54 protein-coding genes and 1 riboswitch (2 of these 55 only partly in view) are annotated in these 56,998 nt (G+C 55.3%); of the genes, 33 read left to right on the top strand and 21 right to left on the bottom strand.

What is annotated here, in order from left to right; all coding sequences use genetic code 11:
* Positions 1-395: the 3' portion of an NAD(P)H-binding protein gene (locus ACFFSY_RS32915; RefSeq protein WP_377502522.1), read on the top strand. The gene continues 358 nt to the left of window position 1, outside the view; the window shows 395 of its 753 coding nt (coding positions 359-753); its start codon lies beyond the left edge, outside the window; the stop codon is at positions 393-395.
* Between the two features lie 17 nt (positions 396-412).
* A complete protein-coding gene (gene rluF, locus ACFFSY_RS32910; RefSeq protein WP_377502493.1) occupies positions 413-1,102 on the top strand; it encodes a 23S rRNA pseudouridine(2604) synthase RluF in 690 nt (229 codons plus the stop codon).
* A 137-nt stretch (positions 1,103-1,239) separates the two neighbouring features.
* Here rluF and motB read toward each other — a convergent pair whose 3' ends face one another.
* Both motB and motA read right to left on the bottom strand, forming a co-directional pair.
* Complete coding sequence (motB, locus tag ACFFSY_RS32905; protein ID WP_377502491.1) at positions 1,240-2,073, bottom strand: flagellar motor protein MotB; 834 nt, start codon at positions 2,071-2,073, stop codon at positions 1,240-1,242.
* Entirely contained in the window at positions 2,066-2,857 is a 792-nt protein-coding gene (motA, locus tag ACFFSY_RS32900; RefSeq protein WP_377502489.1) for a flagellar motor stator protein MotA, read from the bottom strand. The genes motB and motA overlap by 8 nt, the downstream gene beginning before the upstream one ends.
* 274 nt (positions 2,858-3,131) lie before the next feature.
* Here motA and ACFFSY_RS32895 point away from each other — a divergent pair, with 274 nt between their 5' ends.
* Both ACFFSY_RS32895 and ACFFSY_RS32890 read left to right on the top strand, forming a co-directional pair.
* Entirely contained in the window at positions 3,132-3,425 is a 294-nt protein-coding gene (locus ACFFSY_RS32895; protein ID WP_377502487.1) for a hypothetical protein, read from the top strand.
* Between the two features lie 200 nt (positions 3,426-3,625).
* A riboswitch (cyclic di-GMP riboswitch) is annotated at positions 3,626-3,719 on the top strand.
* A gap of 31 nt (positions 3,720-3,750) precedes the next feature.
* Entirely contained in the window at positions 3,751-3,873 is a 123-nt protein-coding gene (locus ACFFSY_RS32890) for a hypothetical protein (RefSeq protein ID WP_377502485.1), read from the top strand.
* Positions 3,874-4,094: 221 nt separating this feature from the next.
* Here ACFFSY_RS32890 and ACFFSY_RS32885 read toward each other — a convergent pair whose 3' ends face one another.
* Both ACFFSY_RS32885 and ACFFSY_RS32880 read right to left on the bottom strand, forming a co-directional pair.
* Positions 4,095-4,394, bottom strand: a complete 300-nt coding sequence (locus ACFFSY_RS32885) for a DUF378 domain-containing protein (protein ID WP_377502483.1) — start codon at positions 4,392-4,394, stop codon at positions 4,095-4,097.
* A gap of 142 nt (positions 4,395-4,536) precedes the next feature.
* A complete protein-coding gene (locus ACFFSY_RS32880) occupies positions 4,537-5,046 on the bottom strand; it encodes a GNAT family N-acetyltransferase (RefSeq protein WP_377502481.1) in 510 nt (169 codons plus the stop codon).
* A gap of 213 nt (positions 5,047-5,259) precedes the next feature.
* On the opposite strand from ACFFSY_RS32880, the gene ACFFSY_RS32875 reads away from it, so the two are divergent.
* Together ACFFSY_RS32875 and ACFFSY_RS32870 are read left to right on the top strand one after the other, a co-directional pair.
* Entirely contained in the window at positions 5,260-6,111 is an 852-nt protein-coding gene (locus tag ACFFSY_RS32875; RefSeq protein ID WP_377502479.1) for a sulfurtransferase, read from the top strand.
* Between the two features lie 477 nt (positions 6,112-6,588).
* Positions 6,589-8,334, top strand: a complete 1,746-nt coding sequence (locus ACFFSY_RS32870; protein WP_377502477.1) for an RCC1 domain-containing protein — start codon at positions 6,589-6,591, stop codon at positions 8,332-8,334.
* Positions 8,335-8,489: 155 nt separating this feature from the next.
* Here the strand turns inward: ACFFSY_RS32870 and ACFFSY_RS32865 are convergent, their stop codons facing one another.
* On the bottom strand, positions 8,490-9,302 hold the full coding sequence (locus tag ACFFSY_RS32865; RefSeq protein WP_377502475.1) for an alpha/beta fold hydrolase: 813 nt from the start codon (positions 9,300-9,302) through the stop codon (positions 8,490-8,492).
* A 102-nt stretch (positions 9,303-9,404) separates the two neighbouring features.
* Positions 9,405-9,704, bottom strand: coding sequence for a hypothetical protein (locus tag ACFFSY_RS32860; protein ID WP_377502473.1), 300 nt, complete (start codon positions 9,702-9,704; stop codon positions 9,405-9,407).
* A gap of 225 nt (positions 9,705-9,929) precedes the next feature.
* Between ACFFSY_RS32860 and ACFFSY_RS32855 the strand changes: the two genes are divergently transcribed.
* The 5 genes from ACFFSY_RS32855 (at position 9,930) to ACFFSY_RS32835 (ending at position 15,720) form a co-directional block, all read left to right on the top strand.
* On the top strand, positions 9,930-10,511 hold the full coding sequence (locus ACFFSY_RS32855; protein ID WP_377502471.1) for a TetR/AcrR family transcriptional regulator: 582 nt from the start codon (positions 9,930-9,932) through the stop codon (positions 10,509-10,511).
* An 11-nt stretch (positions 10,512-10,522) separates the two neighbouring features.
* Entirely contained in the window at positions 10,523-12,379 is a 1,857-nt protein-coding gene (locus tag ACFFSY_RS32850) for an ATP-binding protein (protein WP_377502469.1), read from the top strand.
* Positions 12,376-12,765 carry a response regulator gene (locus ACFFSY_RS32845; protein WP_377502466.1) on the top strand — a complete coding sequence of 130 codons (390 nt, stop codon included), beginning with the start codon at positions 12,376-12,378 and terminating at the stop codon, positions 12,763-12,765. The genes ACFFSY_RS32850 and ACFFSY_RS32845 overlap by 4 nt, the downstream gene beginning before the upstream one ends.
* Before the next feature lie 241 nt (positions 12,766-13,006).
* A complete protein-coding gene (locus tag ACFFSY_RS32840) occupies positions 13,007-14,689 on the top strand; it encodes a methyl-accepting chemotaxis protein (RefSeq protein WP_377502463.1) in 1,683 nt (560 codons plus the stop codon).
* A 281-nt stretch (positions 14,690-14,970) separates the two neighbouring features.
* Positions 14,971-15,720, top strand: a complete 750-nt coding sequence (locus ACFFSY_RS32835) for an SDR family NAD(P)-dependent oxidoreductase (RefSeq protein WP_377502460.1) — start codon at positions 14,971-14,973, stop codon at positions 15,718-15,720.
* A 39-nt stretch (positions 15,721-15,759) separates the two neighbouring features.
* On the opposite strand, the gene ACFFSY_RS32830 is transcribed toward ACFFSY_RS32835, so the two are convergent.
* Positions 15,760-16,380, bottom strand: a complete 621-nt coding sequence (locus tag ACFFSY_RS32830) for a TetR/AcrR family transcriptional regulator (RefSeq protein ID WP_377502458.1) — start codon at positions 16,378-16,380, stop codon at positions 15,760-15,762.
* 99 nt (positions 16,381-16,479) lie between these two features.
* Complete coding sequence (locus tag ACFFSY_RS32825) at positions 16,480-17,445, bottom strand: NAD(P)-dependent alcohol dehydrogenase (RefSeq protein WP_377502455.1); 966 nt, start codon at positions 17,443-17,445, stop codon at positions 16,480-16,482.
* Between the two features lie 313 nt (positions 17,446-17,758).
* Here ACFFSY_RS32825 and ACFFSY_RS32820 point away from each other — a divergent pair, with 313 nt between their 5' ends.
* The 9 genes from ACFFSY_RS32820 to ACFFSY_RS32780 all read left to right on the top strand — a co-directional run bounded on the left by ACFFSY_RS32820 (position 17,759) and on the right by ACFFSY_RS32780 (position 30,042).
* Entirely contained in the window at positions 17,759-18,208 is a 450-nt protein-coding gene (locus ACFFSY_RS32820; RefSeq protein WP_377502452.1) for a MarR family winged helix-turn-helix transcriptional regulator, read from the top strand.
* Between the two features lie 270 nt (positions 18,209-18,478).
* The gene (locus ACFFSY_RS32815; protein WP_377502449.1) at positions 18,479-18,844 is read left to right on the top strand and encodes a VOC family protein; all 366 of its coding nucleotides are present in this window, start codon (positions 18,479-18,481) and stop codon (positions 18,842-18,844) included.
* A gap of 287 nt (positions 18,845-19,131) precedes the next feature.
* Positions 19,132-23,148, top strand: a complete 4,017-nt coding sequence (locus ACFFSY_RS32810; RefSeq protein WP_377502446.1) for an S-layer homology domain-containing protein — start codon at positions 19,132-19,134, stop codon at positions 23,146-23,148.
* Between the two features lie 115 nt (positions 23,149-23,263).
* Complete coding sequence (locus ACFFSY_RS32805; RefSeq protein ID WP_377502443.1) at positions 23,264-23,548, top strand: DUF2277 domain-containing protein; 285 nt, start codon at positions 23,264-23,266, stop codon at positions 23,546-23,548.
* A gap of 73 nt (positions 23,549-23,621) precedes the next feature.
* Positions 23,622-25,607: a dihydroorotate dehydrogenase gene (locus tag ACFFSY_RS32800; RefSeq protein ID WP_377502440.1), complete on the top strand. Its 1,986-nt coding sequence runs from the start codon at positions 23,622-23,624 to the stop codon at positions 25,605-25,607.
* A 90-nt stretch (positions 25,608-25,697) separates the two neighbouring features.
* Positions 25,698-26,102 carry a VOC family protein gene (locus ACFFSY_RS32795; protein ID WP_377502437.1) on the top strand — a complete coding sequence of 135 codons (405 nt, stop codon included), beginning with the start codon at positions 25,698-25,700 and terminating at the stop codon, positions 26,100-26,102.
* Positions 26,103-26,182: 80 nt separating this feature from the next.
* A complete protein-coding gene (locus tag ACFFSY_RS32790) occupies positions 26,183-26,560 on the top strand; it encodes a hypothetical protein (RefSeq protein WP_377502434.1) in 378 nt (125 codons plus the stop codon).
* Between the two features lie 299 nt (positions 26,561-26,859).
* Positions 26,860-27,660, top strand: a complete 801-nt coding sequence (locus ACFFSY_RS32785; RefSeq protein WP_377502432.1) for a hypothetical protein — start codon at positions 26,860-26,862, stop codon at positions 27,658-27,660.
* Positions 27,661-27,738: 78 nt separating this feature from the next.
* A complete protein-coding gene (locus ACFFSY_RS32780; RefSeq protein WP_377502429.1) occupies positions 27,739-30,042 on the top strand; it encodes an S-layer homology domain-containing protein in 2,304 nt (767 codons plus the stop codon).
* Between the two features lie 506 nt (positions 30,043-30,548).
* Here the strand turns inward: ACFFSY_RS32780 and ACFFSY_RS32775 are convergent.
* The 8 genes from ACFFSY_RS32775 to ACFFSY_RS32740 form a co-directional block, all read right to left on the bottom strand.
* Positions 30,549-31,430 (bottom strand): MerR family transcriptional regulator, encoded by an 882-nt coding sequence (locus ACFFSY_RS32775; RefSeq protein ID WP_377502426.1) that lies wholly within the window; start codon positions 31,428-31,430, stop codon positions 30,549-30,551.
* Between the two features lie 86 nt (positions 31,431-31,516).
* Positions 31,517-32,632, bottom strand: a complete 1,116-nt coding sequence (locus ACFFSY_RS32770) for a glycosyltransferase family 2 protein (RefSeq protein ID WP_377502423.1) — start codon at positions 32,630-32,632, stop codon at positions 31,517-31,519.
* 13 nt (positions 32,633-32,645) lie between these two features.
* Entirely contained in the window at positions 32,646-34,172 is a 1,527-nt protein-coding gene (locus tag ACFFSY_RS32765) for a phytoene desaturase family protein (protein WP_377502420.1), read from the bottom strand.
* Positions 34,165-34,674, bottom strand: a complete 510-nt coding sequence (locus ACFFSY_RS32760; protein ID WP_377502417.1) for a glycosyl-4,4'-diaponeurosporenoate acyltransferase CrtO family protein — start codon at positions 34,672-34,674, stop codon at positions 34,165-34,167. Before ACFFSY_RS32760 ends, ACFFSY_RS32765 begins: the two co-directional genes overlap by 8 nt.
* 33 nt (positions 34,675-34,707) lie before the next feature.
* Positions 34,708-36,069 carry an aldehyde dehydrogenase family protein gene (locus tag ACFFSY_RS32755; RefSeq protein WP_377502414.1) on the bottom strand — a complete coding sequence of 454 codons (1,362 nt, stop codon included), beginning with the start codon at positions 36,067-36,069 and terminating at the stop codon, positions 34,708-34,710.
* 28 nt (positions 36,070-36,097) lie between these two features.
* Positions 36,098-37,594: a phytoene desaturase family protein gene (locus ACFFSY_RS32750; RefSeq protein WP_377502411.1), complete on the bottom strand. Its 1,497-nt coding sequence runs from the start codon at positions 37,592-37,594 to the stop codon at positions 36,098-36,100.
* Between the two features lie 23 nt (positions 37,595-37,617).
* Positions 37,618-38,478 carry a phytoene/squalene synthase family protein gene (locus ACFFSY_RS32745; RefSeq protein ID WP_377502408.1) on the bottom strand — a complete coding sequence of 287 codons (861 nt, stop codon included), beginning with the start codon at positions 38,476-38,478 and terminating at the stop codon, positions 37,618-37,620.
* A gap of 348 nt (positions 38,479-38,826) precedes the next feature.
* The gene (locus ACFFSY_RS32740) at positions 38,827-40,194 is read right to left on the bottom strand and encodes a dicarboxylate/amino acid:cation symporter (protein WP_377502405.1); all 1,368 of its coding nucleotides are present in this window, start codon (positions 40,192-40,194) and stop codon (positions 38,827-38,829) included.
* A 245-nt stretch (positions 40,195-40,439) separates the two neighbouring features.
* Between ACFFSY_RS32740 and ACFFSY_RS32735 the strand changes: the two genes are divergently transcribed.
* Complete coding sequence (locus ACFFSY_RS32735) at positions 40,440-41,303, top strand: ROK family protein (protein WP_377502402.1); 864 nt, start codon at positions 40,440-40,442, stop codon at positions 41,301-41,303.
* Between the two features lie 85 nt (positions 41,304-41,388).
* On the opposite strand, the gene ACFFSY_RS32730 is transcribed toward ACFFSY_RS32735, so the two are convergent.
* Positions 41,389-41,772 (bottom strand): hypothetical protein, encoded by a 384-nt coding sequence (locus ACFFSY_RS32730; protein WP_377502399.1) that lies wholly within the window; start codon positions 41,770-41,772, stop codon positions 41,389-41,391.
* Positions 41,773-41,922: 150 nt separating this feature from the next.
* Between ACFFSY_RS32730 and ACFFSY_RS32725 the strand changes: the two genes are divergently transcribed.
* Positions 41,923-42,684 (top strand): SDR family NAD(P)-dependent oxidoreductase, encoded by a 762-nt coding sequence (locus ACFFSY_RS32725; RefSeq protein ID WP_377502396.1) that lies wholly within the window; start codon positions 41,923-41,925, stop codon positions 42,682-42,684.
* A 94-nt stretch (positions 42,685-42,778) separates the two neighbouring features.
* Here the strand turns inward: ACFFSY_RS32725 and ACFFSY_RS32720 are convergent, their stop codons facing one another.
* Positions 42,779-43,390 (bottom strand): TetR/AcrR family transcriptional regulator, encoded by a 612-nt coding sequence (locus ACFFSY_RS32720; protein ID WP_377502393.1) that lies wholly within the window; start codon positions 43,388-43,390, stop codon positions 42,779-42,781.
* A 92-nt stretch (positions 43,391-43,482) separates the two neighbouring features.
* On the opposite strand from ACFFSY_RS32720, the gene ACFFSY_RS32715 reads away from it, so the two are divergent.
* The gene (locus ACFFSY_RS32715) at positions 43,483-44,034 is read left to right on the top strand and encodes a hypothetical protein (protein WP_377502390.1); all 552 of its coding nucleotides are present in this window, start codon (positions 43,483-43,485) and stop codon (positions 44,032-44,034) included.
* Between the two features lie 33 nt (positions 44,035-44,067).
* Here the strand turns inward: ACFFSY_RS32715 and ACFFSY_RS32710 are convergent, their stop codons facing one another.
* Complete coding sequence (locus ACFFSY_RS32710; RefSeq protein WP_377502387.1) at positions 44,068-44,586, bottom strand: HPP family protein; 519 nt, start codon at positions 44,584-44,586, stop codon at positions 44,068-44,070.
* Positions 44,587-44,760: 174 nt separating this feature from the next.
* Between ACFFSY_RS32710 and ACFFSY_RS32705 the strand changes: the two genes are divergently transcribed.
* Positions 44,761-45,738 (top strand): GntR family transcriptional regulator, encoded by a 978-nt coding sequence (locus ACFFSY_RS32705; protein WP_377502384.1) that lies wholly within the window; start codon positions 44,761-44,763, stop codon positions 45,736-45,738.
* A gap of 323 nt (positions 45,739-46,061) precedes the next feature.
* Here the strand turns inward: ACFFSY_RS32705 and ACFFSY_RS32700 are convergent, their stop codons facing one another.
* Entirely contained in the window at positions 46,062-46,820 is a 759-nt protein-coding gene (locus tag ACFFSY_RS32700; RefSeq protein WP_377502381.1) for an exodeoxyribonuclease III, read from the bottom strand.
* A 363-nt stretch (positions 46,821-47,183) separates the two neighbouring features.
* Between ACFFSY_RS32700 and ACFFSY_RS32695 the strand changes: the two genes are divergently transcribed.
* The 9 genes from ACFFSY_RS32695 (at position 47,184) to ACFFSY_RS32655 (ending at position 56,178) form a co-directional block, all read left to right on the top strand.
* Positions 47,184-47,900, top strand: coding sequence for an ABC transporter ATP-binding protein (locus ACFFSY_RS32695; protein WP_377502378.1), 717 nt, complete (start codon positions 47,184-47,186; stop codon positions 47,898-47,900).
* Complete coding sequence (locus ACFFSY_RS32690; RefSeq protein WP_377502375.1) at positions 47,897-49,270, top strand: ABC transporter permease; 1,374 nt, start codon at positions 47,897-47,899, stop codon at positions 49,268-49,270. The genes ACFFSY_RS32695 and ACFFSY_RS32690 overlap by 4 nt, the downstream gene beginning before the upstream one ends.
* A 37-nt stretch (positions 49,271-49,307) precedes the next feature.
* Complete coding sequence (locus tag ACFFSY_RS32685; protein ID WP_377502372.1) at positions 49,308-50,390, top strand: efflux RND transporter periplasmic adaptor subunit; 1,083 nt, start codon at positions 49,308-49,310, stop codon at positions 50,388-50,390.
* A gap of 402 nt (positions 50,391-50,792) precedes the next feature.
* Entirely contained in the window at positions 50,793-52,010 is a 1,218-nt protein-coding gene (locus ACFFSY_RS32680; protein ID WP_377502369.1) for an ABC transporter substrate-binding protein, read from the top strand.
* The gene (locus ACFFSY_RS32675) at positions 51,977-52,834 is read left to right on the top strand and encodes an ABC transporter permease (RefSeq protein WP_377502366.1); all 858 of its coding nucleotides are present in this window, start codon (positions 51,977-51,979) and stop codon (positions 52,832-52,834) included. Before ACFFSY_RS32680 ends, ACFFSY_RS32675 begins: the two co-directional genes overlap by 34 nt.
* Positions 52,834-53,850 (top strand): ABC transporter permease, encoded by a 1,017-nt coding sequence (locus ACFFSY_RS32670; protein WP_377502364.1) that lies wholly within the window; start codon positions 52,834-52,836, stop codon positions 53,848-53,850. The genes ACFFSY_RS32675 and ACFFSY_RS32670 overlap by 1 nt, the downstream gene beginning before the upstream one ends.
* On the top strand, positions 53,777-54,817 hold the full coding sequence (locus ACFFSY_RS32665; RefSeq protein WP_377502361.1) for an ABC transporter ATP-binding protein: 1,041 nt from the start codon (positions 53,777-53,779) through the stop codon (positions 54,815-54,817). Before ACFFSY_RS32670 ends, ACFFSY_RS32665 begins: the two co-directional genes overlap by 74 nt.
* Positions 54,818-55,103: 286 nt before the next feature.
* Positions 55,104-55,769, top strand: coding sequence for a helix-turn-helix domain-containing protein (locus ACFFSY_RS32660; RefSeq protein WP_377502358.1), 666 nt, complete (start codon positions 55,104-55,106; stop codon positions 55,767-55,769).
* The gene (locus ACFFSY_RS32655) at positions 55,744-56,178 is read left to right on the top strand and encodes a toxin-antitoxin system TumE family protein (RefSeq protein WP_377502355.1); all 435 of its coding nucleotides are present in this window, start codon (positions 55,744-55,746) and stop codon (positions 56,176-56,178) included. The genes ACFFSY_RS32660 and ACFFSY_RS32655 overlap by 26 nt, the downstream gene beginning before the upstream one ends.
* A gap of 319 nt (positions 56,179-56,497) precedes the next feature.
* Here the strand turns inward: ACFFSY_RS32655 and ACFFSY_RS32650 are convergent, their stop codons facing one another.
* A protein-coding gene (locus ACFFSY_RS32650) for a sensor histidine kinase (protein WP_377502352.1) crosses the window boundary here: on the bottom strand, positions 56,498-56,998 show its final stretch. It continues 900 nt past the right edge of the window; 501 of the gene's 1,401 nt are visible here — the last part of the coding sequence; the start codon falls outside the window, past its right edge; its stop codon occupies positions 56,498-56,500.

Below are 56,998 nucleotides of genomic sequence, written 5' to 3'. Positions count from 1 at the left end.
GGGCTGCGCGGCACGAGGCACGAATGGTCGTCGTATCAGCCATGGGCGCAAGCGTCGCCTCCCGGATCTTCTACAGCCGGGTGAAAGGCGAGATGGAGCAAGCGCTGACCGCCGAAGGCCTGCCAGAGCTGCATGTGCTGCGGCCGTCGCTGCTGATGGGCAAGCGAGACGAGTTTCGGCTCGTTGAGCGGGTCGCGGTGCTGCTAACGCCTATTGTCCGTTGGGCGCTTGTCGGACCATTGCGCAAATACCAACCGATTACGGATCGGGAAGTCGCGCGTGCCATGCGTGCGGTAGCGTCCGGCGCTGGGAAGACCGCGGCCGCCGCTTCGGGCGACGGCACATGGATCTATGAGAATGACGGGATTGCCGAAGCCGCATCCCGGATCGGATAAGCCAGGAGGACATCAGGGTGAGGATCAACAAATTTATTAGCGAAACAGGCGTCTGCTCGAGACGGGAAGCGGACAAGCTGGTCGAGTCCGGTCGCGTCACCATTAACGGCGTCGTCGCGGAGCTGGGCAGCCAGGCCGAGCTTGGCGATGATGTACGCATCGACGGCAAGGCGATCGGCGAGCAGAAGAGCCATGTGTATATCGCGCTGAACAAGCCTGTCGGGATCACGAGCACGACGGAAGGACACGTAGAAGGTAACATCGTCGACTTCGTCGGCCATCGTGAGCGGATATTCCCGATCGGCCGATTGGACAAGGACTCCGAAGGCTTGATTCTGATGACGAACGACGGAGATATCGTCAACCGCATCCTGCGGGCCGAAGGTAAGCACGACAAAGAATACGTCGTCACCGTCGATCGGCCGATTACGCCGAAATTCGTGCAGGCCATGAGCGAAGGCGTACACATTCTCGGCAGTATGACGCTCCCTTGCACAGTAACCAAAGAGAGCGACCGCGTGTTCCGGATTATCCTCAACGAGGGCCGCAACCGCCAGATCCGGCGGATGTGCGCGGCGTTCGGCTATCAGGTGCGCAAGCTTCGCCGCGTGCGGATCATGAATATTAAGCTTGGCGCGCTGCAGACCGGCAAGTGGCGCGATTTGACGAGCGAGGAGCTAGCTGAATTATTCGCGCAGCTGGATTAGGCGGAGGCGAGGCTGGCCGGACCGGCCAGCTAAGGCGCGGATGACCAGAAGATGCGCCATCATGAAGAAGAGCCCGATTTACCTGCGCCATCGGCGAGTAAATCGGGCTCTTCGTTGTTCATACTAGAAACAATCAATTAAGGCGTTACCGGGATGTCGCTTGCGTTCGAGGCGTCGATATACTTGCGAATGATCGATACCTCGACGCGGCGGTTCTTCGCACGGTTGGCCGCAGTATCGTTCTCCTCGAGCGGGCGGTATTCTCCGTAGCCGATCGCGCTGAAGTGGCGCGGATCCAGGCTTTTGTTGCTGAGCAGAATATCCATGAACCGGATTGCCCGGGTGGAGCTCAAATCCCAGTTCGACTTGAATTCCGATGTCGAGATCGGCTGATTGTCCGTATGGCCGGAGACGACGATATCGTAATCATTGTAGGCCACGAGCATGTTGCCGATCGCGTAAGCGAGCTTGCGTGAATCCGTTTTGACGACCGCGCTGCCCGAAGCGAATAGGGCGTTGTCGCTAATCGTAATCATCAGCTGCGATTGGTTAAGCTTCGTGTTGAGCTGGGACGACAAGCCGTTCGCCTTGATATAATTGTCGACCTTCTTCTTCAGATTCTCCAGCTCTTGCTGTTCCTTCTGCTTCTGCGCTTCGCGCTCCTTCGACGACTTGGATGGGGATTGCGTCTGCGTCGCGGCAGACGTGGAGTTGTCCTCGTCCTTGTTCTGCTTCTTGCCATCTACGGGACCAGTCTCCATGACTGAGGTGTTATCCAATATGCCGCTGCCGCCGTTAAGCGCGCTGTTGAAGGCTTGCGCCATCTCTTCGAATTTCTTGGCATCGACCGAGCTCATCGCGAATAATACGATAAAAAGCGCGAGCAGCAGCGTCAACAGGTCCGCATAGGGAATAAGCCAGGATTCGTCGACGTGTTCCTCGTGGTGAGCATGCTTATGCTTTTTACTCACCGGCTACCGCTCCCTTCTGCTCCATCTTCGCGCGCTCCGTTGGCGTCAGGTAGACGGACAGCTTCTGGTTGATGGCCGTCGTGGATACGCCGGATTGAATGGACAGCAGCCCCTCGACCATCATCGTTTTGATTTCCATCTCGCGTTTCGACAGACGCTTCAGCTTGTTGGAAATCGGGTGACAGACGACATAACCGACGAAGATACCGAGCAGCGTCGCGATAAAGGCGCCGGCGATCGCATGGGCGAGCTTCTCCATGTCAGCCATGTCCTGCAGGGCCGCGATAAGACCGACCACGGCGCCAAGTACGCCGAGTGTCGGCGCGTACGTACCGCCTTGGGTGAAAATTTGGGCGCCGACGCGGTGGCGTTCTTCGGTGGCGGCGATATCCTCCATTAACACGTCATGCACGAGATCCTGGTCATTGCCGTCGATGATCATCCGCATGCCGTTACGCAAGAAACCGTCTTGAATTTCCTCGACTTTCGACTCCAGCGCGAGCAGACCTTCGCGGCGCGTAACGGACGCCCAATCCACAAACATCGTAATGAGCTCTTGGCGTTGGATCAGCTTTTGCTCTTTGAAGATCAGTTTGAGCAGCGTCGGCAGTTTCATGACCTCAGCCATTGGGAACCCGATGAACAGCGTCGAAGCCGTGCCCCCGATAATGATCAGGTAAGCGGCGGGAACCATGAGGGCTCCAAGCGGCGCACCTTTCAGCACCATGCCGACGAAGATCGAGATAAGCGCGAGCACTACACCGATTAACGTTGATTTTTCCAATTCCTACACCCCATCTAATATAGTATTTAATAAGTCGAGCCATACGCTGCATGCCGCGCATAGCCGTACCGCTTCGCTTATGGGCGAACGCTGGCGAAATGCTGACAAATTAAACGGCTTTTCGACATCATGTACTCTATTAATAGTTATCGTCAAAATCGCAACGGAAATTAGAGCATTTGCCCCGAAAAACGGGTATAACGTTAATTTTCCATGGAAATCGTGTAGAATGAACGAAGGATTGCGGATTTTGAGGCAAAGGCGGCGATAGAAGATGGGCGTCAAACATGCGCGGGAGTATAAGGAGATTTTGCAGGAGCTGACCGAGGCAATCGGTTCGATCGGAGACGGGTATCTCTTCTTTGAAATGGAGGAGGAAGAGTGGACTCAAATGGAGGCCGGGGAGCGGCATGACGTGCTGGAGGCATTGGCGGACGATGTGTTCTATGGCCTTGGCGAAGATCCGGTCATTAAGGTGGGCGGCGGTCTGGTCGCGTACCGGGCGAAGCATCACTGTATCGAGGTATCCATTGACGGGAAGGAAAGCCGGATTATTAGGCTGGTTTAGTACGCAGCGACGGATCTATCCCATGAAAACCACTGTAATCAAGAGCGGCAGACCGTAAACTATCGGTCCTGCCGTTCTTTTAATTAAGTGAGAATTAAGACCTAATTTTAAACACGGTGTTGAGCATATATTACCAGTGGACAAGTTGTCGGCTAGTTCATAGAATAGACACATAAGCAACACAGAAATCGCAAAAAAGCACTGCTTTAGGGCAAACCTGACGAAAGTCAGCGGCGCAAAACCACAGGGTCTAAAGTCCTACATAAACAGGGACCACGATAGCCGGTTGCGATTCACCCAACAACAGGAGTAGAGGAGAATTATTATGGTGAATGTTATGGCAGTTTTCAAAGGTATCGGCTATGGTGTAGTTGCAATCGGTCTGGTCCCATTCATGTTCGTGAAAGCCTTGCAGGACTACGCGGATAGCATCACACCTATGCTGTAGGAGCCAGCATCGCTCCGGCCGTCATCCGTATCCCTCTCTCGCTGCAGACCCGCGCGAAAGATGGATAGGGGTGACGGCTTTTTTCATATTTCCCCGGAACGAAACACGCGTCGCCAAGCAAGATTGCGTCATCCGCAGCACTTGGCTTGGCGCGCAAAAGAGCCTCGTGCGATAGGGCACGAGGCTAGCGAAGGATCGAACGGTTCGGACGTCGCCCGGGTTCACTCTTCCGAGACTTTGGTGAAGAACGAGAGCCCATATAGCGCCGATAAGCCGACAATGACATAAATAATCCGGGTAACGACCTCATCAGTTCCGCCGAACAGCTCTTCCACGAGGTTCCACTCGAACAAGCCGACAAGCAACCAGTTTAAGCCTCCGAGAATGAGAACAGCCAGACTGACGATGTTCCAAACTTTCATCGGATCGCCTCCCGCGAACGTCTTGGCGAGCGAAGAGGCGGCGGCCCGGCCGGAAGACGGCAACGGCATCGCTTGATGCGTCGCGCCGTCTTGATTCATACCGCCCTTTTCCTCGCTCCTCATCAAAATATGCGGAGAGCGCGGCGGATAGAACGCAGTGTTGAAAGCGCTTCAAAAAGGGCGGTGTACCCCCGTCTATCGTTGAGCGCATCCTGCATAGGGAGAAGAATAGCCGAGATGATTACTCGGAAGGCGCATAAACCATGCAGAGGACGGTCTGGGGACTCCCGGCGAGGGTCAGCTCGTATCTGTCGCTGATGACGAATCCAGCCCGCTCATAGATGGTGATGGCACGCATGTTCCAATCGTGCACCTCGAGGTCGATCTCGTCGCCGGGGGCACGGCGCATCGCCTCCCGCACGATCGTCTGCACGAAGGCTAGTCCAGCCCCGCGGCCGCACAGATCCGGCCGCATGCCGAGTCCAAGACGGGTCACCCCGGTCAGGGGGAAGAATTGCGCGAAGCCGATGAACGTCCCGTCCGCGTCGAGGACAGCGGCGTACTGCTCACGGCGAATCGCCGGGTCGCCGAACTCGCGTTCCTGCGCCTGCATATCAGCCCAACTGAGCCAATGATAGAAGGTATATGGCGGTTCATAACGCCACTCGGACAGTGCGGCGGCTTGCGCCTCCGTCAGCGGCGTCACCCGATAAGGCAGCCGCAGCGGAAGCGCGTAGGATGGGGATGGCATGTGACGGACACTCCTTTTGCCAATAGTATAGCAAACTTAAGGAGCCGCTTCCCCGTTCGATCCACGACCTCGTGCAATCCCCCACTGGACATGGGCGGCGAGCCTACGATACTGTAAGTAGGGAGAACTCGCGCAGGTGAGCACATAAAGGATCAATGGTGTACCGGACGGCGAAGATGCCGGACTGGTCACGAACATAGAGGAGAGATGAGAATGAACGCAATCGTTTCGGCGAAATGGGTATTGGCGCGCATGTACGAGCCGGACGTCGTCATCGTGGACTGCCGGTTCGCGCTGGGCAAGCCGGAATCGGGCCGCGCGGCGTACGAGGAATCGCATCTGCCGGGCGCGGTATATTTGGATCTGGAGCAAGACTTGTCCGCGCCGATCCAAGCCGATGGCAGCGGCGGACGGCACCCCCTGCCGGACCCGGCTGCGCTGGCGGCGCGATTCGGGAAAACCGGCATTAGCAACGAGTCGCGCGTCGTCGCCTACGACGATCAGGGCGGCGCGATGGCTTCCCGTCTGTGGTGGCTGCTGAAGTACCTCGGCCACGAGAACGTGTTCGTCATGGACGGCGGGTTCAAAGGCTGGCAGGAAGCGGGCTTCCCGGTGACGAGCGAGCAGAAGATTACAATCCCGGCGCAATTCCTCGCGACCGTGCAGCACAATCTGCTGGCAGAGGTATATGATGTGCAGGACGTCATCGCCGGCGCGAAGCGCGCGACGCTGATCGATTCTCGTGAGCCTGCGCGCTATCGCGGTGAAGTCGAACCAATCGACCCTGTGGCCGGTCACATCCCGGGCGCTAAGAACGTATTGTGGGCGGAAGGCCGCGACGCGGACGGCTTGTGGAAGAGCGCGGAGGAGCAAGCGGCGCGATTCGAAGGGCTGAACCTTGCGAAGGACGACGAGATCATCGTCTACTGCGGCTCGGGCGTCACCGCGACGCCGAACGTGATGGCGCTGCTCGAAGCGGGCTACTCGAACGTGAAGCTGTACGCGGGGAGCTGGAGTGATTGGATTAGTTATGAGGGGAATGTGGTGGCAAAAGGCGAGGAATAAGGACGGAAATGTGCATATATAGTATGTGAAGTTCAATACAGAGCACGGCGAGAGGGATGCCGATGCTCTGGTATTTTTTATAGGCTTAAGTCCACACGAAGTTAACAATTGATCGAAGCAGATGCTTACGTCGAACTCCCATAGAGAAGATGTACACACTTCTAGAAGGTGCACAACAATTGGTTCTCGAACATTTATGCTATTGAGTCAACAGATTGAAGATTGATTGGGGCAAGTCAACGAAGAGTCAACAATGTGGGGTTCAAGAACACAAGTAAACGAGTTAATCAACATAAAATCAACATAAAATCAACACAAAAAGGTGACCACAACGGGTTTGCCGATAAAATGGAGGACAGAATAATTAATATACCAATTGTAAAATCATGTATATAGTAAACCTAGAAAAATGAACCTGTACTACTATTTCAAATAGACGGTTCAGCTCGTTCCCAACCGGAGAAAGGGGATTTTCTTATGGGTTCTAAATTCGGAAGCATTCATATTCGTACTGAAGAAGTTATAGATGAAACATCAATATTGACGGCTTCGCTTATGAATCCTCAAATAAGCAACTTTTCTTCCGGATGGACTAGCCTCTTTAGTGAGTCGCTGCAATGGGGTTCAACGATAGCGGAGGCCAAGAGACTTTCAAGGAAAATCAACTTTCCTATTTTGAGCGTTGAGTACTTCGATGACGATGTTATGGAGATTCATTTGATGCAAGTTGGTAAAAAAGTCGCTTCTTGCATTCAAGGCACCGCGTTAGAGGGCTATGGCTTAAAGCGCAAACAGTTTAATACAGATAAGATATATGAAGTATTAGGTATCGAATTAAATGCCAAGGAATTGGAATGGATCAGTAAAGAGCTCGATCTATGGGATCTTTGCGATTATCTGCAGGTTCATTTCAATCTGCCATTCCGACCGGAGACGCAGGTAGATCTTTTGCCAGCTCCCCAGACTCCTTGGAACACGAATATTTCCCCGCAGCCAAAAGGTAAAACCAAAGAAAAGAAATACGAAGCTGCAATACTACGCCCTGGCTCCTTAACAATGGCGATGGTTACAAAAGAAGGGGAACTTTATACTTGGGGAAACAAAAGTTATGGTGTCCTGGGGGATGCCTCCATTCAAAATCGGAAAAAGCCAGTGAAGATCTTGGAACGAATCGTTGAAGTATCCATGGGAAGCTACTCAGCCTATGCAATTAACGACTCGGGAGAGTTAATAGGTTGGGGCGAGCACTCCCCGCATGGAACTTCAATCCCCCAAAGGTTGCCCTTGAACGACGTAAAGGATGTTGGAATAAGAGCTCGGGATGCTTACTTCCTGCTGAGTTCAGGGAAGCTATACAGCTACGGCTTGACATGGAATAGCGATGATTTTATCTGTCTTCGCAAAGATGTTCAAAGGATTCATGTAACGGAATATGATGCGTTTGCAATTACGCAAACGGGAGAGTTGTATGGTTTTGGCCAAAATGCATATGGTCAGCTTGGAGATCTGACGGATGGAAAAAGCAATTGTATCCTGAAGAATGTGAAGACAATCGATAGCGATGGGTATGCTGTCCATGCCATTATGGAAAATGGCGATTTATATCTGTGGAGGGGCGCGCCTAGAGGAGGCATCTTGGATCAGCAACCCGTGAAAGAATTCACGCATGTCGTACAGGCGGTGCAGGCTTATAATTTCGTATACGCGATTACGGAGAACCGGGACTTGTATGCTTGGGGGACCTCAGACGCTTACGTTGGTGGCAGTGACAGATATTTCAAGGAGAAGTATGAACCTACGAAAATTCTGGAGAAGGTTAAAAAAGTTGTCCGAACAACATATAGAATTTTTGTGTTGTTTCAAACGGGAGAGGTGTGCAGCTTTTTTGTAAACCATGACCAACCGGGGGAAGACGGATATTACACTTCTAAACATGCCTCGCCGCTCTATCGACTTGGGACTGAAAACAGAACCTTTTCAGGTGATAAGAAGTCGATTGAAGGGCTGCAAAAAACCAGGCTTCACATGCCAAAAACAGAAATGGATTTCGTCCCCGAAATCCATTTGAATGACGTTCGAGCAGAGGATATTGTCGCTACGCAATCCGAATGCTATGCAATTGATTCCACCGGACATGTGTGGGTGCTAGCGGAATCTTTTAGCGCAAATGGCTTTATGAAGATAAAGAAACCTGTGCGCTTGAAAATTCAAGTAGCGGAGTAATTGCAAACGATAGCTGGAGCGATTGGATATCGAGAGCTGGTAACCCAATCGCCACTGGTAAAGAGTGAGGACCGCGGGAGACGAATATCCGTATTAACCAAAATACAGAGCACGGTGAACCCAAAACCGTCGCTCTGTATTTTTTATGCTCGAAGTCAACATGGAGTCAACTTCAAATAACGCTGAATCCACTGAACGGTCTCTTCCGGATGACTGATGTGGGGACAGTGGCCGGTAGCCATCATAAATTCGAGTTGGCTATGCGGCATGTGGCGATGCATATACAGTCCCACATCCATAGGCGCTATTCGATCCTGATCACATTGGAGGATGAGGGACGGCACCTGGGCTTTAGCCAGATCTTCCCGATGGTCGGATAAAAACGTCGCTCTTGCGAACTGATTCGCAATCCTCGGTTGGACGGCGCAGAAGCTTTGTTCTAGCTCCTGTGCCAAATAAGGCCGGGATGGGTTTTGCATGATTAACGAAGACAACGTGCCAGCCCAGCTTATATAATTCGACTCCATTAATTCAAATAAACGTTCGATATCGTTGCGTTCAAAACCCCCGAAGTAGTCCGGCGGGTCGTTCAAATAGCGGGGGGAGGGGGCAATCATCACTAGACGGTTAAAAAGTGCGGGCTCCTGAATCGAGGCCAGCAGACCGATGATGCTCCCAACGGAATGCCCGACCAGGATCGCATTGGTGACATCAAGCGCGGTACAGACGTCCACCACATCTTGAGCGTAACCGGCTAGCGTACCATACCGGGCAGGATCGTAGGCCGACTGGTCGGACGCACCGGAACCGACGTAATCGAATAAGATCACGCGGTAATCTTCTTCGAATGCAGGGGCTACGTACCGCCACATCTTTTGGGAGCATCCGAACCCGGAGGCGAAAATGATGGGTTGAGAACCTTTGCCGACGACATGAACATTGTTGCGCTGTATGATTTGCTGATCCATTGGATAGTCCTCTCTAGGTGTGAATCATGAAGGGATGTACTCATTATCATACGTAGCGCAATAACGTTCAAGGAAGTGTTTGTGGAAGATCGGCGGAAAAGGTTACGCTGCCTTTAACGAAGTAATAATCGCTGGAAGGAGACGACAAAACTGGCTATCCGTGTTCAGGTTATGAAGGGCATGCCGTATCACCTCGTCGAGAGGCTCACTGTTCATTTCGATCGCCAAGTCATAGCTATACCCCTCTTGAAGATCAAAACCAATTCTCGAAATCGGCAAAAACTCGGGGCTGTGCGTGTTCTTCCGGATTAAATCGATGCTATCCAGCAGCGAATAGCCAGATTCGGTGAGGAGATAAATCTTACTCAAAAACGCACCAAGTTGAATTTGATTGAGTTTCATTCCAATCCCATCCTTTACCTTTTTGTTAGTTATCACTCGCTAACCTATTTATCAAAGTGTAATCTCTTCTTCGAGAAAAGTAAAACGTTTTTTTGGAAATCCTGATCTGAGGAGGAGTGAGTGGGAGTTTTTATTTACAAAACGGATAAAACAACATAGAATACATAAAATGAGTAGTTAGTAGACACTAACTATTAGATTGGCCCGAAGGGTGGACAGTTCAAGATGAGCAAATCGTACGTGAACAGAAGAGACAGTATCGTCCTTACTGCTATAGAAATTATTCATGAGCTGGGTGTCCAGGGGCTTTCAACAAGGGAAATCGCCAAACGTCAAGGCGTGTCGGAGCCTGCCTTATACCGTCAATTTGACAGCAAGTCGGATATTCTTCTGGCGGTGCTGGACCATTATACGCATTACGATCATCTGGTTTTTGAGACGATTAAAAATCAGCAGCAGACCTCCAAGCAAGGGGTCCTTTTCTATATTCAGAAGTTTACGGAGTATTTCGAGAATTATCCGGCAATAACCGCCGTTACGATGTCTTTCGATTTCCTGACCTACGAGCCGGCGACGGTAGACCGGGTGAAGGAGATTCATCAGGCACACTATGACTTCATCTACGCTCTGGTGGAGGCTGGAAAGAAAGCCGGGGAAATTAAGGAGGCGATCGGCAGCGAGGATGCTGCGGACACGGTGTACGGATTGCTCCAACTGATAACCCTGCGTTGGCGGTTAAGCAACTTTTCGTTTTCCCTGAAAGAGCGGGCGGTTTCAGCGGTCAGCAGCTATCTGAACATGTGCTAGGAGGGGGCGGCATGATATTTACGCTGGCCAGCATTGCCGAAGGCGTTATCACGACGGACTTGAATCAGAACATCAAATTCATGAATGAAGCCGCGGCCAAATTGACCGGCTGGTCCTCGCAAGAGGCGATCGGACGGCCACTGACGTCCATATTTCGACTGGTGGACGCATCGGGCGCCCCTTTGGAGTTGCCGCTTATTGCGGGGGCGAGGGTTTCTTCTAGCGGCCTGAAGCGGAACTCGACACTTGTTGATAAAACGGGGAGTCAAAAATACATTTCCGCCAGCGTGTCGGAAATTAGAAATAACGAAGATATCCGCACGGGAATCGTTGTTGTGTTCCGGGATATCACAAGGTTAAGGAAAGCGGAAGAGGACTTAGTAACCGAACGGAATAATTTCAAAATGTTTTTCGACTATGCCCCGTTAGGGATGGTCATCGTAGATCGCGGGTTCAACATTTTGCAATCCAACGAGCTTATCAACCATATGTCCCAGATGCCTGACAACCCCATTCACCTCAATGACTTATTCTTATGCCTCTGTGACGACGAGGGATCCGTGAAGGCCGACTCATGCAGCACTTGCAGGTTACGGGGCATGATCACGCGCTGGTTCGACTCCGTACCGCAGAGAAACGTACAGATGCAACTGCCCCTCATCCAAAAAGACGAACATGAAAATCGATGGTTCCGCCTCGGTGCCGTTCCGCTTACCGTACAGCAAGAACGGGTGATGATGTTGACGCTCGACGATATAACGGAAAGTAAAAGGGCGGAGGAGGAGCTGATCCGTGCGAGGGAGATTGCGGAAGCAGCCAATCAGGCGAAAGGCCGATTTGTCGCCAATATGAGTCACGAGATCCGAACGCCGCTCAACGGAATGCTCGGCATGATCGACCTCACCTTAAAGAAAGAGTTGTCTAGCGAACAGAGGGAGAATTTGATCATTGCCAAGCACAGTGCGGATACGCTCCTTAAAGTGATCAACGACATCTTGGATTTCTCGAAGTTCGAGGCGGGAAAGTTAATGATTGAGCAGGTAGAGTTCGATTTGCACCGTGTAATGGAAAAAATCTTGAAATCCCACAAGAGACTCGCCATGGAAAAGGGCGTGGAGCTGCGTTCAACGATTGCGGCGAATGTGCCGCTTCGCCTGTTCGGTGACCCCTTGAGGATTCAGCAGGTCATCAACAATTTGATTGACAACGCCATCAAGTTTACGGAAGAGGGAACGATCACGATTACGGTTTCCCGATATTCAGCCGCGGAAGATAAAGCAGCATTGCTGTTCACAGTAACCGACACCGGGATTGGACTCGATGAGGATGAAAAGCGCCTTTTGTTTCAACCCTTCAGCCAAATCGACGGCTCATTTACCCGGCGTTTCGGAGGAACAGGCTTAGGGCTCGCCATCTGTAAGCAGCTCGTGGAAATGATGGACGGCCGCATTTGGGCGGAAGGGGAGAAGGGGAAGGGTGCTTCTTTTTCTTTTACCGTACGGCTTGGCGTAATCGGTACCCTGCCGGTGGAGGGTGACGAAGGAGTGCCTCCGCGCGTTCCTCCGATTGCGGAACGGGAACAGGCGGAGAAGCATGCACGGGAATTCGACGCATCGTCGGTCAAAGCGGAACTAGGCAGTTACGTCGAAGAGCTGATGTCCCTGGCGGAATATGGGGATTTTTCATTGATTGAGGGTAAAGCCCATAAGATCAAGGAATTGTCCCTGCTTGTCGATGCGGGAACACTCAAGAACGGCGCATTTAAGATCGAGCTATCGGCACGGAAGGAGAGCCGCGAAGAAGTGGTCGAGCGGGTGAAGGCACTTCATCGACAGTTACAGGGAATGATTCAAGGAGGAGTGTTATGAGAATATTAGTGGCCGAGGACGATCTGGCAAGCCGGCGCTTTCTGTCTCAGCTAATGAGCAGCTACGGCGATTGCGACCAAACCGTAGATGGGATGGAGGCGTTGGATGCCATTCAGCTTGCCATCGAGGAGGGTCAACCGTACGGGTTGATTTGCTTGGACGTTATGATGCCTAAGTTGGATGGCGTTAAAGTGCTGAAAGCCGTTCGACAGATGGAGAAACAGCACGGCATTAAGGGGAGCAGCCGCTCGAAGGTGATCTTGACGACGGCATTAAATCCCGAATTTATTACACATCCGCTGGACCCCGATGTGGAGATGTATGCCCCTAAACCGCTGGATGCTGGTAAGCTCGATGAAATGCTGAGAAAGATGGGGCTCCTGTAGACATTCCTTAAAGGTTTTCCCGTAAGGTGCAATGGAAAGAAGAGAAAGTCTTCATCAGCGAAGGCTTTCTTTTTTTTTTTATTTTTTTTGGTCCAATTGACCTAAAACCTATTTACTTTGTCGGACAAAAGGACTAAACTACAAAAGCAATATGATTAGTAATCACTAACTAACCTATGCTGAGTATAGGTTCTGCATTTCACTACATCATGGTATATCGAGCTAAAGGAGTTGGGTCATCGTGAAGTCAATTGGTCAAAAATTGTTGTCGGGTTTCTTAAGCATTGGATTGCTTCTTATCATTGTTAGCGGATTTAGCTTATATGAAATCGAAAAGGTAAATAATTCCTACTCCGATTTGGTAGACAGGCGGATGGTTATTCTAAGCAACACCAAAGACATTCAGTTTAACGCGGCGCGCCAGGTCGCCGGACTTCGGGGTATTCTCATTGGGGAACAGGGAGCGGCGGATACGTTACAAGACGCGATCGACGCTATTCAAACCAAGGTAGAGGAGACTAGCCCGCTCATTCGAAGAGCTGAAATCAAGAAGATGGCAACCCAAATTTCTGAGATAAACAAAGAATATGAAAAGGTCTCGGAGCAGGTTGTCGCGGCGGCGGCTGCAAATCCGACGGAAGCGAAACGGATTGCAAGCGATACGTTAGTGCCCATGTCCCGCGAAATTAGTACGCTTGCGGACAAGCTTACGCAGGAGCAGGCAAAGGTTATGCAGGAAGGAAGCGCCCAGAATAAAGCGCTTGTAAAACGGGTGATTTTAACGGTTATACTCGTAAGCGCAGCAAGCGTAGTTTTGGCGGCGATCATCGGCCTCTGGATTTCCCGGAATATCAGTAAGCCGGTACTGGCTCTCGTTGCGGCTGCAAGAAGGATTGCGCAAGGCGATCTTACCGGCGAGAGGGTCAACGTGAAGAATAAAGATGAGTTAGGAGAGCTAACTGAATCCTTCGAAGTCATGAAGAAGAATATAAGAGACCTTGTGCATGTAGTACAGGGCAATACCCGACGTGTTGCTTCCACATCCTCCGATTTGTCGGCAAGTTCGGAACAGACGGGAAAGGCATCGGAACAGATTGCTACCTCTATGCAGGAGGTTGCTATTGGAACGGAAAGGCAGGTAGCCGATACCGCGAAGGCCATGCAGGAATCCATAAATATGGTGGGTCGGATGGATGAGGCCGCGGAAGCTGTCGCAAAGGTGGCCGATTTGACGGAGGAGGCGAACCATACAACAGCGGAGGGCAGACGGGTTGTTACCAACGCGATCGAGCATATGGACAAGGTCCGGTCCGCGTCGGCGCAGATCGCCGGCAGCGTCGTATCGCTGGAACAAAAAGCGACCGAGATTGGCGGGATTATCGACATCATTAAGGAGATTGCGAGTCAAACCAATCTTCTTGCGTTGAATGCGTCAATTGAAGCGGCAAGAGCGGGAGAGCAGGGACGCGGTTTTGCGGTAGTAGCGGGGGAAATCCGGAAGCTTGCCGAACAATCCAATGCTGCTGCCGGACAAATCCGGAGCCGGATCGAAGAGGTTCAACATGTTACCAAGGAAACAACGGAAGCCATACATGAAAGTGGATCCATTATCAGTGGGGGAATTTCCCTCTTTGAGGAAGCAGGGCAGTCGTTTGCGCTGATTTCAACCGCGGTAGCCACTATCGCATCCGAGGCGGAGGGGGTCTCGTTGGTAACGGACCAGGCCCGGGTCAGCGCGAAGTCTATGGCCGGGACATTGGAGGGAATCGCTCTAATTGCCGAACAGGCGGCGGCTAACACGCAAAATGTCGCCGCAGCGGCAGAGGAGCAAACCGCCTCGATGCAGGAGGTTACCGCCTCGGCCGAAACCTTGAGCACCATGGCCGAAGAACTGGAAGAGGTCATTCAGACCTTCAAAGTGTAGTGTGGGACCGATTGGCTGAACCTGTAGAAGCGTTAGGGCCGAGAATCTGCGTCAGGCGCGGGCTCGGGGGCTGCGACAGATTGCGAGCAAGCAGTCTGTTGCAGCCCTCTTTTGGCTTTTCTGTTCACCTAAGGGCCAGGCAAGCTTCTCATGTTGAGCATGATCTCTGAAACTTAAATGACACGAAGTCAATAACTTCACAAATTAGACCCATAGGCGTATAATAGAGTTCGGGCGCCCAACTCTTAGGAACAATAGACATGGAAAAGAGGCGTATGGCTATGGGACGTTTGGACAACAAAGTCGCGATTATTACGGGCGCGGCGAACGGTATGGGAGCGGCGGAAGCGAAGCTGTTTTCGCGCGAAGGCGCGAAAGTAGTTGCGACCGATCTAAAGGCCGAGGCTCTGCAGGAAGTCGTGCAGGAGATCCTGAACGAGGGCGGAGAAGCAATGGCATTGGCGCATAACGTAGCTTCGGAGGAAGATTGGAAGGCGGTCGTGCGTCAGACGGTTGAGAAATACGGCAAAGTCGACATTCTCGTCAACAATGCCGGCATCGCTTCCACGATGACGCTCGCGAGCGGGATCGATATGGAGAAGTGGGACCAGGTGATGAGCATCAACCTGAACGGCTGCGTGCTCGGCATGAAGCATGCGATTCCGGAGATGGAGAAAGCGGGGGCTGGCTCGGTCATCAACATCTCGTCAATTGGCGGCATCGTTGGCATGGCGGGCTCCAGCGCTTATACGGCGGCGAAGGGCGCGCTCCGTTCGTTGTCGAAGGCGGCCGCGGTCGAATTCGCGAAGAAGAGCATTCGCGTCAATTCGGTGCATCCCGGCATTATCGAGACGCCGATGACGGCGCCGTCGTTCCAGGAAGCACTGCCGTTCTACAAGACGTTCACGCAGCTGCCTTACTTCGGCAATCCGGAAGACGTCGCTTACGGCGTGCTCTTCCTCGCTTCGGACGAATCGCGTTTCATGACGGGCGCGGAATTGGTCATCGATGGCGGATGGACCGCTCTGTAATACAAAAATAAATCCGGCCGCGGACGCGCGGCCGGACGTTTACGAATCCGATCCGCGCCTCTCGAGCCGGATCGGATTTCGCTTGTAAGGACCGTGCAGCGATAAGTTCATCAATTGCGCGGCGATATTCTCCTCCGAATAGGGCATGCCCTTCTCCACCCACCAGACGATGACTTCGAGGAAGGCGGACTCGACGAACTTGACAATGACTTCCCGGTTAGCGGTCAGGTTGGCGTCGTCGGGCTCCGTCTTGTCGATGCCCGACTGCACGAACTCGTGCAAGACAGCAAGCAAACCCTCCGCGAATGCCGGTATCCGATTGCGGACGAGCAAGGCCGAATAGATCGGATAGTGATCGGCGATATGCCGGAACATGCGTACGAACACGGGATGGGGCTCGCTGGCCGCAAAGTCGTGAGCGAAGGGCGGATCGAAGCCGACCGCCACGCGGAGCTCGTCCAGAATGTCGCTGATGCATTGAAGAACGAACGCATCTTTATCGGTGTAGTGCAGGTAGAACGTAGGCCGCTTGACCTTCGCCCGTTCCGCGATATCCCGAATCGTGACTTGCTGGATATCCCTCTCTTTCAGCAGATCGAATAGGGCATTCCGCAGCAGCCGGCGGGTGCGCACGACACGGGGATCCATTCGGTTGGACATGATCTGCGGCGCGCCGCCCGTGCAGGGAGCGCGCCAAACACCGCCTTTTTCACGAGATTTGTACCTTATTCTAACGCATCCATCCCGCATCAGGCTACTTTAATCCTCCACCGTAATAATCACATTCCCCCGTTTACGCCCCGTTTCAACATAGCGATGCGCATCGACGATTCGTTCCAGCGGGTAACGCCGGTCGATGACCGGCCGAATGCCGCCCGACTCGGCCAACGTTTTCAGGAAGAGGAGATTCTCCTTGTTCTGCCGGAGACCGGCTGCGGTGAATTTCGCTTTCTTGCCGGTGCCGATCGAGGTCCAAGCTGCTTGGAACAGCATGGCCGGCGTTGGAACGGTCGAGAGATATGTCCCGCCTGGATGGAGTGTTTGTTTACATCGCGAGAACGAGCTTTTGCCTACCGCATCGAATATCACGTCATACGGACCGCTTCGGGTGAAATCGGACTGCGTATAGTCGATCACCTGCCTGGCTCCGAGCGATTGGACAAGCTCCACATTCGGCGTACTGCATACCCCCGTCACATCAGCGCCGAGAAAGGCAGCCAGCTGTACCGCATAGGCGCCAACCGCGCCGGAAGCGCCGTTCACGAGAAGGGACTGGCCGCGCTGTATCTTGGCGACATCACGGAGGAAAATAAGCGAGGTTAGCGCCCCGTCGCAAATGCCAACGGCTTCTTCGAAGGTCAGGTTAGCCGGCTTGACGACTAGCGGCGCATCCTCCGGCAGGCACACATACTCCGCGTACGCGCCGAACCGTCTCGGGCTGATGCCGAATATGCAGTCGCCTGTCTTGAACTGCGTGACGTCTTTGCCGATGGATTCAATTACCCCGGCCAGCTCGACCCCGATGATCGGATATTTCGGTCTGGCTAGCCCGTACATGAGCCGGATCGCAGCGGGGTCGGCCTTGCGAAAGGCGCAGTCCGCAGGCGTGACGACAGCCGCATGAATACGAATGCGGACTTCATTGTCAGCAGGCAAGGGGATGGCGACGTCCCGGAGCGATAGAACATCCGGCGATCCGTATGTGGGACAGACGATAGCTTTCATTCATATTCCTCCTTAAGTTATCGATTGCACGGCTATTCGCGATGAAGAACGTTTCCTCCGCGTTTGATGAAGGTATGGGGTGGGAGCGGCGAGCGATTGGCAGGAAGGAGCGTCGTTCTTTCAAAGGGCCACGATCGTGTGGATATAGGAATAGTTATGGATATGCTGGATGTAATATAAAGTATACACCATGTAAGATAAACTTTACATTAATAAAATTTCAAGGCGTGATAATTAAAATAGTTGCAATAGCATCCTATTTCGCATACAATGCAATTAGTTGCAATGACATCCTATTTAGGAGGTAATCGAGATGGAGAACGGATGGACGCCTGCGAGCCGGGGAGCTTCCGAATCCCATGGCCAATACATTTCGGCGATTTATCGCCATATGCAGGTGCTGATTTCGTCCGAGCTGGCGCCATACCGGATCGGCAGCGGGCAATATATTTTCCTGATGGCGATTGCGTACCAAGAGGCGACGACGCAGAAGGCGCTGAGCGAGAAGCTGCTGATCGACAAGACGACGACCGCTAAGGCGATCGCCAAACTGGAGGCCGAGGGTTATGTGCGGCGGGAAGCCGATCCGGCCGACAATCGCTACCAGCTGCTGTATCTGACGGAAGCGGGGCGCGATGTGGTACCGAAAGTGCAGCAGGCGCTGGACCGTGTGAAGAGCAAGACCCGCCAGGGCATCAGCGACGAGCAGTACGAGGTCATGATGGGCCTGCTCAAGACGGTGCTTCGGAACTTAAGCGAGTAGCGTATGCACGGGGAGTGACGAGACAGGTGCGTATGAGTGCGCAGGTTGGTGCTTGCGAAGAATGCACTCTTAGCGGAAGGCCGCGGTACAGCACGAGGTTGACCGCCGAAGTGTGACCGAGCACCGCATGCCGCGATGGCACCACGCGCCGGGAAGCGCGTGCAGTGCGGACCGACGGCTTGTGGAAGTAACGCGAAGGACAGTCGCCGCGTTCGAATGACAGTGAGCTTAAGAGAGTGATTCACATAATCTCGGGGAGGAATGATGAATATGATAGCACTTCCGTTTATCGTGGTGGACAACTGCAAGGACGAGATCCAGTTTTATCAGCGTATTCTTGGCGGGGAAATTTCGATTCTGCGCAAACAGGGCGAGGACGTATGGAACGCGGATCTTCATCTCGAAGGCGCGACGCTGAAGTTCGCCGATACGCAGGCAGCGAAGCCGACCGGTAAAGGCGACTACGTGCGCGTGTTCCTGAAGCTCGACGACGAGGCGGCATTTCGGCATGTGTATGAGCAATTCGCAGCCGGTGGGATGATCAACACGGAGGCATACGAAGCGCCGTTCAACGGCTTGCTGGCCATCGTCACCGACCGGAACGGCGTCTGCTGGGTACTCTCGTATTACCGTTAACCTAAAATCCGGCGAGAACCGGACAGATTGCAGACGAGTTAAGGCGAGGCCGTTCGGATTCCGTAACGGCTCGCCTTTTTTCGGCTGTAGGTTGCGACATATAGTTGCTCGCTGTGTCTGCCGTGACCATGCTTAACAAAATTTCATGTTTAAACAGAAAAAATAAACAGGGATATAGTCCTAGTTATCGAAATTTATATGAGAAGGACAATTTTATGTCATTGTGGGGGTCGTATATGTCTTATTTGTCGGGAAAGAAGCGTTTTTTTGCACGATTATTATGTTTAATGCTGGCGGTGACGTTGGGTGCTCCCTTCTCGGGACTACAGTCGTCGGTTGTGGGAACCGCTCACGCGGATGCGGAGGCTTCGACCGTAAGGCCTGCCGGTACGTTAGCGCTGGGCGCCACGCTGACCGATTGGGTATATGACGGCGCAGCGGACGCCATCTATGCCATTTCGAGCAATGCGAATAAATTGTACGTGATCAACGGGCAAACGCTGGCGATCGAGAAGGAACTGCTCGTCGGCTCGCAGCCATCGGATATCGAGCAATACGGCGACCAGCTGTTTATTGCGCTCTCGGGGGCTTCGTTCATTCAGACCGTCGATACAACATCCCGGTCGTTGGGCGCCCAGCTGGCGACGACGGTTAAACCGCTTCGGCTTGCGGCGACGCGGGATTATATTTTTTACATTAATGGGGATTCCTATGGTTTTCAGAATCAAGTGTTCAAGTTGGAACGGTCAACGGGCATTAGTTCGTCTCTTCCGGTTAGCTACATGAGTGGACCGGTACTAAGGGCGGACGAGAACCGTCATCTGTTATATGTTGGGGAGACCGGCAGTTCAGGGTCGGATCTTATCGCCTTCGACTATGAAGCCAATCGGAAGGTAAGCGATAGCACGTATGACGGCAATTACGGGTTCGGCTTCCCGTATCCGATGATTTTGACGGATGGCAAGGATGTGTTCTTCGGGGGATCCAGATTGGATGGCGCCGACCTCGCCGTGATTTACGGCGCATATCCTAGAGAAGGTTCATATAATTACCTGATCTCATCCATTATGGATATGAATGGAGCTTACGTCGCGACCTCGCAAGGGCTATACGATAAGGAGCGGTATCTCCGGGTTGCGTCTTATCCATACGAAGCGGACAAGGCGCTAATCGGCAAGAACGGCCGCGTGTACCTCCAAGCGTCTTTTCCGTCCGGGGGGCCGATTGAAGCTTACGATTTGAATTTAGCGTCGCCGCTGCCAACGGTTACGTTCTCGCCGGCGGCGGACGGCCAGATCGTTAGTAGTCACAAAGTCGATAGCTGGGTGACCGAGGACGCCTCGCCTTACTTGTATGGCGTTTCTTCCGAGACCAATGAGCTGATCGCGATCAGCAAGACGGATTTATCAATTGCGTCCAAACGGTATATCGGCTCCAAGCCTGAACATATCGCCTTGCGAAATGGCAAGCTGTATATTGCGTTCGGCGGCGAAACCTTCATCGGAGTCGTCGAAGCGGCGTCCTTGGATGCAGGGGTTCAACGGATCAAGACGGCCTCCAACCCTCATAAGGTATTTCCATCCAGCGGCCGCATTCTATATTGGGGCGAGGATACGTTCTATTATTTACACGCGACTGACGGGGTGACAGATCGGCGCGTGTTCGAGCAAGGGAATCATGCGCTTAATCCCGACTATGGCGCCATCTTCTACAATGCGCCAGACAATACGCTGTATACCAGTGCATCCGGGGCAATCTACAAAGTCAACCCAGAGACGCTGGCGTTCACCCAAGCAACTCCGTTCAATTATGGTTCTTCCGGCGGAAACCTATTCGTGGACGGGGACGATCTATATTTCAACCGGCAGAGAATGGATATAAAGGCGTTGGGTTCGGTGTTGGGCACTTATCCCGAGCAGGTGCTGTATGCCAGGGGCGGGCTGGTGTTCGGGCAGAAGGCCGTTTATAACCGGGACACGTACGTGAAGGCAGCCGAATACCCGGCGGAAGTCATGGATGCGTATGTATCGGCCGAAGGAGAGATTTTCATCCTGTCCGGCATGCAGCTTCAGAAATATGATGGCATTGACGCGATCCGCAAGGCTTTCACGGAAAAATTCACGCCGAAGGAAGTCACGCTTACCGATATGGGCGAGATTGCCGGACAAGTAGAGGGGTATCTGTCCTTTGCTCCTGTTCAACAGATCGGCAACTATGCGTTTTACTTTCTAAATGCCCAAAGCGAGCGGGTCGGCCAGCTTCAAGCGTCATGGGACAGAATGTTAGAGAACGGTCACTACGCATATAAATTTTCGGCTACGCCAATCCCAGCTGGCGCTAAATACATAGGCGTCGTCTCGTTATCTAGCGAGGGCGTCGAGCTTGGCGTAGGCAAAGGCCTCATTTGGGATGTACCTGCCTATTTTGCCGATACCTTGAAGTTTTCCGATGTGAACACGGATGCGCGCTATGTGCAAGGAACGGTCAGCTGGACGATTCCGAATGCGGATGCGCAGGCGGTCTACTCGCTTTATTGGCTGGGCGAAGACGGACCGACCGAGAAGATTGCCTCGTTTGACGGCGGGGAGACGAAGTATAGCTTCGATTTGCCAAAGACGGAAATAGCCGGTGCAGCCTTCGGGTTGGCGCTTGTGCACGAAAGAGATCAATCTGAGGCGCCGGTCTACCAATACCTGATATTCGACGACTTTATCACCCCGGAGCTTGCCTCAAGCGACATCGTGATTGTGAAGAACCAATACCTGGCCGATAAGGTGACCGTGTCGCGCGTTTCACAGGGCGACCGCATTAATGTCTACAACCAGAATGGTCTGATCGGGACAGGGATTGTCAATACGGGGGCCAGCTCCCTCACTATCGAGATTCAAAATCTGGGCAATCCCGGCGCGAAGTTGCTCGTAACCCGAACGATGCCGGGCAGATTCGAGAACGAGGGCACGCTGATCACCATTCCGGCTGTTAATGGCGGTGGATCCACCGGCGGTGGCGCCATTCCGGGACCGGGACCGATTATACCGGCACCAGGCGGCGGTGGCGGCGGAGGCGGCGGAGGCGGAGTGACGCCTACCGTGCCGGCGCCTTCGGTCCCTGGCGGGAGCGGAGCCGGAAATTCGGCTAATCCAGCAGGCGCCAACGTGGATATCAAAGCCGACGACATCAAAGCCGGCATGGAGAAGGAAGCCTTCAAGCAGTCGGGGACGCTTCTTCTCAAAAGCGAGAGCAGCGAGTCCAGCGTCAATTTCCGCTTACAGGCGGCAGATCTTCGCAATGCGCTGAACGGGAACAATCAAGCTAAACTGGAACTGAGCGCGCCATCCGGCTCGTGGACCATCGATGCGCAATCGTTGACGGAAGCACTCGGCAAAGTGAAGGATGCGAAAGATGTTAGCATCACGATCAAGGCCGCCAACGAATCAGATACGAGCGGCGTGAAGAGCGCCTTGCCGGCGAACGGCCAGCTGATCGGGTCGGCCATGACCTTCGAGATTACGGTCAGCAACGGGACGGACAGCGAAGTCGTAGATCGCTTCTCGCGTTACATCAATCACACGTTGACGATTTCCGCGGGAGACGTGCCGCTGGACGAGCTGGCGGGCTTCATGTTCGATCCCGCGACAAGGACGCTTCTGCCGGTCCCGGCCACATTCGAGCGTCGGGATGGACAGATCATCGCCTCGCTGCACCGCAAAGGGAACTCGACCTATGCGGTCGTACGCAACAAGAAGACGTTCAAGGACGTGCCGAGCGATTCCGCCTTTGCCGCCGGCATCCAAGCCTTAGCGAACCGGGCGGTCATTAACGGCCTGCCCGACGGCACGTTCAAGCCGGAGAATAACGTGACGCGCTCCGAGTTCGCCACAATGCTGGTCAAGGCGCTCGGCATTCAGACGGACGCTGACAATCCGGGCAAATTCAAGGACGTGGCAGCGAACGGCTGGTACACCCCTTACGTCTTGGCGGCTTCGGCGGCGGGCATTATCGACGGGGATATGGAAGGCAAATTCAGGCCGAATCAGACGATTACCCATCAAGAGATGGTGGCCATGCTGGTGAAAGCGATGCGTTACGCCAGCTACAGCGCGAATGCGCCGACAAGCGGAGATGACGCAGCGGCCGGTATACCGAACCTCTCGAATTGGGCAAAATCGTACTATGTGGAAGCGAGCCAGGCGAAGCTGATCGGACAAGCGAACGATCCGTTCCAATTCCGCGCTAACGCCGCGGCGACGAGAAAAGAGTGCGCGTTGCTCATTTACCGCGTCACGAACGAAGTGTTATTCTAGGCTGCAAGAGGCCAACGGTCAAAAAGCACGGCGACGAAGGTCGTCGTGCTTTTATTTATGCCCCGAATCAGGCGGGACAATGGCCAGATTCGCCAAACAAGAAAGGAAGAAGCCCATGTGCCGCAATATTAAAACATTGTTCAACTTTGATCCGGCGGCCAGCGAATACGAAGTGAGGGCCGCGGCCGTTCAATTCGTGCGCAAGCTGTCCGGCTTCAACAAGCCGTCGAAGGCGAATGAGGAAGCGTTCCAGCTCGCGGTCGAGGAGGTTACCGCGGCGGCGCAGAAGCTGCTGGATTCCCTCGTGACGACGGCCGAGCCGCGTAACCGTGAAGTCGAAGCGGAGCGGGCCAAGATCCGCTCAATCAAGCGGTTCGGCCCGGCAAGAGACGGGCAATAGGGCAGATTCGGGCTAACGATGGCTGCGTGCGCGAAGCGAACCAGCGTTATCGCGAGAGGAGGGATATGCATCCATGCCCGATTGGTCTTATCAAACCTTGTTCCGTCCGCTGCTATTCCGTCTACCCGCACGGGCCGCCCGCGGACTTACGCTTCGTGCAATGGGAACCGTGAGCCGGCTTCCTGGCGGTACGCTGCTTATTAAGACGCTGGGCCATATGGAGCCCTCCCCGGTGCTGGCGACGACGTTCGCAGGCCTCAAGCTGGCGACGCCGGTCGGCTTGTCCGGCGCGGTCGATCCCGAGCATCTCGCGACGCGCGCCCTGTCCCAGCTCGGCTTCGGCTTCGTGGAAGTAGGTCCGATTACGCCGAGCCCGATTCGACACGAGACACCGATTCGAGTGGATGTAGGAGAAGAGGCGATCGTGTACCCGAGCGCTTACGAGAACGAGGGTGCCGAGGCGGCGCTCCGACGCATGCGGACGCCCGATCATGGGCTGCCGCAGTTCGCGCGAGTCGCCCCTTCGCCGAATGCGGATCGGGCGCAGACGATCGAGGAGCTCGAAGCGCTGCTGGATAGGTTCGGAGGCGAGAGCGGCGTTGCCGCACTCGTGATCGAGGGCGTGTCGGCGGGAAGAAGCAAGGAGGACAACGCTGATATCGTCAGTCGGTTGACGGCTTCTCTAACCGGGCGAAATCTAGCCAAACCGTGCTTGCTTTACGTACCGCTTGATCTTCCGGACCGTTGGGTAACGGAACTTCTGCAAGCCGCCGATCCGTCCTGCTGGAGCGGATTCGTCATTGGGGACGCCATAAGCGGCGGGGAAGACGCGATAGTCGGCCGCGGCGGCAAGGCCGCTTGTCTGGCGAAATTGGCGCTCATCCGGTCGCAAGCGGCGGGATCACCCGCGCTGCTAGCTTCGGCGGGCGTACATGAACCCGCAGACGCGCTGGAACTGATGGACGCGGGGGCCGATTATGTACTGCTCCACAGCGGCTTCGTCTATGCGGGACCGGGACTGCCGAAGCGGGTCAACGAAGCCGTGCAGCATCGCAAGCTAGCGGATGCGCCCAATTCTGAGAACGATCCGCCTTTCTGGCGCAATTGGGGTTGGATGTGCCTGCTCGGTATCGGCATGATCATCGGCGGCCTCATCGCATGGCATATCGCGACGAGCACCGTACTGCTTTCATACGATGAGGACTTCCTCGGCATGACCGGCGGCGAGGTGAACGCGATTGCCCCGCATTTGCTGCATTTCATGTCGCATGACCGGATCACGCTCGCCGGCACAATGATCTCGATCGGCATCCTGTATTATCGGCTGGCGAAGCACGGACTTCGGTACGGCTTACATTGGGCGAAGACGGCGGTGCTAGTGTCCGGGGCCGCCGGTTTCCCGAGCTTCTTCCTTTATTTGGGTTATGGCTTCTTCGATCCGCTGCATGCCGCGGCGGCGGTCGTGCTGTTCCCGATGTTCCTGCTGGCGTTGCGCCGCAACCCCGATCGTCCTTACCGGGGGCCGGTGAATCTGCGGGGCGGCAAGGTATGGAGACGGTCCCTCTGGGGACAGCTTTGTTTCATCATGGTCGGCTTCTCGCTGTGCATCGGCGGGATTGTCATCGCCGCCGTCGGCGTTACGGAGGTGTTCGTGCCGCAGGATCTCCGCTATCTGGGGCTGACGCGCGAAGCGCTCGACCTCATCAATCCGCGCCTCGTCCCGCTAATCGCCCACGACCGGGCGGGCTTCGGGGGCGCTTTGCTGGCGGATGCCGTCATGATTCTCATTCTGGCGCTCTGGGGCTTGCAGCAGGGAGCGCGGTGGCTGTGGTGGACCTTGCTTGCGGGCGGAGCGCCCGGGTTCATCGCGGGCTTGGGGATTCATCTTAGCATCGGCTACACCGACTTTGTTCATCTGCTGCCGGCATATTTCGTCTTCGCGCTGTACGTGGCGGGCCTTATTTTACTTTATCCGTATTTGATGAAGAGCGAAGACGATGTTGGTGTTCAAGGATCCGTATCGTGTACTGGCGCATTCCGAAGTCGAATTCGGGAGTAAGTCCGAAAAAAATGAAAACGCTACTGACACACTGTTGTCAGTAGCGTTTTTTTATAATCGGAGTAAGTAACATGAAGGAGTGGGGAATACATGCATTTTGCTTCTGTACGCATCATTACCGACGACGTGGATCGTCTCGTCGAGTTCTATGAGAAAGTCATGGGTGTTTCGGCGGAACGCCCCGCGCCCGTCTTTGCCGAATTCGTTGTGCCATCAAGCACCCTGGCGATCGGCCACACCCAGACGGTGGAACTGTTCGGCGTCGGTTCCGCAGTGGCGGCCAACAATCGCTCTGTCATCCTTGAGTTTCACGTTCACGATGTCGATGCCGAATACGAACGCTTAAAGCCATTTGTCGACGAATGGGTAAAGGAACCAACCACGATGCCATGGGGGAACCGTACTATGCTGTTTCGCGATCCCGACGGCAATCTGGTTAATCTCTTCGCGCCGGTAACCGAGGAAGCGATCAAACGGTTCAGCGGCAGGCATTGATGAACAGTTGAATGGAGTGAGACCTCAATTTGTGGTCATGGTATCTAGAAGAATTAAACAATCACGGGAGGGTATTATTTATGTCAACACCTATCAAGACAGAGGATCTCGTCCAACTCTATAAGGAACTCTGGAGTACGACAGACGAAGCTCGCCGACACGAACTAGCATCTCAGCTGTTGAGTGACCATGCGACGGTCTCAATTGCCCAGCCTCAAACACTGCAGATCCATGGACATGCCGACATCGAAACACATATTGCATTCATCCATAAAGACCTCGTAGAGAATGGCTTGAGATTTCGTGTACTCGACAACACGATCGGCCGCAATAACAACGCCGTGAAATTTAGCTTTCAAGCGGTAAACGGCGCTGATGAAGCAGTCGTTAATGCAACAGTCTTTCTCATACTTGATGATGAGAACCGTGTCGTAAGCGACCATACATTTTTTGGATAACCGATGTTTCTTAAACGAGCAAGCACGGAGCGGGCGATTACATCGCGCATAAGATGCCGGGAAATAAAGCATATGTTGCCTACAAGGAGCAATTCCGACTAAGTCGATGTGAAATTAACAAAAAATCATTGACAGTCTGTCAAAACGCACCTACAATTAGGTCTAACTTAGTCGGATGAATATCGGAAGAGATCTACTGGACCGCCAGAGATCCAACGGGAAGCGCGCCATGCGCGTTCCGTTGGATCTTCTTTTTTTATCCGAACTCATTACCCTTCGGACAAAGGATGTGCTCGCTCATGAAAAAGCCCGCGAAATCGAAATTAAGCTTATCCCTGCTCGTTGCAGCGGTATTATATGCGTTCTCGACTTATGCCGCCGTATCGGCCAATAAGTCGCCGGACGAAGAAGCGGTTACGACTCCCGCCGCTGCGCCCGTTACGTCCGGCCAGCAGGCCGGAAGCCAAGCTGCGGCTCCATCCGCCGCGAGCGCAGCGGCAACGAACGTCGTATCCGCGCCGGTTGCGGAATCGGCAGCTGCTTCGGCACCGACGGTAGAGCCGGTGGCCGCGCCGGAGACGGCACAGGCGTCGGATGAGAAGGCAGCAGCCGCACCCGCAAGCCAGCCGGCGGCCGCGCCGGTAGCGAAGGAAGAAGCATCTTCCGCGAATTCTGCGGCAGCCGAGCCGGCTTCAGAATCAGTGAATGCGGCGAAGCCTGAAGCAGCCAAGCCAGCTGCCAAGACGGCCGCGCCTGCAGCTGACGAGAAGGCAGAAGCCAAAGCCGCGCCGGCGAAAGCTCCTGCCGCTGCCGCAGCGGGCACATCGTCCACCGCGTCGAAGGCAGCTGCCTCCGCGCAGCCGAAAGCAGCGGCTTCGGCTCCGGCTGCGAAAGCGCCGAAGGCAGCCGAACCGGCGGCCAAGGAAGCGAGCAAGCCAACCGCAGAAGCAACGGCTGCGCCTGCAGCCGCACCTAAAGCCGAGCCGAAGGCGCAGGAGAGCGCGCCGGCACCGGCAGCCGCGCCGGCGACAACCGACAGCGCGCCTGCTTCCGGCACGACCGCTCCTTCCGGCGGGGCGACGAGCGAAGAAGACTGCTAATCTTCGAACGGTACGCCGCCGTAAGAATAACTTTCACGCTATTGAAGAAGAACAATTAGAGAAAGCGGGGACCTATCCATGAAAGCCACCTCCCGATTAACCCGATTCGCCGCACTGCTGCTGGCCTTATTCCTGATCGTACCCGCCGCGAGCGTTGGCGCCGCGTCGGTCGTATCCGGCACGGCCGGCGGCAAGACGGACCACTTCGATTATTTCAAGGATGCTTACGCGAGCTTGAAGAACGCGGACAGCCACGTGTTCAAGACTGCCACTTACGAGGATCTGGTGACGCTGTTCAAGAGCGAAGGCACCTTCGCCATCCTGTTCGGCGGCGCGTGGAGCGCGGAGACGCAGGCGGATATCGGCTATATTAACGAGACCGCCAAGGCGTACGGCATCAAGACCATTTACAACTTCGATCCGAAGCTGGACGGCAAGTCGCTCGACATCGCCGACAGCAAGAACAAATACGCGCACTACTACGTAGATCTGGTGAACAAGTATTTGACCAATCTCACGACTCTCTATAACAAAACCGACGGCAATGCCGATCATAACGTCAGCTACACCAATGATGGCGCTGCGGTCACGGCGAGCAAGATCCAGGCTCCGTTCCTGTTCGTCTACAACAAGGACAATAAGAACGGCACGGCGAGCGCGCCGATCATCGCTTCTCTAGAGAAGCACGGCAGCGCGGAAGGTACGACGTACGACGCCTCTTATTTCTCGAACGCGGACAAAGCCGCCGCTTACAAAGCGCAAGTGCAAGCTGTACTGAGCAAAGTGCCGGCAGCTGATTATGATGCGCTGACGAGCTGGGAGTTCATCGGCAATGCGTTCAACCAAACGTTCTGGAGCGAGAATCCGAAGTACGATCCCGCTACGGGCGGCACGGACAAGAAAGTGACGATCTTCACCAAAGGCGTGGACAATTACGACGTATTCGAGCACGTCACGTACGACCAGCTGACCCGCATCCTGGCAAGCGAAGGCAACTACGTCTTCCTCTTCGGCGGCTCCTGGTGCCCGAATACGCAAGCGGATATCCGTTTCATCGGCGAATACGCCAAGAAGCATGGCGTAGATAAAGTCTATCTGTGGGATACGAAGCTGACGGCAGGGGTTGACGTCGCCAGCAGCACGCATCCGCATAACAACGACGAGCTGCAAGTTCGCGCGAACAATCACGATTACGCGAAGCTGTACGGCGACCTTGTATCGACATACCTGACGAACATCAAGACGCAGAACAAATCGGCGACGCCGCCGGCCCAAATCACGTACGTGAACGACGCGGGCCAAACCGTGAAGGCGGACCGCCTGCAAGTTCCTTTCCTGTTCGCGTACAACAAAAGCAACCTGAACGCGGACGGCACGAAAGCGCCGATTCTCGGCCACGTGGAACTTATGTATTCTTGGACCGGCACGAGCTCGAACGTAGACCCAGCTTACGTGTTCGGCAATGGCATTGCCGACGGCTTCAACCATAAGTCGCTGACGGAAGCGCTGGATGCGCTCTACGGTCGTCTGGAAGCCGTGCCGGCAGGACTTACGGCGATTGCGCCGACGGCTGCAGGAGCGAGCGACGGCGAGATCCTCGGCACATCCGGGAAGCTGCTGGAGTACAAAGCGGAAGGCGCGCCGGATTCGGCTTATCAAGCGACGAACGGCGAAGCGATCAAGAACTTGGCGGCGGGTGCCTACTCGGTTCGCTATGCGGCGAAGAACGGCTATCAAGGGCCGGTCACGACGCCGGAGAAGCTGCCGAAGACGCCGGCGACCGTAGCTTATGACGCGGGTCAAGCGGCGACAATAACGGTGCCGCAAGCAAGCGCAGCCGCGTTCAAGGATGTGCCGGCTTCGGCTTGGTACAATCAAGCCGTTCAATACCTGGCGGCACGCGGCATTACGGGCGGCACGGACGCGAGCCATTTCAGCCCGAACGCCGAACTGACGCGCGGCGCGTTCCTCGTGCTGCTGCTCAAAGCCTACGGCATCGAAGAGGCGGCCGCAGGCGCGGATAACTTCGTCGACGCGGGAAGCGCGTACTACACGGGTTATCTTGCGGCAGCCAAGCAGCTCGGCATCGCGACGGGCGACAGCGGCAACCGGTTCGAGCCGAACACGTCCATTACGCGCGAGCAACTGTCCACGCTGCTCTACCGCACGCTGAAGACGCTGGATCGATTGCCTTCGGCATCGACGCAAGCTTCGCTGGCCAGCTTCAGCGACGCTAATCTAGTATCCGGCTATGCGAAGGAAGCAGTCGAAGCGCTCGTGGCGGGAGGCATCCTGACCGGCAGCGACGGCAAGCTCAATCCGCAGGGCGTGACGACGAGAGCGCAAGCGGCGCAGGTGCTGTATAATTTGCTCGCGAAGTAATCGCGGACTATCGCCAAAAACGCCGGGGGACTTGTGCCCCCGGCGTTTTTGGCGTTCTGCCGATCCAAGCGCGCATCTGTCGCGCGGACAGGCCCGGAATTCGTTGTGCGCTTACGCACCGTGGGACGATTAGTCAGTCGAAGCGGCCATGCACCTTGTTCGGGAAAGTTGGGTAGAGAGGGGGGAGGGGCAATACCGTCAGGATAAGGAAAACGTCCTGTGGAAGTACCACGGCCTATAGTCGACAGACTTAGGCCTTAGAACTGACTTGAAAACCGACTAAAGCTTTGTCCGCAGGACAAAAGCGTGCCCACATTCGAACCCACCCGCCGACAGCGAACAAACGTGCCAGCACGAAAAGGGAGTCCAGAGGTAAACGTTTTCCGGATGGAAAACGACATGGGAAGCCTATGCTCGGTCCTCTGGTTCCCCTCGGCGGAGGGGGAGGGTGCACAAGGGGGAGGGGCAAGCCTTTCGGCGAGAGCGGAGGGCCTAAATCGCAACCCTTAATCACGGTACCAATCTTCCCATTGATGGACGGACAGGTAACGCACATTGGCTTTAACTGCACGCCTTGCCGCCGGGTCGCCGAACGCGGCTCCTCCCAACAGGAATCGCAATCGGGGATTATTCCGCGCGGCTGTTTCGATCCAATTCATGAGCTTGTCTATATAACGGGGATCCGTAACCGAAGCCGCGATGAACGAGATATGCTGGTTTTCAATAATCGCTTCCAGCCCTTCTAATGGCGTGTCGGGGCCGGAGTACAATACGTTCACGCCTCGTTTGCGCAAGAAAAGGCTGAATGACAACAGTCCGATATGGTGACGCTCTCCTTCAGGGCAAAAAGCCAACACGACCGGCAGGCTCGAATCGATGGGGAAAACCCGAAATAAAGCCGACATTCTCCGCAGAATCGTTTCCGAAGCGAAATGCTCTTGAATGACGGTGATTTTCCCCTCTTCCCACTCCTCCCCGATCCGATACAGAACCGGAACGAATACGCTTCGAAACGTTTCTTCCAGGTCATACAGCGCAAATATCAAATCTATGGTTTGATCCGCTTGGGTGGAATTGAAATGAATTAAATCCGTGTAGAGCTTCTCGACAAAACCGTCGTACGACTTGTCGGTTACCGGCGGTTCGGCGGCCTGTTCCGCAGGAACGGATTCTCTTTGCTGCAGCAGCAATACCGCTTCGCTGATTTTTAAACCGTTTTTTTCGGTCTGCTCTTTAAGAAAACCGAGCCTGGCCAGATCCTCATCGCTCAGAAGACGGTGGCCGCCGCTGCTTCGTTGGGGGGAAATGATCCCATAACGATTCTCCCAGGCGCGGATCTTGACTACCGAGATGCCTAGAAGCTCCGATGCCCTCTTCATACTATACATCTTTCGTTCCCTCCTCTCTGTAATTATACATAATCGATACAAATACGAGGGAGTCATGCCGATTAATTATTTCCGGGTTCATTTCCTTACACTTCTATTTTGCGGCCTTTCCATTTTACCGAATGCAATACACGGGCCCGGAACAGAGAATAGAGGTGGATGGCAATGAAAAACAAGAACAAAATCGGATACAAGACGAACAGTCCCCGATTGAAATTGCCGCATCTGCGAGCGAATAGCAGCGTCTGCAAGGCATAAGCCGCATACAACAGGGCGCTAATCATCATCGCCCCGGGATTGAAAGCCGCAAGGGAGGAGATGAGCGCACCGGTACTGATGAAACCGCCGGAAATCCAAACGATGATCATCAGCATGACGATCGGATGAGTAGACTTGGATCCAACCGCAAAGCTTTTGCACCAGCCCTCGATGAGGCTTTTCAGTCCTTCCGGGTACATGCGGAACGTGATTACGCCGCTCCCGCCCAAACAATGCACAGGAAGGTTTTTGTCCAGGAAGGCCTGTCCCAGCGCCAGATCATCCAATATGGCGCCTTGGACGTTGCGATGGCCCCCCGTCAGAAAGTAATCGTCTTTATGGCATAAAATGCATGGACCAAAAGAGCCCGCGGTGTTGAACCGAGACCCCCAATAGGTAAACACATTCATTCCGGCAATCACGATCACGTTAAAAATGGCGGATACGTTCTCATACAACCGATGTACGGTATGATAGGGCTGCAGGGATAAAATTCCTCTAGCCCCTTTCCGTTGATAGGAACCGAGTAACTTAACCAGGCCGTCCGCATCCATGAAAGAGGTGTCTGCATCCAGGAATAGGAGCCATTGCCCTTTCGCATGCTGCGCTCCGATCCAACAGGCCGCGGATTTCCCTGACCCTGACTCTACCGTTTCGTTGCGTAGAACCTTGGCGCCGAAGCTTCTGGCAATCATCGCCGTCTGATCGGTCGAATGATCGTCCACCACCAAAACCTCGAATGAGTGATAGCGCTGCATCTGCAAGGAACGCAGCAACGGAGAAATCCGGCCGGCTTCGTTTCGGGCGGGAATAATAATGGATAGCATCGGAAAACGAGCGGGAATACCCGTTGGCGTGAGAACCGGCAAACGCCAGAACACGATGACGCCAACTAAAAGAGCCAGCAGACCAATACCAAGATGGACCCCATCCGAAACGGACATCGGATTCCCCTCCTCATTTTCCGGAATAGTCGAATATAATTCCTTGATCGTCCTGCATTAATTCCTGCGTGGCTATTCTAGCCGACAACAGCACGATTGGAACGCCCGCGCCCGGATGGGTGCTGCTGCCGGTAAAGTACAGATTGTCGCAATGCTTGGCCTTGCTTTGGGGGCGCATATGATTGCTTTGAGACAGAATTGGCATGAGACCGAAAGTAGCGCCGTTATAAGCATTGAACTTGGACTCGAAGTCGAGTGGCGTGATGCAAGTTTCCGTGACGATGTCCTGTTCGATATGTTCGAAACCGCGAATCTTTTTTAAGGTGTCGAGAATATAGGTTCGGTAATCCCGGATCGTGTCCTCATTCCATTCATAATTAGCCGCGGCTGCATGAGAAACCGGCATCAAGATGTACAACCCATCTTTCCCGTCTGGGGCAAGCGATGCGTCCATTTTGGAGGCCATGTAGACATAGAACGACCCATTGGTCAGTTTGTTCCCGGCAAACACGTCATGCAGATTTTTTTTCAGATCGTCGCTAAAAACAAAATGATGAACGTGCTCGATTTCCTCGTATTTTCGGTTCATGCCCAAATACAGAAGAAAACAAGAGCAGGAGTATTTCATGTTATCGATCTTCTTATCCGTGTATTTCCCTTTTGCTACCCGGTCTTTCACTAAGTTTTTCATGGCGTACGGGAAGTCCGCGTTGCATACCACGAAATCCGCGGCGACTTTCTTCCCGTCTACGATAATGCCTGCCGCTTTACGGTTAAGAATGTCTATTTCCTGTACACTCTGGTTATAGCGAATGGTCCCGCCCAGTTCTTTAAAGAGCCTCTCCATCGCATGAGCCATGGTATACATGCCGCCTCGAATAAACCATACGCCGTACATGAATTGCAGCATCGGAATCATGGTGTAGAACGACGGGCTTCTAAACGGCGATATGCCGATATATAAAGTTTGAAAGCTGATCATCTGCTTTAGCCTTTCGCTTTTTATATATTTGCTCATAAAATGATCGGCCGTGTCCAACGTTTTCAGTTTCAAAGCTTTCTTCAGCATGGAGAAGTTATAGAAATCGCGGGATGTACGGAAAGGCCTTTGAATAATGTTGTGCTTGGCCACCATAAAGCGTTTATAAATTTCGTGCAGATAGAGAAAAAAGCCTTCCATATCCTCTTCGCTGATCGTTTCTATCGTCTTTGCCAATTGCACAAGATCGGAAGAAATATCGTAAGGTTCATTGGGATTATCGCTGTAGTATACCCGGTACATCGGGTCCAATCTCTCCATGGGAATGTAATCATCCGGATTGCGGCCGCAAAGCTCGAATATTTCCCTGTATATCTCCGGCATCATGACGATCGTAGGCCCCAGATCAAATTTGTAGCCGTTCGTTTCGATCCGGTTCATTTTCCCGCCCGGCAAGGCCTCTTTCTCATAGATTTTGACCTGGTATCCGGCATGCTGCAATCGGATCGCGCTGGCCAGACCGGCTACCCCTGCGCCAATGACAATAACCTTCTTACTCATGGAGTGCCTCCGTTCCTCTTGTATTCATCCCGGAAGTAATGGCATCGATACGTCCGCGATTGTAGCGCTGCACAATAATAAATGGCAGGTTGAATATCCCAGCATAGAAGATCATGATCCAGCCGACCCATATTGGATTCCATATGAAAAACAAGGGCGCAGGCGCCATAGACAGCCAGTGGGTCAGCTCCGCGCGTTTGGTCTCGGCGGCGAAAACCTTCAAATCGCTAATGCCGGTCCCATGCAATCTCTTCTTGCCGTAGCCCTTTTTGAGAATGGCCGTCCCGTCTACCAGACGCCCTTTCCATTTTTTGACCAGAAATAACCGCTGCCATAGCTTGCCGGATTTCTCCCATGCGAAAAGCCGAAACCAGACGCTGTCTTTCAGAAAAACCGACAAAGGCATTTTTAGGCAAATGACGGAGATGACGAGATGGAAAAAGGCCCAAGCGAATATATCGAGAACGATAATCCAAAGGCTAGGTAACGATAGGTGCGGCACGTCAGTCCTCCCGAATGATTCGCTATGGCTCCCTTACAACAGCCATTTTCTAAACCTCCGCACGATCTGCATGTTCTGACGGGAATAAGGCGGAAATTTATCGGATACATGCAAGTAACGGTATGCTCTGTAATCGGTTTGCTCGTAACTGAAAGCCAGAAAGCCCGCTTGGCCATGATAGCTGCCTTGTCCGCTGCGTCCCACGCCGCCAAAAGCAACGCGGGGATTGGCGCCATGATGGATGACTTGATTGACGCTGACGGTTGTCGAGCGCATATAGTGTCGGACCAACTGAATATGCTGCTTGTGCGTGCTGAATAGATACGCGACCAATGCATCGCGCTGAACCGTCTTGGAGTCTAATAGCTCTTCCAGGTCACGATAGGGGATGACAGGGAGAATGGGGCCGAAAATCTCCTCCTGCCCGATAGAGCTTCCTGGCGGTATGTCCGTCAGTACGGTCGGGGCGATGAATAAATCATCCGCATCGCAGGCGCCTCCAAACCGAATGTTGCCCTGCGTCATCAACTGCAGCAGTTTTTGAAAGTGCCGGACATGACAAATGCGAGCGTAGTCTTCGTTTTCCTTGGGAGCATCTCCGTAAAACTCCGTTAGCGCCGAAGAAATTTCCGATAGCGTTCTTTCATAGACCGATTCATGCACGAATAGCGTGTCCGGGGCAATACAGGTCTGTCCAGCGTTAAGGAATTTGCCCCAGACGATTTCCCGAATCGCCGCGGGCGAGAAACCCGTTTCATCGAGGATGCAAGCGTTTTTCCCGCCGAGCTCCAATATGACGGGGGTTAGCTGTTCGGCAGCCTGCTGCGATACGGCCTTTCCCGTTTCTTGGCCCCCCGTGAAAAAAACGAGATCAAAAGGCAGGCTCGTTAATAGCTTGGCCGTCTGCGCATCCCCCGTCACAACCATCATGACTTCAGGAGGAAACGTTCGGCCGACCATTCGGCGAAGCAGTTCGCTTGTTGCCGGCGCGTATTCCGACGGTTTGATCACGCAGCGATTTCCCGCTGCGATCGCGCTGATGGCCGGCATCAATGCGAGCTGCAGCGGATAATTCCACGGGCTGATGACGAGCACGTTGCCGTACGGACTTCTCCTGGCGCGAATCGCTTCCATGTACCCGAATTTGAACTGGCAGGAACGCCTGGGTCTCGACCATTTCCTTAGCGACTTGCACACATGGTCAATCTCATTCAACAGAAGGGCAATTTCAAAGGAAAAGGCTTCGAAAGCGGGTCTTCGCATATCGGCAACGAGCGCATTCAGGAAGGCCTCTTCATGGTCGATTAGCATCCGTTTCAACCGCAGAAGCGTTTTCTGGCGCTCTTTTACGGTAGGGGCAGCGCTAGGGAGCCCCCTTTCCCGTTGCTTTTGCATGGACGCAAGCAACGCGGCATACGCTTGGTCACCCAAGGTTCTCATCCCTTTGCACGATTTTATCCCGTACCTGCTGACCGCTTAGCGTAACCATCGGCATCCCGCCTCCGGGGTTTACCGTCCCGCCGACAAAGTACAGATTGTCATAGCGCGCACTCTGCTTCGGATGCTTAAACCCTTTATTTCTCTTGCGATCGGATAAGGTGCCGTATATGGCTCCGCGGTCGGATCCATAGATCCTTTTAATATCTTCCGGCGTCCATACATCTTGGGTCACGATATGGCTGCGCAAATCATCCAGCCCCATTCGTTCCAGTTTGATCAGCACCAACTCGGTAAAACGGTCATAATCTTGCTGCGTAAACGGTTTATCCTGAATATAGGGGATATGGGGCAGTACTTTAATATTTTCGTACCCTTCACGCGTCTGGGCAGGGTCTGTTTTGTTTACATTCACCAGATAAATGATCGGATCATCCGGCAGTTCATGACGGCGAAAAATGGTATCCATTTGCCGCTTCATGTCTTCCGCGAAGAAAAAATTGTGGTGGGCAAGCTGCGGATACTTTTTCTTGACGCCTAAGTGCAGGACAAGTCCCGAACTTGCCGGTTCGAATTTCTTTTTTAATTTTTGGATAAAAGGTTTCTCTTCCTGCAGCAGCTTCTCGTAGAACGGGATGACTTCCATATTGGAGACATAATAATCTGCCGACAGCTCCGTCCCGTCTTCCAATAATGCGCATGTAATTTGGCCGTTTCGCTTTTGGAGCCGGACAATTCGTTTGCCGGTATGAATCGCCACCCCGGCTTCCTCTGCCAGCTTAACCAATCCGCGGGCGAGCAGATGCATGCCGCCAGGGACATACCACAAGCCTTGCTTATGCTGCATGTAAATCATCATATTCAATACGGCCGGAGCATCATACGGAGAAGAACCGACGTATTTAATGAAATAGGAGAGCATGTCCCTCAGATCCCGATTGCTTATTCGTTTCGCAATGGACGCATGCACCGTCGAAAACAGGTCGAAGTTCATCAACGCATTGAACACGCCGTTGTATCGCGCGATATCTTTCGTGTTGTCGGCACCCTGCTTGAAGTAACCTTGCTCCGTCATCTCGTACAGTTTTTTGGAGTATTGCAGCAGGTTCCTGTATTCAAGCATGTCCTGCCTATTCAGCGAGGGATTGTTCGCTTCCATTTCTTCGAGATCCTCATAGAGGTCGATTTGGTTGCCGTTCGGAAAAAAGGATCGCCACTGATGATTCAGTTTGACGGTGGGGACGTAATCGGCCATCTTTTTACCGCTTGCGGCAAACAATCTTTCAAAGATTTGAGGCATCGTCAGAATGGAGGGGCCCAGATCAAAGCCAAAGCCATCTTGCTCGAGTCGATTAAGTTTGCCGCCTATATGATCGTTCTGTTCGTATAAAGATACGCGATAACCGCTTTGTCTCAAGGATATGGCGGCGGATAGACCGCCAAGCCCGCCTCCGATAATCAACACGCTTTTCTTCTTCGACAATTCCACCAACACCTTCCCGCAATTTAGGAGCAGCTGGCAATCGCAGCTCTGATCTTGGTCATTTTATCCTCGGAGATATAATTGCGCCGGGAAATGCAGTCATAGCCGCTGCCTCTGACCGCATCCAGGATGCCTCTGTACACGCTCGCGGACAGCGATAGCGGCAGCCTGCTGTCCGCGTCAAAGAGAGGAATGTTCCGATAGAATTGGTCGTATAAGGACTCCGCGCGTTTAGCCATCCGCTCCCACAACTTGACGAAATTCTCGTTGATGAGGCCATGGCGCAAATCCGCCTGCGTATATTGAAAGCGCGCCATTTCTTCTTCAGGCAAATAGACGCGCTGCTTGTTGTCGAAATCGTCCCCGACGTCACGCAGAATATTGGTGATTTGCATGGCGATGCCCAGATCGATCGACGATGAACGCAAATCCTCGGATGGTTTGGAAGCCAGAATGGGCAGCAGCATCACGCCTACCGAGCCCGCAACATAATAACTGTAGCTTTCAAGCTCACGCATGTTTTTCGGAATGGCAAAATTCAAATCCATGAACTGTCCCGTCAGTTGGTCGTGGAATGGTTGAATGTCCATCTCGTAGTCGGTAAACACTCGCCGGAGGGCACGCCATAGAGGATGATCAACTTCCGCCCGGTCGCCGAATAAATCGAGTTCGTGCTTTAATCGCTGCAGCGACTCGAGCCTTTCCGTATACGGTCGGTTGGAGTCCGCGCAATCGTCTGCCGTTCGGCAAAAAGCATAAATGGCATAAACGGCATTGGCTTTTTCCGGCGGAAGTTGCGAGAAAGCGTAATAAAAGCTTTTGGAATGTTTCTTGATAATGGTTTCGCAATAAGAAAAATCCGCTTTCATTTGCTCTTTGTCCATGGAACGAACCTCCTTCACGCGATGTTTTGTAGAGGTTTTGTATAGATATTAACGTAACTATAACTAATTTTGTATAACTTGTCCAACAATTGATCCATAAATCTCTTAGAAAAACAAAAATACCCTCTCCAAAAAGAGAGGGTATGGCCGTAAAAGCAGTTGCAGAAGAATGCAAATTTACAACCTGGTTTCGACGGATCGTTCGCCGACTATCCATGAATCATGTCCGTACTGCCCAGCGCCAACGCGAACGGAGCGTCGACAGGGTGCCTGACACGACAGACCAGCCGCCCCAATCATGGTGATCGGGGCGGCCGGTCTGCTTGCGCTTTGCGGCGAATAGGCTGATTATACCGCGCTGAGCGCGATCTCTTCATCGTCGTCGCCGTTATTGAACGCCTCGCGGTCGAATTCGCCCTCGGACGAAGCGACGAGCAGGGACGTGACGGTCGTGCCCGTTGCGTTGACAGCCGTACGGCCCATGTCGATCAGCGCTTCGACGCCGGCGACGATCGCGATGCCTTCCAGCGGCAATCCGAGCGCCGTGAGCACGACGGTCGTCGAGATGACGGCAGGTCCCGGCACGCCGGCGACGCCGATCGACGAGATGATGCTGACGAGCACGAGCACGATGTAGTCGGTCGCCGTCAGGTCGATACCGAATACTTGCGCGGTGAACACCGCCACGATAGCCGGCCAGACGCCGCCGCAGCCGTTGAAGTTGACGGATGCGCCGAGCGGGGCCACGAAGCTGGCGATGCGCGGGGACACGTGCAGGCGCTTCGTAATGACTTCCAAGTTCACGGGCAGTGTCGCGTAGCTGCTGCGGGTCGTGAACGCGACGGCGATCGTCGGATAGATTTTGCGGAAGAACCGCAGCGGGTTCACCTTCGCCACGAGCAGCACGAGACCGCCGAAGACGAGCACGAAATGGATAATAAGGGCGGTATACGAAGCGAGAATAACGCTGCCGAGCTCCTGCAGCGTCTCCCAGCCATAACGGGCGGTAATGCCCGCGATGAGCGCGAACACGCCGTACGGCGTCAAGCGGATGACGAATTTGACGACTTGGTGCAGCACCTGCGTCAGCGACTGGATGAGATCGCGTACCGGCTTGACGGCCTCCGCGTTCTTCGAACCAATCTTGATGATGGCCACCGCCAGGAAAATCGCGAAGATGAGCACCGGCACGACTTTGCCGTTCGCGGCTTCATTGATCGGATTCGCGGGCACGAGATCGAGAATAACTTGCGAGAAGGTCGGGATCTCGCGCGCTTCGAAGCCTTCCGGCACCGCTTGTTGGATGCCGCTGCCGGGATTGAACGCCAAGGCGACCAAGAGGCCGATGATCGAGGCGATACCCGTCGTGCCAAGGAACCAGGCGAACGTCTTGAACCCGATTTTGCGCAAATATTCCAAGCTCGTGAGCGAAGAGATACTGTTGAGCACGAGGACGAACACGAGCGGAATGACGAGCATTTTGATCAAGCTGACGTAAATGCTGCCGAAGGTCGTGATGCCCTTCGTGTCGTAGTCCAAGTTCTGAAAGAGGATGCCCGCCAGCAGTCCCAGGCCGAGGCCGATCATGACGCGGGTGCCGAAGCCGACGCGCTTTCTCGCCAAGACATACAGAATGAAGAAGACGAAGATCGAGGTGACGAAGCTGTACCAGTTGGTCTGGACGGCCGCGAGCAGGTTGTTCTGAACATCGTCCATTATCGATATCCTCCTAAGTTGATTAATTTAATTGGAATTATGTGTTTTACTGTACAAACAAACAACATGTCATGTCAATTTCTTTTTTGGCAAACGTTGCAAGAAGGCTGTGGGCATGCGTGAATTCGACTCTCGTTTTGTCACAATATACATATAAAGGTTTAAATACCAATATGAATCCATGTGTGCTAGCATAATAGGGACTAGCATCTCAGACCTGCGGAAGACTATGGGAGGTGGAAGCGATGAACCGTTATGTTGGCGTAGAGATCGATGGGGATTGCATGTACATGATGGCGGATACGCCCTCGGGTGTCGTGGAACATGTCGTGGCGACTGGCCAAGCCTGTACACTCGAGCAACTGCGGCGCGAGGTGGCGGATTTCGCGGCGAAGCTGCCGTACAAGCCCCAGGGCATCGGCGTGGGCGTGCCGGGCTTGGTGGCGGGAAGCGGGAAGGTGGAGCTGAGCCATGTGCTGCCTGCGCTGAATGGCGCGACCGCCGAGGCATTCGCGGCTGAAGCATCCGTCCCGGTGGCGTTCATCAACGATGTGAAGGCGGCAACCATGGCGGAGGCTTCGCATTATGCGGACCGCGATACGGTGGCGGTTATACTGCTGGATGCGTTCATTGCGTCGGGCGTCGTTGTGAAAGGCGAGTTGCTGCTCGGGGCCAAAGGCTGGAGCGGAGAGCTCGGATACATGGTGATGACGCTGGACGGCAAGCCGAAGCTGCTCGACACTGTCGCCAGCGGATACGCGATCCTGAAGGAAGCGAATCTTACGGATGAAGAGCTGCGTACGAGGCTTGAGACGGGCGACGAGGGGGCGCTTGCGTTCGTCCGGCAGGCCGGAACCTATTTTGGCTACGCGCTGGCGAATTTGCTCCATCTGTACAACCCGGACGTGATGGTCATCGGCGGCAAGACGACGACTTATGCAGGCTATATGGAGGCGGCTCGAGACGCGCTCGAGGAGCAGGCCCTGCCGGAGCTGCTCGCCTGCTGTACGATCGAGCGGCCGAAGATTACGCAGCGTATCATTGCGTACGGCGCCCGCGAGTATATTCGCAAGCAGCTCGGGGAGCGTGCACAGGAAGCGAGCGTATGACGGAAGACGCCAGTAGGGCGTGTGATGGGAGATTCGAAGCGGAGCGGCTGGCAGCTTGCTTGCAGCCAACCGCTTAGCGGGCCGTTTAGGCGGGAATGGAGACGTACGTAGGCACCCACTTCCAGCCGCTTAATCGCAGATGCAGCGTAACCGGCTCGTGGAATCCGACCTCGCCGTCGTAGTAGTTGTCGACCGTTACGGAAGCCGCGAAGAAGAAGTGAAACGGGAAGCCGGCCCGGTACCGGTGACGCTCGGGTTGGTAGCTGGCTTCATAATTCGCCATGCCGCGCAGCGCAGGATGAAGCTTGCGATAGAGATCCTCCTTCATCCACGCCTGGTAGGCCGGAGCGGGCTGCATGCCAGCTTCCACGATGCGCTCGGCGCAGGCTCGAATACTGGCGCCGACTCCGATATAGGCGACGAGCAAGATGGCGAGAAGGCCGAGTACGTTCCGTTTTGCTTTGCTCATTGCGATCTCCTTCCTATGCACTACATGAGATGGTTATTGCTTCCATTAAACGAATGACCGTACGATAAAGTTGAACGCGAACCGCCGGGGCTGAGCCTAGCCGCGGCGTGCTTCCATGTTCCAGAATGCAATGAAACGGGGGAAGTAGGCATGCAGCCGGATTTTAGCATTCGCGGCAAGATCGCCATCGTGACAGGGGCGAGCAAGGGTATCGGCTACGGGCTGGCGAAGTCGATTGCGGCGGCAGGAGCGATCGTCGCGGTCACCGCGCGGGACAAGGCTTCGCTGGCTCCGCTGCTGGACGAGATCGGACAGGCGGGCGGTCAAGCGGCAGCATATGAGCTGGACGTGCGCAGCGTCGCTCAGATTCGTTCGGTGTTCGAGCAGGTCGCGGCCGACTTCGGGAGGCTGGACATCGTCGTTAATAATGCGGGCGTGGGCGATGGCATGCCGGCGGAGGACATTACGGAAGAATATTGGGACGATATGATCGATGTGAATTTGAAGGGCGTATTCTTCTGCTGCCAGGCAGCCGGCCGGATCATGCTCGCCCAAGGGCATGGCAAAATCGTCAATGTTAGCTCCCAGGTCAGCATCGTCGGTATTCCGGAGGGGGCTGCGTACTGCGCGTCGAAGGGCGGCGTCAACCAGCTGACGAAGGTGCTGGCGCTGGAGTGGTCCAACCGAGGCGTCTGCGTCAACGCGGTCGGACCGACTTTTATTTACACGCCGGGCACGGCCGAGAGACTAGACGAGCCGGAATTCCGGGCGAACGTGTTATCCCGCATCCCGGCCGGCCGTATCGGGACGATCGATGACGTCGCCGGAGCGGTCATTTATCTCGCCTCTCCCGCATCGGATCTCGTGACCGGCACGCTGCTGCTGGTGGATGGCGGCTGGACGGCGCAATAATGTGCTCCCGGATGACTTGGCTGCACCTATTGAAACAAGCCTGCCGGCACTCCAAGAAGGGGTGCCGGCAGGCTTATTCGGCGAAGCGAAGCGCTCACGGCGCTATCGCATCGGAAGGCTTGAGAATACTCTGCAGGTGATAGGAGACGACCTGCATGACCTCCTCGCTGCCCAGCCGTTCGGGGAACGTCGCCAAGTGCAGGACAAGGCCGTCGACGAGCGCATGCAGACGGCGGGTCTCCAAGTCGGCGTCCACGCCTTCCCGGGTAAGGCGATGGGCGATCAATTGGTTCAGCGAGCGCCGAAATCCGCTGTAGAGGCTATCGAATACCTCGCGGCTTAGCTCGCGAATAGCGGGATCGGACACGGCTTTGCCGGAGAAAGCGAGCCATACCTCCGCTTCAGACAACCGCTGCTCGTCAAGCGGAATCAGCTCGGCCAGCACCAGCATCATATCGTGGTAAGGCTGCCCGTTGAACGGCAGACGGTCAATGCGGGCATTGGCGCGTTCCGATATGAGCCGCATGGCGAAAGCGACCAGCTCGTCCTGCGAATGAAAGTAGTGCCGCAGCGAGCCGAGCGACATCCCCGCTTCGTCGGCTACGCGCCGTACCGAGAGGCCATCCAGCCCGTCCTTGCGGATGACGCGCCACGCCGCTTCGGCGAGCTCTTCTTTTCGTTGTTGGTGATCGACGATTTTTGGCATAAAGCTATTATAACACGGTTGTATTATAATACAATTGCGCTATAATAAACTTAGATGATACACTTGTGCTAAAAAAGGAGAGGGGTAACCCCATGGCCGCATTTATTATCGGCTGCGAAGTCGCGTTTTGGGTATTTGTTCTGGCAGGCCTGGTCTTCCGCTACTTGCTGAAGGCCAAGAGGCTCGGCGGCGCGCTGCTGCTCGTAACGCCTCTAATCGACTTGGCGCTGCTTATCGTCACGGTATGGGATCTTCGGGACGGCGCGGTTGCCAGTACCGTCCACGGCATTGCCGCCATCTATATCGGCGTATCGTTGGTCTACGGACATAGCATGATCCGGTGGGCGGATGTCCGGTTCGCGCATCGGTTCGCGGGGGGACCTGCCCCGGAGAGTCTGCCGCGATATGGTCAGGCGCACGCGAGGCGCGAGCGGATCGGCTGGGCGAAGCACTTCGGCGCGTGGGCGATCGGCTGCGCCGTGCTATACGCCATGGTGCTGCTCGTCGGAGATGCGGAGCGGACGAATGCGCTGATGGGCATCATGCGGATCTGGTCGATCGTAATCACCATCGATTTTGTCTACAGCTTCAGCTTCACGCTGTGGCCGAAGCAGGCGAAGGGAACCGGCAACGGGCACGTATAGGGCAAAGAAGGCCATCCGCGCAGATGGCCTTCTTTATTTCCAAAATACGGGGTAGCGGCGCTTCGGATCCAGATTGTTAAGGATAAGCGCGGCCGCAACGATAACGACCGACCCGGCCAGGACAGGCGTCAGCAGGAAGCCCCAGCCGCTTCCGGCGAGGATGACGACGATCGGATCGGCGCCAGCGGGCGGATGGGTCGTGCGCGTCATCATCATGAGTCCGATCGCGAGGCCTACGCCGATCGCGAGACTAAGCGCGCCGCCGCCGATGCCATGGTAGACGAGCAGCCCGACGAGGGTCGAGAGGAGATGGCCGCCAATAATATTGCGGGGCTGCGCAAGCGGCGAATCCCACAAGCCGAAGGCGAGCACGCAGCTTGCTCCGAACGGCGCCATGATCCAGGACTCGGCCGACCATTCGGTTAGCAGCGCCAGTAGACCGATAGCGGCGAAACCGCCGACGGCGCCGAGCAAGGCGGCCCGTGGACGGACGACGGACGGATTCGGCGCGCCGCCTTTCATTTTGCCGAACATGGCGGAGAGACGGAACATCAAACACACATCCTTTAATTATATACATAGTGAACTAGGTGTATAATAATATAAGCGGTACGGCATTGCAACCGAAAACCTGCGTAATTTGGTTGTTTTTCTCACATGCCTGATCGCATCCCCGCGTGGTAAAATAAACATACAGCTAGTCGACTATGAAAAGAGGGGAAAACCGTGAACCGCGAGTTGTCGTTAAAAGTGGATTCCCAGCTATCCTTTTCCGTTAACGTCCAAGTCAAAGAACAGCTCAAGTGGCTCATCGGCATCGGTCTCATCGAGCCGGGCGACATGCTTCCCGCGGCCAATCAGCTGGCGGACTCGCTCGGCATTAATCGCAACACCGTAAATCTCGTCTACACTCAGCTCCGCGACGAAGGGGTGCTCAACATTCAGAAGGGGCGCGGCACGCAGGTCGTCAGCGGTCCGATCGTCGCGAAGCTGCGGGAGAGGCGGCAGCCGATGCACGAGCTGCTGGGCCGCACGATCGAGGAAGCCCGGGCGCAGGGTATCGCGCTGGAGGAGTTCTTCCTCGCTTCGCTGGCCTATACGCTGCTGAGTACGAGCAAGCCGCAGGAAGGGCGCCATATCGCGCTCGTCGAGTGCAGGGAGCATGACCATTTCTTCTATAGCGGCGAAATTGCGCGCATTACGGGCGAAGCGGTGCATACCGTCTTCTTGGAGGATTTGCGTTCGGGCCGGGAGGCGGTCGCCGAATCCATCGGGCGCGCCAGTCTCGTCGTCGCGACGCTGAATCACGCCGACGAGATCAAGTCGCTGCTAGCGCCGTTCAACATCCCTGTTGAAGTCATCGGCGCAACGCTGGACCCGGCGGGGCTGCTGCAGCTCGCCCGGCTGGAAGCTGGCACGCGCGTCGGCTTCGTCTGTCTCGGCAAGGAAGGCGGGCAGTGGATGGCGATGCGGGTCGAGGAGGCGGGCATTGCGCAGATCGTGCCGAGCGTGCTGGAGAGCCGGCAGCAAGCGGTGTCCGCCGACGCGCTGGCGTCGGCCGACCTGATCTATGCGTCGGCAGCCGTCTACGACCAGCTGCTGAAGGACATTCCCGAGAAGGTCCGGCTCTATCCGATGCAGCTGGAGAAGAGCAGCGAGCGCATGCTGGAGGAGTTGGCTAGAGCCGGAGGGGCGCATCAATAGCGGCGCCCCACCAGCCAAGCGGCCATGAACCGTATCGCGAGCATCGGAACGTCCCGTGAGTATCGGAGCGTGATTCACGAGGCTCGGATCGACATGGCAAAAGGCCGCCTCGATCGTCATTTGGCATGACAATCGAGGCGGCCTTTTGCTGTGTCTTGCGTCCTGTGTCTTGCATCCTGTGTAATGCTGTACCCTATGTCGTGCTGTGCCTTTGACCGTGTCAAGGCCATAGGCTTGGACGTCCGGGGAATACCGAAGAAGCATGCCCGCATCTGCGAGGCATGCTTCTTCACGCTGCCGTTCCCTTCATGCGCCGCGCTTGTCTAGGCGTCCGCCAGCTCGAGCACGACCGGGCAATGGTCGCTGCCCATAATATCCGCGTCGATGCGGGCGTCCGTGAGTTGCGGCACGAGGCGGTTCGAGACGAGGAAGTAGTCGATCCGCCAGCCGATATTCCGCTCGCGCACCTTGGCCATGTACGACCACCACGTGTACGCCCCTTCCCGGTCCGGGTAGAAGTGGCGGAACGAATCGGTGAAGCCGGCCGCGAGCAGCTCGGTCATTTTGCCGCGCTCTTCGTCCGTGAAGCCGGAGTTGCCGTAGTTGGACTTGGCGTTCTTCAGGTCGATTTCGGCATGGGCGACGTTCAGATCTCCGCAGACGATGACCGGCTTGCGGCTATCCAGCTCGAGCAGATAGGCGCGGAACCGGTCCTCCCACTCCAGCCGATAGGGTAGACGGGACAAGTCGCGCTTGGCGTTCGGCGTATAGACGTTGACCAGATAGAAATCCTCGAACTCCAGCGTAATCGTGCGGCCCTCCGGCTCGTCGTTCTCCTCGAGTCCGTAATAGACGGAGAGCGGCTTGCGTTTGGTGAACACGGCCGTACCCGAGTAGCCCTTCTTCACCGCGTAGTTCCAGTACTGCGTATAGATATCCCCGTAGTCCAAGCATAACTGCCCCTCTTGCAGCTTCGTCTCTTGCACGCAGAAAATATCTGCGTCCATCTCGCGGAAGTAGTCGTTGAACCCTTTATTGACGCAGGCGCGCAGCCCGTTGACGTTCCAAGATACCAGTCTCATGCTCGCATACTCTCCTTGCCCGTTTTCTATGAAAAGCTATTGGTAGTGTAGCATACGAGCCTCCCTCGCGGCTTCGGGAAAAAGCGGGAGATGCGAACAAATCGGGAACGTTGGCGACGAATCGGATGACGGGCAGAGAGCGGTACGTCATGCTGCAGACCGATTTACATTAAAACGATGAAACGATACCATGTTCATGCAGCATACGAGATGGAATTATGCAGGGAAGCATTTTTCGATGGAAGGCCGGATCATAGCGCCCGCCCGAATTTTTCCGCCGCAATCCAAACTATGTATGGCAATGGTTCTTCTTATTAATGGATTGAATGACAATCATCGTTAGCAAAAAAGGGGGAAGCGCGGTTGCTGCGTGTAGAGAACGTGTCCCATTCGTTCAAGAACGGGACGGAGATTACGCCCGTGCTCCGGTCGGTGGACTTCACGGTTAATCAGGGCGAGATCGTCGCGCTGCTCGGCAGCTCGGGCTCAGGCAAATCGACGCTGCTCAATCTCATGGCCGGACTCATGAAGCCGACCGAAGGCGCGATCTATATTGCCGATCATAACATCGTGCAGATGAGCGAGAACAAGCTGGCCGAGTTCAGGCGGCGTCATATCGGATTTATTTTTCAGGCGTACGAGCTCATCGATAATTTGACCGTGCGGGAGAACGTCGAGCTGCCGCTCGTCTTCCAGTCGGTAGCCCCTGGCATCCGCAAGCAGAAGGCGATGAAGCTATTGGAGCAGGTGGGCATCCCGGACAAATCGGAGCTGTTCCCGTCGCAGCTATCCGGCGGCCAGCAGCAGCGGGTCAGCATCGCGCGCTCGCTCATTACCGAACCGTCGGTCATCTTCGCCGACGAGCCGACGGGCAACCTGGATACGCGGACGGAGGAAGAGATTCTCGCGATCCTCAAGCAGCTGAACGAGACGCTCAGCACGACGTTCGTCATCGTCACGCATGAGCGGGAGGTCGCGCAGCAGACGCAGCACATCATAACGCTGCGGGACGGCCGGCTCATTACCGAGCAGCAAGCGGAGACGCAAGAGGCCGCGGCCGTCGGAGGTGAGGCGACATGAGAGTCCGCGATTTGACCCGGCTGTCCTGGGATCAGGTCCGCAGGCGGAAGGTCGTCACCGGCCTGTGCGCGGCAGGGCTGTCCATCGGCTGCGCGGCGATCATTCTGGCGATGAGCATCGGGGAGTCGGCCCAACAGTATATCGAGAATGAGATGAACAGCTTCTTCAAGATGGACGAGATCACCGTCTCCGCCAACGAGGGTGTCCGGAGCGGCAACCCGGCCGGCGGTGGAAGCGGGCAGCAGGCGGACGGGGCGGAGCTCGACCGCGGCAAGTTGACCGGCCAGAAGGTTGAGGTCATGCGCAGCTTGCAGCACGTTGTCGCCGTTGCTCCTTTCGAGCAGCTGGGATACTTCGATATGCAGACGACCGACGGGCGCAAGTCTTACGTGGAGGTCATCGGAACGGACCTGACCATGCTGGAACCGTTCGATAAGACGTTCATGCAGGGTGGACCGAGCGAGCTGGCGGGTGCGGTCGTGCTCAGTTACGGCGGAACGCTTGGCCTTGCGGACGAGGAGACGCGGCAGAAGCTGCTGAACCAGCTGTCGCAAAATCCGTACGACGAGAATTTGCAGGACCAGTACCAGAAGCTCGAGCGGGTGCCGGCCGCGCTGTATCAGCGGCAGATCCAGCTGCAGGGCTACAACCCGCAAGGCGGCCAATCGAAGCCGAGCTCGCCGCTGCAGGTGGCGGGGGTGCTGAAGAAGCCCGCGGGCGTAAGCGAGAACATGCTGGTTAACGACAAGAAGGCTTACGTGTCGCTGGAGACGGCCGATCTGCTCAAGCGGGAGATGGGCATGGCGACCAGCACGGGCGCGAGCGAGTCGTACAACTCCGTGCTGGTGAAGGTGGACAGCCAAGATCACATTAAGTCCGTCGAACAGCAGATTCAGAAGCTGACGCTGTCGACGATGACCAACCTGCATCAGAAGGAGCGGCTGGCCGACCAGTTCAAAATATTGAAGGCGGTCGCCCTTGGCGGGGGCGTCTTCATACTTATCATCGCGTCGATCTCGATCGTCGTGGCCATGACGATGTCGACCTACCAGCGGCGCCGCCAAATCGGGATCATGAAGGTGCTCGGGGCGAACCTGGCGCAAATTCGCAATATGTTCATCGTCGAAGCCGGTCTGCTCGGGTTCTTGGGCGGTCTGCTCGGCGTGCTGTTCTCGTATTGGATCGTATGGGGGATCAACGCCCTCATTAACAAGCTGGCGGATGCCCAGGACGCGGTCGTGATTTTCATCCCGCTGACGGCCATCCCGGTCGGCATGGCGTTCGCGATCGTGACAGGCATCATATCCGGCATTTATCCGGCCATTAGCGCTTCGCGCACGGACGCGTTGACGGCCATCCGACGAGATTAGAAGGCGGTATTTCCGTTATAGAGGGGGAGCAATAGCAATGAAACGCATCATCAAGTGGCTGATTATCGGAATCGTGCTGGTCGGCATCAGCGGCGGACTGTATATGGTCTCGCGGCCGCCCGCGCAGCCGGCGGAGGGCATGGCGGATGCCCAGGCGATCACGTTCGAGGTGACCCGGGAGACGCTGTCCAATACCGTCGAGGTGAAAGGCAAATCGCTCTACGAGCAGGAGACGTCGGTCTATGCGCCGTTCGGCTCCGAGGTGACGAAGTGGAAGGTGACCGACGGGCAGCAGGTAAAGCAGGGCGACGTGCTGTTCCAGTTGGACCGCAGCGCGCTGCAGAACGAGATTGCGCAGGAGGAAGCAACGCTACGCAAGGCAAGTCTGGAAGCCGAACTGCAGGCGTATGTCGCGCAGCTGGACCAGCAGGAGACGGGGGTTGGCGTCACCGAGTCGCAGGTTAAGCGTGCTCATGCGAACGAAGAGATGGCGCGGTTGACGCGCGAGCTGAACGAGGTCAATGCCTCCATCCAGCGCAAGACGGTAGCCGAGAAGAAGAAGCTGGTGAGCCAGGCCGATTACCGGTCCCCGGCTAGCGGAATCTTCCTGTACGAGACGGCGGGCAAGCGGCCGCAGGCGGTGACGGACAATCAGTACATCGGCAAGATTGTCGACCTGGACAAGCTGCAGTTCATCGCGCTCGTCGGCGAGCAGGATGTCTTCCGGATCAAGCCCGGCATGGCCGTGGCGGTGAAGATGAACGCGAAGAAGGAGCTTAAGCTGACGGGCAAGGTGCTGCGCGTATCCAAATTCGCCAAGACGGGCACCGATCAGAACAATATTGACCAGGCTGCCCAATTCGAGGTCGTCATTAGTCTGGCGGCGAACGAATATTTGATCGCCGGCCTCAGCTTGAACGGCCAGATCGAGACCGAGCGCAAGGAGAACGTCACTGTCGTCCCGACGATCGCGGTCATGCGCGAGAAGGATAAAGCGTATGTCATGCTGGATCAAGGCGGCGCGATCGAGCGCCGGGACATCGAGATCGGCATGGAGACGCCGGAGAAGACGGAAGTGCTGAAGGGCTTGAAGCCAGGCGACAAGGTCGTGCTGCAATAACGGCAGGCTACAAAGAATAGGTACCGCTCATAAGGCGGCTGCGCGAATGGTGAAGCGCAGCCGCCTTTTTGTCGTCTTGCGGCAACATGGAGGCTAGGCACCGCGAACCGCGACGTTATTCGGCGCCTTGCGAAGTCCGCGGCAGGAATGTGAATTTTATGTAAAATCGAGACAAGTTTTTACAATAAGTTTCGTTGACCCTGTTGGGGGTGTGCGATATATTTTTCTCGCGACCACATGAATGGTCATTAAACATAATAAGTCGTCAATTCAACGAGGTAGATTATTGGAACACCGGTCATTGGATCTCATCCCAAGATGCAGCTGCACCAAGACGGGCCAAGCCGGCAGGCAGGGGTTACGCAGACGCAGATACAGAACCATTATGGGAGGATGAGGGGTATGAAGGGGAATCATGCAAAAGGGGTCAAGCTGTCCGCGATTCTATTGGCGGGCGGACTGCTGCTGGCAGGCTGTTCATCGAGCGGAGACGAGGCGGCGAACGCGAATGCGAACGCAAACGCTAATACGAACGCCAACACGAAAGCCAATACGAATGCCAACAAGAGCGCGAATTCCGATTCCGGGACGGCCGGCAATCAAGCCGCAGCCGGAAGCGAAGCGTCGGCGGAAGACAATCCGACAATGGATGCGCTGGCGCCGCTGGCGGAGCAGGAAGGCAAGCTGAGCAGCGTCGGCATGCCGGATTCCTGGGCGAACTGGAAGGACACCTGGGCAGATTTGAAGAGCAAATACAAGATCGAGCATACGGATACGGACATGTCGAGCGCGGAGGAGCTGGCCAAATTCGAGTCGGAGAAGAACAGCCCGCCGGATATCGGCGACGTCGGCATCGCGTTCGGGCCGCTGGCCGAGGAGAAGGGCTTGACGATGAAATATAAGACGCCGTTCTGGGACGACATCCCGGATTGGGCCAAGGACGATGACGGCGACTGGATCGTCGGCTATACCGGGTCGATCTCCTTCTTGTGCAACAACACGCTCGTGGACAAGTGCCCGACGAGCTGGGCAGACGTGAAAGCCGGCTCGTACAAGGTGACGGTGGGCGACGTGACGAAGGCGTCGCAGGCGCAGCACGCCGTGCTCGCGGCCGCGCTCGCGTTCGGCGGGGACGAGACGAATGTGCAGCCGGGCTTGGATTTCTTCGCCGAGCTGGCCAAGCAGGACCGCATCTCCAAGGTGGAGCCGAGCGTGCCGAACATTCAGAAGGGCGAGACCGAAGTCGTGCTGCTGTGGGATTTCAACTCGCTCGGCTACCGCGATCAGATCGATCCGGCCAAATTCGACGTGCACATTCCGTCAGAGGGTAGCGTCATTAGCGGCTATGCGACGATCATCAACAAAAATTCGAAGAGCCCGAATGCGGCGAAGCTGGCGCGCGCTTATATATTGAGCGACGAGGGGCAAATCAATTTGGCCCGGGGATATGCGAAGCCGATCCGCGACGGCGTGAAGCTGCCGGATGACGTCAGCAGCAAGCTGATAGGCGCCGAGGAATATGTGAACGCGAAGCCGATCCGGGACTTCAAGGCGTGGGAGAACGCCCTTAAGGAGCTGCCGAATGCATGGTTAGAACAGGTGCAGGCCAACGTAAAATAATGCTGCTGGCGCTGCTTCCGCTCCTGATCTGGATCGGCGCCTTCGAACTTATTCCAATCATCCGCATGCTCATATTGAGCTTCCAGGATAGCAATGGCCAAGGGTTCACCCTTGGCCATTATGTCAAAGGGCTGAGCGGTCCGCTCTATGTGCAGGCGTTGACCAACAGCCTGCGCATCGCGCTGCTCTCCGGCGTGATGGCCGTCCTCGTCGCGCTGCTCTGCGCGTACTCGATCACCCGCTTCACGACGCGCATGCGGGATTCCTTGCTCATGCTTACGAACATGATCGGCAATTTCGCCGGCGTGCCGCTGGCCTTCGCGTTCATGATTCTGCTGGGCAATAACGGCGTCTTCACGATCATGGCGCGCAAATTCGGCATCGAGACGTTCGGCACATTCGATCTGTACTCCGAGTTGGGGCTCACGCTCATCTACGTTTATTTCCAGGTGCCGCTGGCGGTCATGCTGCTCTACCCGGCCTACTATGGCATTCGCGAGGAGTGGCGGGAGGCGGCTTCGGTGCTCGGCGCCTCGGCCTTCCGCTTCTGGCGGCACATCGGCGTTCCGATGCTGCTTCCTTCCATCGTCGGCACCTTCGGCATGCTGTTCGCCAATGCGCTGGGCGCTTACGCGACGGCGTACGCGCTGACCGGCTCGAATTATAATTTGCTCGCGATCCGCATCTCCGCGCTCGTCTCCGGCGACATCTTCCCGAACTTCGAGCTGGGGAGCGCCTTGGCGGTCATCCTGGCGATGATCATGCTGCTGGCAATCCTGCTCAACGAGTGGATGAGCAGGGTGTCGAGAAGGAGGGGGTTGTGATGGAGGAGCGATCACCGGCGCCTAGAGAGGACGCCCAGCGGGTCGATGCCGCGCCGGCGCCTCTTGCTGCTCCTAACGGACAACCGCACGGTCTACCAGGCGGTGCCCGCCGGCAAGCGGGCGGCCCATCGGGCGGCAAGCTGTGGCATCGTTCCGTCGTTACGCTGCTGCTGATCTACTTGTTCCTGCCGATCGCCGCGACGCTACTGTACTCCTTTGCCAAGCAGTGGCAGTCCGAGCTGCTCCCGGACGGCTATACGCTGGCGTGGTACCGGCAAATTTTCACCGATATCCGCTTCCTGGAAGCCATCGGGCGAAGCGTGTTTGTCGGCGTCGTCAGCGTGACGCTATCGCTGCTCGTGCTCGTGCCCGCGATATTCGTGCTCGCGGTCTACTTCCCGAAGTGGGAGCGGGCGCTGCAGGCGGCCGTGCTGCTGCCGTTCGCCTTTCCCCCGGTCGTTACGGCGATCGGCCTGATGAAGCTGTATTCGAGCGGCCCGCTGCCGATTACCGGCACGCCGTGGATTCTGATCGGGGTCTATCTCACGCTCGTGCAGCCGTACATCTACCAGAGCGTTAGAGGCAGCCTGCGCACGATTCGGGCGGGCGAGCTCATGGAAGCGGCGGAGATGCTTGGAGCGGGACGGTGGGCGGCTTTCCGCCGGGTCATTCTGCCGAACATTTTGCCGGGTACGATGGTGGCGGCGCTGCTGTCGTTCTCGATAATATTCGGTGAGTTCGTCATGGCCAAAATGCTCGTCGGCGGCGAGTACGAGACGGTGCAGATGTATTTGTACAACGAGATGAAATCGACCGGCCAGTCGGCGAGCGCGGTCGTTATCGCTTATTTTGCGCTTACTTTAATCATATCCGGCCTTATTCTGAAGCTCGGGCGCTGGAAGCCCGGCAGAGAACGCCGTCAGCTGCAAAGGAGGAATAACCGTGAGCTTCGTCCGGATCGGGAACGTGCGGAAGGCTTACCAGCAGCAAATCGTGCTGAATCGGGTCAATATTGAGATCGGGGAAGGCGAGCTGGTGACGCTGCTCGGACCGTCCGGCTGCGGCAAAAGCACGCTGCTGCGGGCGATCGCGGGCCTGACCGGCATCGACGAGGGCTCAATCGTCATCGGGGGCCGCGACGTATCGGCGCTGCCGCCGAAGGAGCGGCAGGTCGGCATGGTGTTCCAATCCTACGCGCTCTTCCCCAACATGACCGTATTCGAGAATATCGCTTTCGGGCTCAAAATGGATGGCATGAAGCGCGCCGAATATACGCCGCTCGTAAGCGAGATGCTCGACATCATCGCGCTTGCGGGGATGGAGGACCGGTATCCGGCCCAGCTGTCGGGCGGCCAGCAGCAGCGCGTCGCGCTTGGCCGAGCGCTCGTGAAGCGCCCGAAGGTGCTGCTGCTCGACGAGCCGCTGAGCGCGCTCGACGCGCAGATTCGGCGCAGTCTGCGGGCGGAGATTCGCGCCATCCAGCGGAAACTTCGCATGACGACCGTGTTCGTGACGCACGATCAAGAGGAGGCGCTGACGATCTCCGACCGTATTATCGTCATGAACCGCGGCGTCATCGAGCAGGAAGGGAGCCCGGATGATATCTATGCGGCGCCCGCGACGGAATTCGTAAGCCGGTTCATCGGCAGCTACAACGTCTGGGAGCGAGAGCGATTGACGGAGTCGGGACTTGGCGACTGGCCGCCGGGCGAGCTGTTCGCGGTCCGGCCCGAGGCGATCGGCATTCGACTCGCCTCGGAGGAGCCGGACGGGGCGGAGCAATCCTGTGCGGTGGTGAGCGGCCGAGTGAACGGCGTATCCATCTTGGGCAGCATCAAGCGATTCGAGGTCGAGGCGGGAGCGCTGGGCAACGTGACGGTCGATGCGCTGCACGACGCGCAATCGCGCCGGCTGTCAGAGGCGGCGGAGGTGAAGCTGTACATTCCGCGGGAAGCGTGCAGGCCGCTGCGGAAGAGCTCGTAGCCAGCCTGGCGGGATGATGCGCTTATCGAGTGAACGCCGGGAATTTGCGGGATGCCTGCCGCCTTCATGAGCATCATGGGGCGGCGGGCTATTCTGGTTAAAGGAATCCTAATTATTGTTACTAAAGTAACGAGGGAGAGCTGAGCAAATAAATTTATTGGGACATGTTTAATTTGACAAGGAAGTGAATAAGATGATATTAAAAGGACATTAAATGGACATTTGTTAAACTAAGTGGACACCTCGAAGGAAATTCATGGTAGAATGGAGGTGAGAGGTGATGACAATGTCTTCGATGCAGCTGGTGTATATCAAAGAGCATAAAGACGAATTTGTGAAGAACATATTTTCATCTGCGCAATCCGCATTTGACCAAATTGTCATTTATCGCATGGTCGAGGATTTGCTGGGTGTGGCTGGTTTTAAGTTGCCCCCTGTTGCGGATGAAGTACTGAGCGAGGACCCGGACGTGTTTGAAAAATTCAAGCACGAGGCATTGCAGGCATGGACTCTTGCGGCGGCACCGAAAGTGGAGTACTACTCGACCAGCGAGGTTGCGGATATGGTTGGGGTGAGTCAAAAGACGATTTCTCGTTGGGTGGCTCGCGGACAATTTAAAGGAGTAATGCGTGAAGTGACCGGTCAGCACATTGAGATCCCATCCACTAGCGTTCTTACAATGCCGAATGGAACGGAAGTGTTGGTAGGTAAGCTCGCAGCTAAATACCAGGAATATTTGCGCAGAGCTGAGGAGGAGTCACAAGAAGACGAGCTAACGTCTCTTGAAAGACAACTAAACGGCTTTGAGGAAAAGTACGGAACAATACAAGAGCTAACTGCACGATTGAATGCCGGGGAAATTATCGATTTCGGGGGATTGGATGTAGATGTTTGGTCCTACTTGTTGAAAAGGAAAGAAGAGTTAGTTGGCCGAGTACTCGTACGGGACTAAGCTCACGATTCCAGATGAGGATATAATCAAGGGCCTATTCCCGGACACGGTCACTGTTCGTATCATCAGTTCATCTACACTAAAACCGAAGTTCAAAATCAGGTTTGAGGATGGTTCATACCTTGATTGTTCTGAAGAAGGCCAGTTCCAGGGGCTTAGGCTAAATAAGTTCTGGTATAATTGGTACAATGCAGACGACTCGTTAATCATGAAATTCCACAACCACGACCATGATGATGACCCGAATGCGCGAGAGGATACAAAGCGATTTGACCCTCTACATGTTCAGTTCCCTGAGAACGTTACGGATACCAATGGCAACCTTAGGTATCACGGTCATTTTGAGAGCTTGGAAGAAGTGCTGGCCGTCATATGGACGCTGACGAAGGCTATGCCACATAAGAAATAAGTAACCCGAAGGAGCTGCCTGTGCCATGGTGGCTTATTTTCGTTTCCTAACGAGCTCAGCGCACTTCCCCTCCTTAGCAAAACGTATCGGAACCGAAGGTACACCTTTCAATGGTAGAGCCGCCGAACGAGATACAAGCCCTGCCTCAGGGAGGCTGTGCCCTCCACCGGGAACAAATCCAAACCACAAACAGGGCCATATTCGTCCCGCCATAGAGAGGACTATTGCAGTCAAATTTTGCATATTTAAAATCCCCAGTATTTACGGGGATTTCAGCGTTTCTACGACCTCAAAAAGTGCGGGGGAATTTATGGCCGAATTAACGGAACTCGGCCGGAATGCGCACCGTGAACGTGCTCCCTTCGCCCGGCGCGCTCTTGACGCGAATCGTGCCGCCGCACGCGCTGGCGATCTGCTTGGCGATGGCAAGTCCCAGCCCATGACCGCCGTGCTGGCGCGTGCGGGCTTTGTCCTCCCGGTAGAACCGTTCGAAGATTTTCGCCTGATCCTCGGCTCGAATGCCGACTCCCTTGTCGGCGACCGACAAGATGACGGTGCGCTGCTGGCGCGTCCGTTCTTCGTTGATCGTCACCTGGACGGGGCTTGCGCTCGAGGAATATTTTAGCGCGTTGTCGAGCAGAATGACGAGCAGCTGCGTTAGCCGCTGCTCGTCCCCGTAGACCGGCAGATGCTCCGGGGCGTGGAAGGCGATCGGCATCGCCTTCGCCTCGAATAACGGCGTCATGCCCTGCAGCGTCCGCTCTGCGCTCGCTCTTAAGTCGAACCATTCCAGATGGAGCTGGGCCGCCCCCGAATCGGT

It is taken from the genome of Paenibacillus aurantiacus (assembly GCF_042431225.1).
In the GTDB taxonomy this organism is placed as follows: domain Bacteria; phylum Bacillota; class Bacilli; order Paenibacillales; family Paenibacillaceae; genus Paenibacillus_Z; species Paenibacillus_Z aurantiacus.
Note: the sequence above shows the minus strand (reverse complement) of the source record. Positions and strands in the feature narration are given on the sequence as shown.

Excerpts from the sequence above, each read along its gene's own strand:
- ACFFSY_RS32895 (WP_377502487.1), top strand. The coding sequence starts at position 3,132 with ATGGGCGTCAAACATGCGCGGGAGTATAAGGAGATTTTGCAGGAGCTG.
- ACFFSY_RS32890 (WP_377502485.1), top strand. The coding sequence starts at position 3,751 with ATGGTGAATGTTATGGCAGTTTTCAAAGGTATCGGCTATGGTGTAGTT.
- ACFFSY_RS32885 (WP_377502483.1), bottom strand. The coding sequence starts at position 4,394 with ATGAATCAAGACGGCGCGACGCATCAAGCGATGCCGTTGCCGTCTTCC.
- ACFFSY_RS32880 (WP_377502481.1), bottom strand. The coding sequence starts at position 5,046 with ATGCCATCCCCATCCTACGCGCTTCCGCTGCGGCTGCCTTATCGGGTG.
- ACFFSY_RS32875 (WP_377502479.1), top strand. The coding sequence starts at position 5,260 with ATGAACGCAATCGTTTCGGCGAAATGGGTATTGGCGCGCATGTACGAG.
- ACFFSY_RS32870 (WP_377502477.1), top strand. The coding sequence starts at position 6,589 with ATGGGTTCTAAATTCGGAAGCATTCATATTCGTACTGAAGAAGTTATA.
- ACFFSY_RS32865 (WP_377502475.1), bottom strand. The coding sequence starts at position 9,302 with ATGGATCAGCAAATCATACAGCGCAACAATGTTCATGTCGTCGGCAAA.
- ACFFSY_RS32860 (WP_377502473.1), bottom strand. The coding sequence starts at position 9,704 with ATGAAACTCAATCAAATTCAACTTGGTGCGTTTTTGAGTAAGATTTAT.
- ACFFSY_RS32855 (WP_377502471.1), top strand. The coding sequence starts at position 9,930 with ATGAGCAAATCGTACGTGAACAGAAGAGACAGTATCGTCCTTACTGCT.
- ACFFSY_RS32850 (WP_377502469.1), top strand. The coding sequence starts at position 10,523 with ATGATATTTACGCTGGCCAGCATTGCCGAAGGCGTTATCACGACGGAC.
- ACFFSY_RS32845 (WP_377502466.1), top strand. The coding sequence starts at position 12,376 with ATGAGAATATTAGTGGCCGAGGACGATCTGGCAAGCCGGCGCTTTCTG.
- ACFFSY_RS32835 (WP_377502460.1), top strand. The coding sequence starts at position 14,971 with ATGGGACGTTTGGACAACAAAGTCGCGATTATTACGGGCGCGGCGAAC.
- ACFFSY_RS32830 (WP_377502458.1), bottom strand. The coding sequence starts at position 16,380 with ATGTCCAACCGAATGGATCCCCGTGTCGTGCGCACCCGCCGGCTGCTG.
- ACFFSY_RS32825 (WP_377502455.1), bottom strand. The coding sequence starts at position 17,445 with ATGAAAGCTATCGTCTGTCCCACATACGGATCGCCGGATGTTCTATCG.
- ACFFSY_RS32820 (WP_377502452.1), top strand. The coding sequence starts at position 17,759 with ATGGAGAACGGATGGACGCCTGCGAGCCGGGGAGCTTCCGAATCCCAT.
- ACFFSY_RS32815 (WP_377502449.1), top strand. The coding sequence starts at position 18,479 with ATGATAGCACTTCCGTTTATCGTGGTGGACAACTGCAAGGACGAGATC.
- ACFFSY_RS32810 (WP_377502446.1), top strand. The coding sequence starts at position 19,132 with ATGCTGGCGGTGACGTTGGGTGCTCCCTTCTCGGGACTACAGTCGTCG.
- ACFFSY_RS32805 (WP_377502443.1), top strand. The coding sequence starts at position 23,264 with ATGTGCCGCAATATTAAAACATTGTTCAACTTTGATCCGGCGGCCAGC.
- ACFFSY_RS32800 (WP_377502440.1), top strand. The coding sequence starts at position 23,622 with ATGCCCGATTGGTCTTATCAAACCTTGTTCCGTCCGCTGCTATTCCGT.
- ACFFSY_RS32795 (WP_377502437.1), top strand. The coding sequence starts at position 25,698 with ATGCATTTTGCTTCTGTACGCATCATTACCGACGACGTGGATCGTCTC.
- ACFFSY_RS32790 (WP_377502434.1), top strand. The coding sequence starts at position 26,183 with ATGTCAACACCTATCAAGACAGAGGATCTCGTCCAACTCTATAAGGAA.
- ACFFSY_RS32785 (WP_377502432.1), top strand. The coding sequence starts at position 26,860 with ATGAAAAAGCCCGCGAAATCGAAATTAAGCTTATCCCTGCTCGTTGCA.
- ACFFSY_RS32780 (WP_377502429.1), top strand. The coding sequence starts at position 27,739 with ATGAAAGCCACCTCCCGATTAACCCGATTCGCCGCACTGCTGCTGGCC.
- ACFFSY_RS32775 (WP_377502426.1), bottom strand. The coding sequence starts at position 31,430 with ATGTATAGTATGAAGAGGGCATCGGAGCTTCTAGGCATCTCGGTAGTC.
- ACFFSY_RS32770 (WP_377502423.1), bottom strand. The coding sequence starts at position 32,632 with ATGTCCGTTTCGGATGGGGTCCATCTTGGTATTGGTCTGCTGGCTCTT.
- ACFFSY_RS32765 (WP_377502420.1), bottom strand. The coding sequence starts at position 34,172 with ATGAGTAAGAAGGTTATTGTCATTGGCGCAGGGGTAGCCGGTCTGGCC.
- ACFFSY_RS32755 (WP_377502414.1), bottom strand. The coding sequence starts at position 36,069 with ATGCAAAAGCAACGGGAAAGGGGGCTCCCTAGCGCTGCCCCTACCGTA.
- ACFFSY_RS32745 (WP_377502408.1), bottom strand. The coding sequence starts at position 38,478 with ATGGACAAAGAGCAAATGAAAGCGGATTTTTCTTATTGCGAAACCATT.
- ACFFSY_RS32740 (WP_377502405.1), bottom strand. The coding sequence starts at position 40,194 with ATGGACGATGTTCAGAACAACCTGCTCGCGGCCGTCCAGACCAACTGG.
- ACFFSY_RS32735 (WP_377502402.1), top strand. The coding sequence starts at position 40,440 with ATGAACCGTTATGTTGGCGTAGAGATCGATGGGGATTGCATGTACATG.
- ACFFSY_RS32730 (WP_377502399.1), bottom strand. The coding sequence starts at position 41,772 with ATGAGCAAAGCAAAACGGAACGTACTCGGCCTTCTCGCCATCTTGCTC.
- ACFFSY_RS32725 (WP_377502396.1), top strand. The coding sequence starts at position 41,923 with ATGCAGCCGGATTTTAGCATTCGCGGCAAGATCGCCATCGTGACAGGG.
- ACFFSY_RS32720 (WP_377502393.1), bottom strand. The coding sequence starts at position 43,390 with ATGCCAAAAATCGTCGATCACCAACAACGAAAAGAAGAGCTCGCCGAA.
- ACFFSY_RS32715 (WP_377502390.1), top strand. The coding sequence starts at position 43,483 with ATGGCCGCATTTATTATCGGCTGCGAAGTCGCGTTTTGGGTATTTGTT.
- ACFFSY_RS32710 (WP_377502387.1), bottom strand. The coding sequence starts at position 44,586 with ATGTTCCGTCTCTCCGCCATGTTCGGCAAAATGAAAGGCGGCGCGCCG.
- ACFFSY_RS32700 (WP_377502381.1), bottom strand. The coding sequence starts at position 46,820 with ATGAGACTGGTATCTTGGAACGTCAACGGGCTGCGCGCCTGCGTCAAT.
- ACFFSY_RS32690 (WP_377502375.1), top strand. The coding sequence starts at position 47,897 with ATGAGAGTCCGCGATTTGACCCGGCTGTCCTGGGATCAGGTCCGCAGG.
- ACFFSY_RS32685 (WP_377502372.1), top strand. The coding sequence starts at position 49,308 with ATGAAACGCATCATCAAGTGGCTGATTATCGGAATCGTGCTGGTCGGC.
- ACFFSY_RS32680 (WP_377502369.1), top strand. The coding sequence starts at position 50,793 with ATGAAGGGGAATCATGCAAAAGGGGTCAAGCTGTCCGCGATTCTATTG.
- ACFFSY_RS32675 (WP_377502366.1), top strand. The coding sequence starts at position 51,977 with ATGGTTAGAACAGGTGCAGGCCAACGTAAAATAATGCTGCTGGCGCTG.
- ACFFSY_RS32670 (WP_377502364.1), top strand. The coding sequence starts at position 52,834 with ATGGAGGAGCGATCACCGGCGCCTAGAGAGGACGCCCAGCGGGTCGAT.
- ACFFSY_RS32660 (WP_377502358.1), top strand. The coding sequence starts at position 55,104 with ATGTCTTCGATGCAGCTGGTGTATATCAAAGAGCATAAAGACGAATTT.